Here is a 55,748-nt window from a genome sequence, read left to right on the forward strand (position 1 = left end):
ATACAAAGCTTAATAAATGTATTTACTTATATTTTAAAAATTAATTGCTTTATTCCAAATAGTTCTATAGTATTAATTTAAAGAAAACGCTTTCATAAATTGTTTATTTTGCTTTCCTGAGGAGGAAAATTATGGCAAGACAACTGCATAGAGAGTTGAATAATAGACATATCCAATTAATTGCAATTGGGGGAGCAATTGGTACTGGACTATTCTTAGGTTCCGGACAAACGATTGCATTGACCGGACCTTCACTATTATTCACGTATATGATTATTGGAATGATACTTTTTGCATTTATGCGTGCTTTAGGGGAATTATTATTAAGTGGTACACACTTTAATTCTTTTGTAGATATAGCTAATGAATATATCGGACCTTTTGGTGGTTTCGTCATTGGTTGGACCTACTGGATTTGTTGGATTGTTTCAAGTATGTCTGACCTAACAGCAATGGGACAATATTTTGCTTTTTGGTATCCACAAGTACCCCATTGGTTAACCGTGTTATTCATAGTTTTAATCTTGATTTCATTTAATTTATTAGGTGCTAGATTATTTGGTGAACTAGAATTTTGGTTCTCTATTATCAAAGTTGTAACTATTGTAGCCATGGTAATTGTAGGTTTAGTATTAATCTTCTTTTCTTTCAAGACACACTACGGGCATGCGTCTTTTACTAACCTAGTTAAACATGGTGGTATGTTCCCGCATGGTATATTTGGGTTCTTAATGTCATTCCAAATTGCTGTCTATTCATTTATTGGTATTGAGTTGATTGGGGTTACGGCTGGGGAAACTAAAGATCCTCAAAAAACGATTCCAAAAGCAATCAATAATGTACCTATTCGAATTTTACTATTCTATATTGGCGGTCTACTTGTCATTATGTCTGTCATTCCGTGGAATGGTATTGATCCAGATAGCAGTCCATTCGTGAAGTTATTTACATTGATTGGTATCCCATTTGCTGCCGGTATTGTTAACTTTGTAGTTTTAACTGCAGCAGCTTCTGCAACGAATAGTGGTATTTATTCAAATAGTCGTATTCTATTTGGTTTATCTAAACAAGGCTTAGGACCGAAAGTGCTAAGTAAAACAAATTCAAATGGTGTTCCATATTTATCTATGTTCGTATCATCATTTACTTTATTAGTTGCAGCATTACTTAACTTCATCTTTCCAGATGCCATTCAATTATTTATATATGTCACTACACTATCAACAGTATTATTCTTAGTAGTTTGGGCAATGATTATTGTTTCTTATATTATTTACGTTAAAAAGAATCCTCAAGAACATAAAAATAATAAATTTAAATTGTTCGGTGGACAAGCAACTGCCTATGTCGTATTAGCATTCTTTGCATTCGTATTTATATTATTATTCTTTAGTGATGATACTAGAGCGGCTATCTTTATTTCACCATTCTGGTTTATCTTCTTATACTTTTATTATAAAAAGTACAAAAATAATGCTAAAGAATTAGCTGAGAAACAAAAATTAGCTGATAAAAAACATACTGAAAACCTATAATCTTAAGATTAATATAGAGTTTGCAAAGTTGATTTTGCTAACTCTATTTTTTTATATAACTTTGAAATTTACAAAATTTAAATGGTATATTTCATGTTAAAATAATACTTATTATTGATATAAGGAGATTAAGATGGAATTACTTGAAGCATTTTTAATATTTATATTTGCTGTTATATTAAGTGCAATCATTAATAATCGTTTTCCTAAAATTCCCACAGCGTTTATTCAGATTGCACTGGGTGCAGCCATTTTCACCTTACCTATTCCTATTCATTTTGACTTTGATTCTGAAGTGTTTATGATGGCTGTCATTGCACCATTATTATTTGTAGAAGGTACTCATATTAAAAGATCAAAATTAATGGAATATAGAACACCTATCATATTGATGGCAATGGCATTAGTATTCACAACAGTTATCGGTGTCGGCTACTTTATACATTGGATTTGGCCCGAGCTACCAATGCCTGCCGCATTTGCAATTGCAGCAATACTTTGCCCAACTGATGCTGTAGCCGTATCTGCTATAACTAAAGGAAAGATTTTACCAAAGGGAGCAATGTCTATTTTAGAAGGAGAATCTTTACTTAACGATGCTGCTGGTATCATTTCTTTTAAAATTGCTGTTACTGCCCTTGTTACTGGTATGTTCTCGGCAGTCAGTGCAATTGAACAATTTATAGTATCAACAATTATAGGGATATTAGTTGGTGTCATTCTTGGTATTTTAGTAGTGCAGTTACGCGTCTTTTTAACTGCAAATAAAGGTTTTAAAGATAATAATACTCTCACTTTTATTCAGTTACTTACACCATTCGTTATATACTTTATTGCCGAAGAATTACATGCCTCTGGTATTATTGCAGTTGTGTTTGCCGGATTAGTACATGGTTTAGAACGAGATAGATTACTTCGTGCTCAAACAGAATTACAAATTAACTATTCCCAGATTTGGAATACATTGAGCTATGCATTAAACGGTTTTGTATTCGTCGTTTTAGGGTTTATAGTACCTGAAGTAGTTATAGAAATTGTGAAAGTTGAACCAGATAATCTTAAATTTTTAATCGGTATTACATTGCTTATTTCATTAGCTATTTATAGCTTCCGTTTCATATGGGTCTTCTTATGGTATAAAGATTTTTATTATCCTAAAAATATACAACGTTATATTGAAGATGAAGAATTAGCAGAAGAAAAGCCACCAAACCGAATACTTTATTCATTTATCATGACTATGTGTGGTATTCATGGGACAATTTCTGTATCAATGGCTTTAACCTTACCTACAATGATGAGTCACCATCAAAACTTTGTATATAGAAATGATTTATTATTTATCGCATCATTAATGGTTTTAATTAGCCTTATACTAGCTCAAATCGTCTTACCTCTTATTACAAAATCGGAAAACAAAGATACTAAACAAGGTATGACATATCAAGCGGCTAAAATACTTATCATTCAATCTGTCATACAACAACTGAAAAAGAATGCTAAAGAAAATGAAAACATTGATTATAGACCTTTATTCAATCAATATTTCACTGAGCTTTCGTTCTTAATTAATGTAGAACCAGATAACAAAGATACTAAAGAACTACACAGATTAACCAAAATTGCTGAAGAAGAAGAAACAGCAACCTTAGAACGTCTTATTAATAAAGGGAAAATTACATCTCAAGAATTATCTAATTACCGAAATATTGTAGAGTTGAGTAAATCCTATAAAGAAGCATCGTTTATCACAAAATTCTCACGTTTCTTTAACATGATTTATTTAAGATTCAAAGCGAGAAAGAACTATAGAAAACACGCTGCCCATACCTTTTCTTCAGAAGTGCAAAATAAAAATAAAGATAAAGTTAACTCAACTCATCATGAGAAAATATCAGTTGAACAAAATAATGAAAGACACAAACCTTCAAGAGATCAAATTGAAGAAAGACGTACTGAAATGTTGAAGTCATATAAAAATGAACTAAAAAGTGTACAAAAAATTATGCGCGTGGTGAATCATCAAATCACACTTAGATTACACAAAGAACAAAACAGTTCAAATGTGCTTGAAACATCACTTGTTGTGAACCAATATTATAATTTGATACGTACATTACGTAAAAGACAAAGTACCACTCAAAGTAGAAACAATAATGCAATAACTAATTTTTCTTCAGAAACACAATTGTCTTTACGTTTACACGCAATTTATACCGAAAGAAAATTTTTAGATGAATTAATTAAGCAACAAAAAGTCACATCAGAAATTGCTAAACAACTAAGAGAAAATATTAACTACAATGAAATTATTATTGCTGAAGAATCATAAATAAAAAAACCACAATGACTATTTATTCACTTATCTGAATATCAGTCATTGTGGTTTTTAATTATTTTTTAAGTTTAAATGGAATTGTACAGAGGATGACGTTTTTCTGATAAATCAAATGCATTTTTAAGCGTAAGCTTGTTTGGTTGTGTAATAGATGATGCCATGGTTTCTTAGGTATAAATTCTGGCACAACAACCGTGATTAAATAATTTTGATTTTCTGCTTTACGGTGAATTTTATCGATAAATCTAGAAATCGGTCTTATAATACTTCTGTATTCCGAATGTAAAATAATAAGTCGTACATCTGGATAATGTTGTTTCCATTTTTCTTGAAATGCTTTTTCATCCTCATCACCAAATGATACATGCACTGCAATCACATCATTATTAGCTAACATTTGAGCGTAATAAATAGATTTGTCTACTACAGTCGTAATACTCATAATAGGTACAATGGCTAAACTACGATCTACAACTGGTACATCGTATACATCTTTATCTGATCGCAATTGTTCAGCGACATTACGATAATGCATTTTAATTCTTACAAAGATTGATACAAAGAATGGTAAGAACAATAATATAGGCCAGACATGTGTAAATTTAGTAATTAAAAATATCATAAATACAATAAATGTAATTGTTCCACCTAGTGTATTGACTGCTAGTTTCGCTTGCCAACCCTTTGGTCTCTCTCTAAACCATTTTAATACCATACCAAATTGTGCCAGTGTGAATGGAATAAATACACCTACTGCATATAATGGAATAAGATTTTCAGTTTTACCTTTGAATAAAATAATTAATATAATAGCAAAAATTCCTAATACTAAAATTGAATTAGAATAACCTAATCGGTCACCTCTGACTGTAAACATTCTAGGCATATACTTATCTTTTGACATAGACGCAGCTAACATTGGAAATGCAGTAAAACCTGTATTAGCAGCCAATACTAAAATCATTACAGTAGTTGCTTGTACAAAATAAAAGGCCACATTATCACCAAAAATTTGTGATGCTAATTGTGATAATACTGTCGTTTCAGTTTGCGGCATGACACCATAAACATAAGCTAATCCTACGATACCAACTAAAAGGAATGCTAAAATACTTCCCATCGTTACTAATGTTTTGACTGCGTTTTTAGCAGCTGGATCTTTAAAATTTGTAACAGCATTTGAAATAGCCTCTACCCCTGTTAAAGAAGAAGCCCCTGAAGAAAATGCTTTTAATAGTAAAAAGAGTGTTACACCATGTACTGATGTTCCAATTGACGATTGCATATGTGGTTGTATATCACCAGTAGCAACACGCCATGTACCTATCACTATTAACACAACTAATCCTATGATAAATAAATATACTGGGTAGGATAATAAAGTCGCTGATTCAGTTAACCCTCTTAAGTTCAATATCAAAATAAACAAAACTAATAGACAAGCTATTAATACCTTATGATGATATAAACCTGGAAATGCAGCTACAAATGCATCGGCTCCAGAAGAAATACTTACAGCTACGGTTAAAATGTAGTCAACCAGTAAGGAACCTCCAGCAAGTAATCCCCACTTCTCGCCTAAATTCGTTTTTGACACCATATATGCTCCGCCACCTTTAGGGTATGCATATATAATTTGTCTATACGATAATATAAGTGCTGCTAATAAAATCAATACACCTGCAGCAATTGGTAATGTATACCATGAAGCGACTGCCCCAACGACTGATAACGTAATTAGTATTTGCTCCGGCCCATATGCAACAGAAGATAAGGCATCTGATGATAATATCGCTAGTGCTTTGAATTTAGTAATCTTTTCATTTTTTAAGTCCCTATTCTTTTTAGGACGCCCAATTAAAAGTCTTTTAATTTGATTAAACATAACTCCAATACCTCTTTGTATGTTGATGGATAAACTATACTCCCAACACAGTCAGTTGTATAGATTCTCCCTTAATATTTTAAGGTCTATATACAACTTAATTGTTATATTACACTTTTATTTATGTGTATTCTAATGATTAACCATTTTTATTGCAAGCACTTTAACTCGCTAAAATATTTCTAAACCTGCTATAATAAATTACACTTAATAAAACTTTATGCAACATATTTTAAAAAGGGAACTCTAACTATGAAAAAAAGGCCATTTATCATCACTCTCATTTTTACGATAGTTATACTTATAATCGTTATTATTACGAAACATTTTTTAGCTTATAATAAAAGCGAAACATTACTAACGAAATCATCACAAAACTTTATTGATACAATTGTACAATCAGACATGAAAGCTGGAGATATTCCAGGTGCTTCAATTTTAATAGTGAAAGATAATAAAGTCTTTTTAAATAAAGGATATGGCTATGCAAATGTTGAAAAGAAAATAAAAGCAAAACCAACAACAAAATATGAAATTGCTTCTAATACAAAAGCTTTTACAGGATATGCCATATTAGATTTAGCACATAAAGGAAAGCTTCATCTCAACGATAAAGTATCCAAATATATACCTAGATTCTATATGACATATAATGATAAAAAATATGATATCACTATCAAGCAACTTCTGGGGCAAAAGAGTGGCATTCCTTCGAACATTACTAGTGAGGATCAAACCGAGCAATATGGTGATTCAATCAACAATTTAGTTAATAGTATCAAAGGAAAAGAATTAAATCATAAACCTGGAGATACATTTGAATATTCAAATATGAATTACGATGTATTGGGGTTAGTTATACAAAATGTTTCTAAGGAATCTTATCAAACCTATATTAAAAAGAATATTTTAAAACCGCTTCATATGAATCAAACATCATTTAAAACTACAAATACAAAGCATAAAAAAGAAGCAGTTGGCTATGAACAAGCCAGTGGAGTTATTAAACAAAGTGCTCCATCGTTCAATATTGGAGACACACCTTCAGCTTATTTAATGTCGAATACTAGAGATTTAGAACATTGGGTTAAAATGCAATTATCACCTTCTAACAAAACAAAACGTATTGTTAATCAATCACATCAAACTATCAATGAATCAAGAGGTGAAGATAATGCAAATGGTTATGCTGCAGGTTGGTTTACCAATTCAAATAATAATTATGTATATCATATTGGGACGCTAGATAACTATTCCTCAATTATATTACTCAATCCTAAGAAGTCGTACGGTATCGTTATTTTAGCAAATTTAAAATCTACCAAAGTATCACAACTAGCAGATCACTTGAATGCACAAGTCATGAACCATAAACATTATACGACTATCGAAACTAAGATAGAACAAGCGTATGACATAAATATTGTTATTACTATTTTATCGGCATTAGGTATTTTAATTAGCTTATATTTTATTTTTAAACGTTTATTTGCTATCAAAAATGGCTTATATAAAGTTCAAAGAAGTAAAGCTTCTCTCTATGCCTTTATAGCATTAATGTTGGTATTCGTATTAATCAGTGTAGCTATTTATTTAATTCCTTATTTTGTATTAGGAAATAATAGTTGGTCATTTGTGATGACATGGTTACCTACCCACGCCAAATTTGCACTGTTTAGCTTTTACGGTTGTGTTATTTCAATAACTATTTTACTCATTATTATTATTTTAAGTAAAAAATCCTATAAATAAGTGACACACTTACGTTCAAATAGTTAACAGTTACGAATAATTTGATAAAACGCCCTCTTATTTCTGTTATATTAAACATAAAATAATTGTGTTATTGCAAAAAGCTCATATCTTTACACGAAAGCTATATTTTATAAAGAGGAAGTCATTTATGGCCAAACGTATATCAATATTATTAGTTGTAGTTTTATTTTTAACAGGTTGCGATTATTCAAAATCTGACAATCGTGCTGGTGTTTTTTATAATACATTCGTCCAACCTATGGATAAGTTACTGCATTTATTAGGTAGATTATTTAACGAGAACTATGGGCTAGCTATCATAACAATAGTACTCATTGTACGTTTTATTCTATTACCATTTATGCTTATTCAAGTTAAAAATATGCATATCATGCGAGAAAAAACGAAAGTCGTTCAACCACAAATAGATAAAATTAGAGAAAAAATTAAAAATGCATCTTCTCAAGAAGAGCGTAATGCAGCTAATCAATTATTAATGAAAAAGTATAAACAATACGGTATTAATCCATTTAAAAATCTCGTTGGTTGTTTACCAATCGTGATACAAATTCCTATATTAATGGGACTATATATGAGTTTGAAATATCCCAGTAGTGATGGTATTACTAAATATCCACATTTTTTATGGTTTAATTTAACAGAGCCGAATATTGTGATGACTTTGATTGCTGCTTTAATGTATTTTATTCAGCCATTAGTCAATTCTATTCATTATCCTAAAAAAGAACGCAAAACCTATTATGTCATGATGGTGTTATCTCCTATATTTATTACTTATGCATCTTTAACATCTGCATCTGCTTTAGGCCTATATTGGTCTATAAGTGCTGCATTTTTAATTATTCAAATGCATTTTGCCCATCGTCATTATTCAAAAGTAGGACAATTAGAAGCTGAACAACTTAGAAAGTCATTAAACACTAAAAATGATAACCATTAAATAACTAATCAAAAAATAAAAGCGACTTAATGTCACCTATATAAAAGGTAACATTAAGTCGCTTATTTTAAATTACTATTTGATAGGATTCATACCATCTTTCCAAGTTGAATAAATTAATTTACCACCTTGGGCTTTGAATTTATCATTTGTGATACCACGTTCAAATGGTTGTGCTGGTTGAATATCAATTTCAGGATCAACATTTAATTGTTGTTTATACCATTCAGCAAAGTCAGAACCTTTAACTGGTTCGTCATCAGCAACGTTATAAATACCATTATCAAAGTTTAACGCTTGAATTGATGTTTCAACTGCATCATCAAGATGAACAAATGAAGTAACGCCATCTGACAATGTTACTTTACCATCGATAAATTGATTATAAATCATTCCGTCTTTTCCATACCAAGTACCTGGTCCGTATAACCAACCAAATCTTAATACGACATATTCGTCCATGCGAGATGTTTCTTCTTCAAGACCAATAACACCATCAACTGTAATTTTACGATCACCTGTTGAATCTAAATCTAATGATGTTTCTTCAGTTGCAAGACCTTCACCTGCTTCATAAACGAAACCAATACTTTGTGCAATGACTTTTTTCACATCATATTTTTGAGCAGCATCTATTAAATTTTTTGAACCTTCAACACGTACTTTAGTATTCGCAGACATATCAACATTTTTTAAATCTGTGATTTGATTGATAATGATTTCTGGACGGAAATCTGCAATAGCACTATCAATAGTATCGTATTTTAGAATATCTCCAATATATGCTTTTACATTAGATGATTCTAATTTTTCTTTACCATTTTCAGATGTAGTGAATCCAGCTACATCATGTCCTTCTTAGATTAATCTTTTAGTTAATTTTGTTCCGATTAAACCTGTCGCTCCAGTTACAAAAATTTTACTCATATTCTCACCTTTCCTTTATTTTTCTATTAGGGGGATATTTTTACTTGTTAGATGAGTGTACAAAATCTATCGTATTCATCCAAATAATATGCCCAAGTAATTCAGATAATCTTTCTTCTTTAGGTAAATCTTCCACTTTTGGTGTTAATGATAATTTAGGTAATAAGTATTCATGGAATGCTATATTAACTATTATTCCGAAAATAGAACCGTTTAAAGCTTTCACTTGTGGACACTTCTCAGCAATCAATGCATAGCTCATTGCATTTACAATGGAAAAGCCATAATGCACACCCATAATTGTTAAAGGTATCTCATTTCCGTTGTAGTGATAAGTAGCATTTTTAATGTTTTCGGGTAAGCCAAGTTGATTCAACAATGTCATTGGTGGCGGTTCTTCATCACGTTCAGGTGTTCTAGGTGGCATTAATGCTTCCCAACCCATTTTGACAGCTCCACCTAAGAAACCACCAACAATACCAGTTATTAATACATTTTTATATGAAATATTCATATATGCATCTCCTTAATTCAACATTTTAATTTATTTACCCTATCATGATATTTTAAGTCATTCATCATCAATTATTTCAATAATTGATATATTTACTATTGATTTAAATCCTAAAAAATAAGCTTATAAGCAAAAATTTCTATACGCTTATAAGCTTAAAATATACTTCATCTATTGTGCGTCTAATTTATTTTCTTTAGCATGAATAAGATTAGCAACAAATTGATTTACTGGTGCATCAATACCGTTCTCAACACCTAATTTAGCTACAGCACCATTAATATAATCTATTTCTGTTTTGCGATGATTATTAATTAAATCTTGATACATCGAAGGGAAATGAGGGCCGACTTTGTCATTGAGATCGATTAGATATTCAAATATTTCATCTAGATTTAAATGAACATTATCAATGGTTGCTACATGTACAATTTCCTGGGTAATTTTATAAATAAGATTTTTCGCATCGTTACTTTCATTTAATGAAGACATTTTGCATTCTAAAATCGTGCATAATGCATTCGCTGTTCCATTAACACAAATTTTCTTCCAGATTGACTGGTGCAAATCTTCACTTAAAGTGCCATTTAAGCCGGCTTGATTTAATATTTCAACAATGGTTTGAGCATTATCCATCCCTTCTGGCACAAGTCCACCTACTTCAACTGGTCCGCTTCCCATCAAGTGGGTACAACCTGGACTTTCTATTCCTGCTGTCCAAGTTGTTACACCTCTTACAATTTGCGATGTTTTAACATATTGTTCAATTAAACGTTCATGTTTCAAACCATTCATAGTACAAACAACAATAGACGTTTCACTTAAATGCGGTTTGATATAATCTAGGACATCTTTTAGTTGCATCGATTTTGGAAATAAAAATACTATATCATAAACATCATTATTAGGAATGTCTTCATGACTATACATTGGTATGTCTAAATGACAACGTTCTCCATTTATATCAATATGCAAGCCATTGGTTTGAATCGCTTTAACATGAGTCATCCAACTATCAATTAATGTCACATCAAAACCTTGTTGAAATAGTTTAGCACCAAATCCACATCCTAAAGCACCTGAACCTGCAATAGCAATCTTCATTCAAATCCCTCATTCCATGATAAAGTTAAACTTAAAATACTATTTAATTGCAATAACGTCAACGTGAATAGCAAAATCTTCATAATTTTCTAACATTAATCAGTATGAATAAAGATCGAGACATGCTTTTTGTCTCGACCTTAATAATAACGTTTATTCTATTCTTATAAATTTGTTTGTTTCTTAGGTACTAATAATAAAATGGCAAAGAATGCAATTAGTGCGATGACTGCATTTAAGACAACGCCCATAAAGCCACCTAATGCCATATTCATTTGCGACGCAAAAGCACCATATATAGTTCCTGAAATAGCTACGCCAAATGCATTACCTAAAGAAGAAGCCATTTTATAAACACCTGAAGCAACACCTACTTTATCATCAGGGGCTTGTGCAACAGCTGTATCAGTTGATGGTGTCGCATAAATACCAAGTCCTGTACCAAATAATAAATATCCGATAACACTTGAAGTAATGTACCAAGGTTCTGGTAAGAAAGTTAAAGATAGTAAGACTAATCCAATAGCTGTTAAACCACTACCCATTAATAATGGTCGTTTCGGACCTAGCGCTTGAAGAATCTTCTCACCTACACGAATCATAATTAATACAGCGATTAAATATGTAAGAGAAATTACACCTGTTTGAGATTCATTAAAATCAAGTTGCTGCTGGTAATAAGTGTTTACTACGATTAGCGTACCACCTGCAACACCATTTAACATAAAGTTAGAAACAGTAGCTCCACTGTACCCTTTATTAGCAAATAAGCTAAAGTCTACTAAAGGATATTTAATTTTATTTTCGTACATAATAAATCCTATTAGTGAAACAAAAAATACTACGATTAAACTTATAATAATTGGTGAAAATAATCCTAATTTAGAAGATTGTGTAATAATAACGTTAATACTTAACATACAAATAATTAGTATTATTAAGCCAACAATATCAAATTTCTTTGCTTCACCATTTTTAGTGATTACTGGTTCTGCTTTCGTTTCTGGAGTGTGTTTAATTAAATACATAGACAATAATGTCAATACAATTGATACAATAAAGATGGTTCTCCAACCAAAGTGTGTGGACATTAGACCACCAAATAGCGTACAAATACCACTACCACCCCAAGATCCAATTGACCAATAACTTAATGCTCTTTGTCTTGCAGGTCCAATATAATATTCGTTAATAATAGCTAAGGTTGCAGGCATAATACATGCTGCTGATAAACCTTGAAATATTCTACCTGCAATTAAAAAAGGTATTAACGGTGTAATAATAATTAATAAAGACCCAATAATATTTAATATTAAGCCAATGTATGCAACTTTTACGCGCCCATACTTATCTGCAAAATCACCAGCTCCTACAATGAATAGTCCTGACATTAAGGCTGTTAAACTAACAGCTATATTAATAGTGCCAATATCACTTTTAAATGATGTTTGTAATGGCACAACTAAATTGACTAATGATTGTGCAAATAACCAGAAAGTAATAACACCTAAAATAATACCTAGAAGAAGCCTATTGTCTCCTTCAAACTCCTTTGAAGTTTTGTTCATAAAATATTAATTCCTCCTACAAAACACTTTCCATATTTTACTTACTCATTTTAAATCGATTTATGTAAAAGTTTTTACTTAAAAAAACAACTGCTTTCCCTTTTCTATTTCTCTATTTGCTTGATTACTTTTAGATCGATTTTATCAGTTTTTTATTATACCCTTTAATTTCTTTTAATATTTAGAATATTTGTATATATGAATACATATTTTACACCAATTACTTTTATTTTTCCATTACATCTTGAAGTATATATTTTTTAGTATTATCTTTAAAATAGGTAAGCGCTTACTATATAATAATAAATGAATTTGTCGAAACTTACTAAAAAATAAAAGGATAAATTTTTTGAAAATTGTCACGAAAACGACGAATTCAATGTACAAATTAATATGAATTATATTGTATAATTGCTCGTGAATTACTTCACAAAAGATTCGTTTGAACTTTGCAATTGATTTTTTTATTTTTTAAAACTAAATAACTTTATCTTTTAGTTTACGTTTTAAATTAGTAAGTGAATCCTATTTTTGACAAATCCAAACGTTCTTACCGAATCCATATACAAATAGAACAGGAGGAATGTATGTTATGGCTAACTCATCTTCTACAAAAGAAAGAGTTCAACATACATCTGGAAGAGTGTACAATTTCTTCCAACAAGCTTTAACAATTGCAGTTATTTTGTTTATCTCTAAGATTATTGAAGCATTCATGCCTATCCCAATGCCCGCTTCAGTAATTGGTTTAGTTTTATTATTTATCGCTTTATGTACTGGAATTGTTAAATTAGAACAAGTCGAAACAGTAGGAACTACTTTAACTAATAATATTAGTTTTTTATTCGTTCCAGCCGGCGTTTCAGTAATCAATTCATTACCTGTATTAAGTCAAAGTCCAATATTGATTATTTTATTAATCATTTTATCTACAATCTTTTTATTAATTTGTACTGGTTTCGCTTCTCAATTATTAGTGACAAAATCATTGTTCCCTAGTAAAGAGAAAAATGAAGAAACTAGTCGTATAGGAGGTTAATCATGGTAGAACATTTAGGTATTAATACTCCATATTTTGGTATTTTAGTTTCCCTTATTCCATTTGTAATTGCTACATATTTTTATAAAAAAACGAATGGATTTTTCTTACTTGCACCTTTATTCGTTAGTATGGTTGTAGGTATTGCTTTCTTAAAATTGACAGGAATTAGTTATGCAAACTATAAAATAGGTGGAGATATTATTAATTTCTTCTTAGAACCAGCTACGATTAGTTTTGCAATTCCTTTATATAAAAAACGTGACGTATTAAAAAAATATTGGTTACAAATATTTGGTGGTATTGCTTTAGGTACTATCGTTGCACTTATTTTAATCTATCTAGTTGCAACTTTATTCCAATTCAGTAATCAAATTGTTGCTTCAATGTTACCTCAAGCTGCAACAACAGCAATCGCTTTACCTGTATCAGAAGGTATCGGTGGTATGAAAGAACTTACATCATTAGCAGTTATTTTAAATGCTGTAGTTATTTCTGCATTAGGTACTAAAATTGTAAGATGGTTCAAAATTTCAAACCCAATTGCACGTGGTCTTGCTTTAGGTACTAGTGGTCACACATTAGGTGTAGCTGCTGCTAAAGAATTGGGAGAAACTGAAGAATCTATGGGTAGTATTGCAGTTGTTATTGTAGGTGTTATTGTAGTAGCAATCGTACCTATTTTAGCGCCAATATTATTATAGGTTAAACGTTGTAGTAAGTTAAAATTAATAAAACAAGGTCAGGGCTATGAAAGTAGTCCTGACCTTGTTTTATATTTATTTAATTTGTTGTGGTTGATGTTCAAATTTCTTTTTGTTTTTACGTGTTGGATCTAGTCGTTTTTCTAAGAAACGTAATCCTAAATCAATTAAAATAGCTATTAAAGCAATTGGTATCGCTCCTGCTAAAATGAATGTTGTACCGTCTGTTGAGTTAGTTCCACGAATAATAATATCACCAAGTGTTGGTGCACCAATGAATGACCCAATAGCAACAATACCGATTGCAACTACTAGTGCAATACGAATGCCACCTATAATCACTGATAAAGATAATGGTAACTCAATCATTCGTAATACTTGGTTTCTAGTCATTCCCATACCCTTACCAGCATCTTTAATATTTTCATCTACATCTACAATACCTGTATAAGTATTTTTAATAATTGGGAGTAGCGAATATAAGAAAACTGTTACAACAACAGTTGTTGGACCTAGTCCCATAGCTAACATCAAAATCGCAAGCATTGCTATGGCTGGTACTGTTTGAATAATATTAGCAATTGTAATAATAGGCCAAGCTAGTTTCTTATATCGAGCTATGACAATGCCTAATGGAATACCTATAATACAAGCAAACAGTACACCGTAAACTGACATTAATAAATGTTTAAAGAATAATTCCATAAGGTAGCCAAAGTTCAATGAATAATATTCAATAATAGATTGGAATAAATTACCTTTCATAATTATTGACCACCTTTCTTACTATTTTTGTCATCATCAAAATAGTTATGTTTTTTCAAGTATTCTTCTGCAATAATTGCAGGTTCTTTCCCTTTACCGTCAGATTCATAATTTAACTTTTGCATTTCTTTAGTTGAAACTTTACCTTCTAACTTTTTCAAAGCTGTATCAATTTTTGGATTATCTTTAATCACTTTTTCTGTAGCCAATGGACTACCATCATATGGTGGGAAAAATTTACGATCATCTTTTAAAATTTTCAAATCGTAAGCTGCAATACGTCCATCAGTAGAATATCCCACAGCTACATCCAATTTTTTATTTTTTAGTGCATCATATACTAAACCTATTTGCATTGGTCGTGCACTTGCAAATTTAAATCCGTAATCTTTAACGAAGGCTGGATATCCATCTCCTGCTCTATTCATCCATTGTGTATCCATACCTAATTTCAAGTCGTTTTTATGTTTTTCTAAGTCTGAAACTTTTTCTAAATGGTATTTTTTAGCTGTTTCTTTTGTCACCATAAATGCGTACGTGTTCGCAAATCCTAATGAATTATAATATTTTTGATCATATTTTTTCTTGAATAGCTTTTGTGATTCAGACATCGCTTTTTTAGGATCTTTTGTTGGTTTTGCGTTTAACACACTAGTTAATTCTGTACCTGTGTATCTTACAGCTGACATATTAACGTCGCCGCGTTGCAATGCGTTATGTTGAATAATACTTGATCCTAAGTTCCCAATGATTGTCGGCTTGATTTTGCCTTTAGTTTCATGTTCAATCATTAGTTTCTCCATATTTGCAATAATCTTTGTTTCACTTGTTTCAGTAGTCGTGATTTTAACATCATTTTTTGAATTGCCGTCACCTAAACCTGGTAAACTACATCCAGATAATACTAAGAGGGACAAGGCAATAAGAATCACTGTATATTTAATATGTTTCTTCATATTGTTACATCCTCCCATTTCTTATCTAGATACTTTTAATCCTTTAGGTACCGCCCATTTTTCAACTAATGATAATAGCATGTCGACAATTAATGCTAACAATGTAACTAAAATAGCTGCACTAATAATCATAGGTGGTTGATATAAATTTAATCCATTGAATACTAAGTCTCCTAGTCCACCAGCACCAACATAACTCGCTAAAGTAGCCCAGCTAATGACATAAACACTTGAAAGTCTAATGCCACTAATGATTAATGGCAAAGCTAGAGGCAATTGGACATCTTTCATTAATTGAAATTGTGTCATACCCATACTTTGTCCAGCTTGTATAACATTTTTGTCTATATTTTTGACACCTAAAACAGTATTATTCAATATCGGTAATAATACATAAATAAATAATGCAACAATGGCAGGTGTCTTACCTACTCCGAAAATAGGTATCATAATGGCCAATACAGCTAAAGTCGGTATCGTTTGAAGTACGCCAGCTATCGTTAATACAACGTTAGCAATTTTAGTCGTTTTAGATAATAAGATGCCAACAGGAACAGCTACGACGATTGCAATTAACAAAGCAATGATAGAAATATAGAAATGTTCAATCGTCTTTGATACGAGCTGGCTTCCATATTCATTCAAAAATGCTTTCATTATCGTTCATCTCCCGCTTCATCCTTATTCATCTCGTTTATAGAAGATGTATTCACATGTTGATGAGTGTCGTCTTGATTGGGAAGACTATTTAAAGATTCATTCCCATTTGAAATGTTTGTCTCATTGGGCTCTACAGATTCTGACACTTCAGTATCACCGTCGCCCCAAATGGAGTCATATACGATATCAACTAAGTTTGCACGTGTGATAAGACCTATTAATTTATTGTCATTATCAACAACAGGTATGTTTCTCACATTACGTTTTAAAATAGTTCTAACTGAATCTTGTAATTTGGAATCAATATGTACTTTATAAATATCACGTTGCATTGTATCAATCAGTTCTTTTTTAGCTCTTAAACCCTGGTTAATATCTTCTATATCTAAGAAACCAAGTAGTTTGTCATGGCTATTCACCACAAATATGGTATCTACACGTCTCTCACGCATGATATTAACTGCATCATTCAATGAATCATCTGCATGAACAGTAACAGGTTTAATCATGGCACCTTCAACTGTTTTCATATTTGGTCTATCTTGGATCAATCTGTTTTGACCAATAAAGTCTTTAACGAAATCATTGGCTGGGTTTCTTAATATATTATCTGGCGTATCAAATTGCACAACTTTACCTTGTGACATGATGCAAATTTTATCTGCGAGTTTAATTGCTTCATCCATGTCATGTGTTACGAAAATAAATGTTTTACCTAATTTTCGTTGTAATTCTTTAACTAAATCTTGTAATGTATCTCGAGTTATCGGATCAAGCGCACCAAAAGGTTCATCCATTAAAATGATATCTTGTTCAGCAGCGAGTGCTCTCACTACACCAATACGTTGTTGTTGTCCACCAGATAATTCAGCTGGATAGCGATCTAAATATTCAACTGGTAAATCAACAAGTTGAATTAACTCTTTTGCTTTTGCATCTTTCTTTTCTTTAGACCACTTTAATAATTTAGGTACTAATACAATATTTTCTCTAATTGTCATATGCGGCATTAAACCAATTTGTTGAATAACATAACCGATACTTCTTCTTAATTCCACGGGATTCATATGACGAACATCTTTGCCATTCATCTGGATTTCTCCATCAGTGGCCTCAATCATTCGGTTAATCATTCTTAATGCAGTTGTCTTACCACTACCACTCGTCCCAATAAATGCGATAAACTCTCCTGATTCAATATCAAGTGATAAATTATCAACTGCCTTTTTATTCCCAGAGTAAATCTTGGTTAAATTCTTAATACTTAACATGATTATTTTCCCCTTCCATTAAGTAAAAAATGGCGAATATCACTATACAATTTAAAAGACCAGCAGAACAGTTGTTAACTAATAAATAATATTGGTTGAACAAGCGTACGATGGTCTTTACCTTCAATGTTTAATTTTAAAAAGATGTCATTATGTTACTGCTATGTGTATAACATTGGCTTTAGGTTTCTATGTATGCATATTCGACAACGATATAAATATATACCCTATATAATTTTAATAAACATATTGCGTTTTTACAAAATTCATTTATTTAAACTTAACAAATTTATAAAGATATTCATAATTTTAATTTGAATTACAAAACGATAAACATTGTATTTCTAGCTTAAAATTATGAATTGTGAAAGTTATTTTAATAATTAATGACAATAAATCGAAAAGTATTTTTATGTTACACATTTATGAATACCTAATGTTCTTTTGTGATATTTTGAACTTGTATTAAAAAATAATAAAAAGAAGGGTTAAAAATGAATGAACAAAATAAAGTAGCAGTTGTAACTGGTGGCGCACAAGGTATTGGTTATCAAATTGCTAAACGTTTATTCTCAGATGGTTTTAAATTGGCTATTGTAGATTTCAATGGAGAAGGTGCAAATCAAGCAGCACATGCTCTATCACAAGATGATTCAAAAGTAATCGCAATCAAAGCTGATGTTTCAAATCGAGACGATGTATTCAATGCGATGAATCAAACAGTAGAACACTTTGGAGACTTACACGTACTAGTAAGTAATGCAGGTTTAGGTCCTATGACACCTATTGATTCTATTACCCCTGAAGACTTTGACAAAGTATATGGTGTCAATGTGAAAGGTGTACTATGGGGTATTCAAGCAGCACATGCTCAATTTAAACAGTTAGGTCATGGTGGTAAAATTATTAACGCCACATCACAAGCTGGCGTTGAAGGAAATGCAGGTTTATCACTTTATAGTAGTAGTAAATTTGCAGTGAGAGGTTTAACACAAGTTGCTGCGCGTGATTTGGCAAATGAATCTATCACAGTAAATGCGTATGCGCCAGGTATTGTCCATACACCAATGATGGAAGGCATAGCTAAAAAAACAGCTGAAGAAGCTGGCCAACCTGAATCTTGGGGATGGAAACAATTTACTGATCAAATTGCTTTAGGAAAACTATCCCAACCAGAAGATGTATCCAATGTTGTTAGCTTTTTAGCTGGTAAAGATTCAGACTATATTACTGGCCAAACAATCATCGTTGATGGTGGCATGAGATTCCATTAATAATCATTGGCATTGTTTAAACTCTTACTATATAAAAAGACTAAGCGAAGTTAGCAGTATATGATTACTGTTAGCTTCGCTTAGTTATTACTTATCATGCATACCTTTACCTTCAAGGATATGATTAATATATTTATCCACACGCTTTTGTCTAGTATCTGCGCGTTTTGCTTCTCCGATATGATGTAAATATTGTCGTTGTCTCCCAGGTGTTAATTGTTTAAATGCTTCTTTTAACTCTGGCATTTTATCAAATTGTTGTTGTAGTTCATCTGGAACTTCATAGTCCTCTGTTTTCTTTAATTTTACTTCTTTACCTGCTTTTTCAATGTCTATCGCTTGTTTCACATAATCAATAATTTCTTCTTTTCGTGATTGAATATCTTCTAATTTTTCAAATCGTAACTGTCTTGCAGATTGTACGTTTTTCGTTTGTTGAATTAGCGTGTTGTAACTGTCTTCTATTAATGCACCTTTGAAAAACATAACCGCAACATATTCTTTAAACCCGTGTATTAAAACAACGTTTTTATTATTAATTGTGTAACAAGGGTGCATCCATTTCATTGTTTCTTCTAAATCATCAAAATTTACAATGGTCTCTCTTAAATAATTGAATTCATCTTTCCATTGACTATCCTTTTTTAAAAATGCTTCCACATCAGCATTGATATTTTTTTGACTACTCATTTGTTTGCCCTACTTTCTACTTTTTCCAGTGATTTATTCACTATTATATACCAAAATATTTAAAACACTATTTTTATACATTTATACAAAAATTACAATATATGCATTTGACTAATATTTTAACTAGCGTATAATAATGGCGTAGTATTTTCAGAATATAAAAGAATGAGGAGTCAATATGGCAAATAAAAATGAAACAGAATCGAATAACAGCAAGATTAATCTGCCCCAATTAGTGTTACTCGGACTAGGATCATTAATTGGTTCAGGTTGGTTATTCGGTGCATGGGAAGCATCTTCTGTTGCAGGCCCAGCAGCTATCATTTCTTGGATTATTGGATTCGTAGTTATAGGAACAATTGCTTATAACTACATAGAAATTGGAACTATGTTCCCACAATCGGGTGGTATGAGTAACTATGCTCAATATACACATGGTTCACTACTTGGTTTCATAGCCGCTTGGGCAAACTGGGTATCACTAGTAACGATTATCCCTATTGAAGCAGTATCTGCTGTTCAATATATGAGTTCTTGGCCTTGGGATTGGGCTAAGCCAATGAGTGCCTTAATGAAAGACGGTTCGATAAGTACTTCTGGTTTATTCGCCGTTTATGCTATTATTATCATCTTTTCATTATTAAACTATTGGTCAGTAAAATTACTAACTTCATTTACTAGCTTAATTTCATTCTTTAAATTAGGTGTACCATTATTAACAATTATCATGTTAATGGTATCTGGATTTGACACTGGTAATTATGGTCATTCTGTAGGTACATTCATGCCATACGGAAGTGCACCAATATTTGCTGCGACTACAATGTCTGGTATTATCTTCTCATTTAATGCATTCCAAACAATCATTAATATGGGATCAGAAATCAAGAGTCCTGAAAAAAATATCGCACGTGGTATTGCAATTTCATTAACTATTAGTGCTATACTATATGTTATTTTACAAAGTACATTTATCACTTCAATGCCACAATCAATGATTCATGAACATGGTTGGAGCGGTATTAACTTTAACTCTCCATTCGCTGATATGGCTATTTTATTAGGATTAAATTGGTTAGCTATTTTACTTTATATTGAAGCTGTAGTATCACCATTTGGTACTGGTGTATCATTTGTTGCTGTAACTGGTCGTGTGTTACGTGCAATGGAAAAAAATGGTCACATTCCTAAATTCTTAGGAAAAATGAATGAAAAATATAAAATCCCACGTGTAGCGATTGTCTTTAATGCTATTATCAGTATGTTAATGGTGACATTATTCCGCGATTGGGGTACTCTAGCAGCCGTTATTTCAACTGCAACATTAGTTGCCTATTTAACAGGTCCAACAACAGTTATCGCATTACGTAAAATGGGACCTAAGATGACGCGTCCATTCAGAGCTAGAATTTTAAAATTCATGGCACCACTGTCATTCGTACTTGCTTCATTAGCTATTTATTGGGCTATGTGGCCAACGACTGCAGAAGTTATTTTAATCATTATTTTAGGTTTACCAATTTATTTCTTCTATGAATATAAAATGAATTGGAAAAACACTAAAAAACAAATCGGCGGAAGTTTATGGATTATCATTTACCTAATTGTACTTTCTTTCCTATCATTTATCGGTAGTAAAGAGTTCAAAGGTTTAAACTGGATTCATTATCCATGGGATTTCTTAGTTATCATTATTGTTGCCCTTATTTTCTATCAATTAGGTGCAATTAGTTCATTCGAAAGTGTTTATTTCAGACGCGCTAAGAAAATGAACAGCAATATGGGTGATAAACTTAAGAAACGTAAACGTCGTGAAAGACGCGAAAAAATCGCCGAAAAACGTCAAGAACAACAAGAAGAGCAAGAACAAAATAAATAATATATTGAAAACTGCTAATGACTAAAAATAGTCATTAGCAGTTTTTTTGTATGTAGTTAGAAGTTATCAATCATTTATTATATAGTGAATATATAGTACGAATTGAGAGGACGAGTGGTGTGTATGGTAAACGTGAAAACAAGCAATGGAGAAATTAATGGTATTCATAAAGATGGTATAGATACATTTCTTGGTATTCCGTATGCCACCTTGTCTAATGGACGTTTTAATCATTCTAAACTTTATAAACAATGGTCTGTACCTATGCATGCAACACATGTTCAAAGTATTCCTCCTCAACCTTATAATCAACTTGAAGACTTTTTCTCAAGTGATGATGACTACCATTTTAATCAATTTTCTCAACATGAAGAGTGTCTATATTTGAATATATGGCGACAGCATCACCATTCTGAATCACGACCAGTTATAATTTATTTTTACGGTGGAGGCTTTATCAATGGTCATGCTAATGCCGAATTATACTCTCTTAAAAATGTCGCAAAACAAGAAGATGTCATTGTCATCACTTTTAACTATCGTTTAGGTGCATGGGGATTTTTAGATTGGTCTTATATCAATTCTAATTATGATTTAAATAATGGCTTATCTGATCAACTAAATGTTTTAAAATGGGTTCACCAAAACATTGAAGATTTCGGCGGTGATCCTAACAATGTCACATTAATGGGACAATCAGCAGGAAGTATGAGCATTATGGCTTTAATGCAATTACCTCATACTTATCCATACTTCCATAAAGTAATGTTGCTAAGTGGCATCTTAAACTTAGATAGCCCAACAATAGGGTATGATAAAGCTCAAAGATTTAGTAACTTAATCTCAAAACAATATCCTAATGTCTCAATAGATGCATTATCGACTGACGATATATTAAATATCATGATGTTAGATCAAACATCTCGAGGGAATTCAAAAGGATTGGAATTAATATATGCACCCATTCAAACAGCTGATATGGACTTTAATAATGCTAACTTTTCAAAACCCATCTTCGTTTCATATACGAAAAATGAAGGTGATATTTATATAAAAAATGAATCACGCAAACTAACTCCCGAACGATTTGTTGAAGCCATGTCATTTAATAAAGTTAATATCGATTCGACGGAAGCGATATCTGCCAAACAGCAATCAGATTTTATTACCAAGTATATTTTTCAACAGCCAGTACATCGTTTCTTAAATGACATGAAGCATAACCCAAATATATGGTTAGCTTGTTTCCAGTGGCATCGAACTGATAGTAAGTACTATAAAAGTGCATATCATATTTTAGATATGATTTTTTGGTTTGGTAACTTGAATATTTTAAAAGCGCATCAATTATCTGTTACACAGCATGAAACAAAGTTAAGCTCGAAAATGATACATGATTTATGTTACTTTGCTACACACAGTAAAATGCCTTGGACTCCTTATAATGAAGACAATAAAAGACCATTTCAATACAAATAAAAGCGTCTCCTCTTTTGGGAGACGCTTTTGTTTATTTAAAAATTTAATTTTTAGCAAAATGATTATTTTTTAATGCTATAGTAACAATTAAACCTAAAAATCCAATGAATGCGCTCGTATAAGTCACAAAGTGAACTGACATATTTGATACAACGAGTCCACCTATAATGCCACCCATTCCTATTCCGGCATTCAAACTAGACATGTTCCAACTCATCACTTGACTTGTGTCGCCTTCAACTTGTTCGATAAGACCACTTTGTACGGCAGGATTGGTACTCCATTGCATAATATTCCATACAAATAAACCAATTAATAACATAATAGTACCTGATAATATGAAGTTCAAAATAAGCATCATTACAATAAATATTGTAATTGAAATAATCAACCAACGCTTACTTGTCCATTTATCAGCAAAAATACCACCTAATGATGTACCAATGACACCAGCAACACCATTAATTAATAATGCGAGAGATACAAATGACATTTCGTGACCATTTGATAATATAAGTGGATTAATATATACAAATGTGACTGAGTTTGCAACTAAAATCAAGAATGTAATTGTTATAAATTTAGCAACTTCACCAGGACGTAATACTTTTGATATGACTTGATTGCTATGATTAGTGTTTGAGTTATTAGAATGACTTAATTCATGTTCTTTAGGTAGGAAAAACATCATTAATATCCCTACAATAACACTGATAACAACTATAAATATAAATGTAAATCGCCAACCTACCATATCACCTATTAATGTTCCTACAGGTACTCCAAACACATTTGCTCCGCTAAAACCTGAATAAACGATACCTATCATTTTCCCTCGATTTTTAGCTGGCGTTAACATTGCAGTGAGCGCTAGTACTTTAACAATAATTAATGAGGCCGCTGCAGATGAAAGAATTCGACCTATAACTAATATCGTGAAATTAGGTGCGACAGCTATAATTAAATTCCCTATAATAAAAGCAATTAAGGTCCATAACAGGACTGATTTAGCTTTAAAACGTTGTGTTACTTTAACAAGTATTGGCCCACAAATCGCAAACGTTAAAGCATATAAAGTCACTAGTTGACCTATTACGGCTTCTGATACATGTAAGTCCTGACTCATTAAATTCATAATTCCAGCTACCATCATCTCAACCATTCCAACGATAAATACACTGAATATGAAGGTGATGATACGCATCAACGACATAATATATCCCCCTTCCCTATAAAATTACAATATTTGTAGCATCAAAAAAACAGCTACAAACCCATTTAATTAGATTAGTAACTGTTACATTATATAATATAAATTAATACTTTTGTTTGTCAGGAATTTAAAATTTTAAAATTTGTCTTCACCAATGGCATGATTAATGATTTCCAGTACACCCATTAAAACAATTGCCCCCATAACTCCGCCATTAACTATATAAGCATTATGTAGTAACGTTTCCATACCAAAATCTTTATGCCATGTATTTTCAATAAACACTAAAATACATCTAGTTACATCATATATTACTAAAATTATTAATATAAAAGATAACAGATAACCTAGGACTTTCATTTTATATTATCCCCCATCTTTAGTTTATTATCGTATTTCTCTTTAATTTCACCAAAATAGATTAATAATGTATTAATAAAAGAGATACCACAAATGACGTATGGTCCCTCTAAGAAGTTAAAGAAAGTTAAATTGAAATACTCTCCCAATTCTCTCACGAATAATAGTGTTAAGACTGAAATTATAAAAACACAAGAAGTCACTAGAACTTTTTTCATTGCTAACATCTCCTAAACTTATTATTTAATTTCATGTTATGACATATAAATAAAGCTTCATTTATTTTAAGTTTAAATTTTCCTTAAATATCGAAAGTTTCATAGTTTAATTATTTAATAACGCGTAAACTATATCAGTGAGGTGGATAAAATGAATTCTCAAATATTAATCATTGAAGACGATAAAGATATTCAAGAATTAATCAAACTTTCTTTAACAACTAAAGGAATTTCATCTATAGATACGGCTGATGATATAGAAGAAGGCTTAAACTTTATAAATCAATATACATACAATGTCATATTATTAGATTTAAATTTAAAATCAGAAGATGGATATGAATTAATGAAGTATATTGATTTATCATCTACCTCAGTAATAGTCGTTACTGCTAAGGAAGAAAATATAGAATTATATAGAGGTTTTGAAAAAGGTGTTGTTGATTATATTAAAAAGCCCTTTGATCCAATGGAATTATATTATAGAGTGTCTCTTCATTTAAAAGAAACACCAAATGATTTATATAAACAAGGCCATTTATCTGTTAATTTTAAAAGTGGTTCAGTTCAAATTAATGGTCAACCTGTTACACTCACAGCTCGGGAACTAGACTTACTTTTCTATTTTATTAATAATAAAAATCAAATTTTATCTAAGGATCAAATTTACGCAAAAGTTTGGGGATATGAAACATCAGTTGATGACAATACATTGATGGTACATATTAGAATGTTACGACGAAAAATTGAAAAAGATCCTAATCATCCACAATTCATAAAAACATTACGTGGAAAAGGATACATATTTAAGGATAATCATTATGAATAAACGATTTATATTAAAGTTTTTTAAATACTTAACGATATTTTTAACATTAACGATAATAATAGCAATGGTTTCTATTTTATTAATTATGAATTTTACTTTAAAGCATCTATATACAGATTTACGTAGTATAGAACCTGATTTTTTCACATTTACGCAATCGGTAGATAAACCTTCACAATATATACAAACACTTTCTAAAAAAGAAGATGCTAACATTTATTTTACAAATAAAAATGGAAATATTTTATATCCAAACCATTTAAAAAACAAAAATATAAAGCCAATAATTTTAAAAAACATCAATAAATCTAACGCAGTACCCACATATAAAGATGAAAGAACATATTTCATTTATATATATAAGAATCATAAAAAAACATATGTAACAAACTCAAATCAGATCAATTCTCATCAATTACTACAAAGTATTACGACACATGACTACAATAAATATGAATATAACTATAATAATGAAAAACTCACTTTTCGTTATAATAGTAACCAGCGAGCTATATTAGACAAAACTCAAATTAACAATGATCCACATGACCGTATGAGTGAAATTCCAATTATTTTATTTAGTGCTTTAATCATCAATGTCATCTTAGCGTTAATTACTTCTTATTTAGTATCAAGAAGGCTAACTAAACCTTTAGGCTATTATATTGATTGGATTGGTAATCTATCTAAGGAAAAACTGCATCAACCGAATACTAAAGGTAATATTAAGAAATATAGTAAAACGTATCCAGAATTACACAAATCATTAACATCATTAAATCAACAATTACTTCAAGACAAAATATACCAAAATCAGATTAACTATTATAAATCAAAATGGATTTCTCAAATTTCACATGATTTAAAATCACCACTAACGTCTATCTATGGTTATTCAAAAATAATTGAAGTTGATGACTCAAATAAAAAATATTTAAATCTTATATCAGAAAAAGCTAAATACATGGAAGATTTGATACAAAGTTTAAATAAAGATTTTGATAACGAAACAAATCAAATGAAACATGATAAAGAAGGTTTTCCAATTCAATATACAGTAGAAAAATTCGTTTCCTCTATTGGTTATGACAATATAGAACTCTCTTTTCTATTTGATCAAGAAGAAACTTTTTATGGTAATAAATTATATTTTGAAAGATGTCTTATCAACTTAATAGAAAATAGCATTGAACATAATAATCTAAATCCAAAAATTAATATATTGTTTGATAAAATTGAAAATACTCTTTTAATTGATTACAAAGATAATGGTCAAGGATTACCAAGTAATAAAAATGATATTTTCAAACCTGGTTATAGTACTAAAGCGACCAACAAAGTTAATCATGGTTTAGGATTAACCATTATCAAAGAAGCTATTGATTATCATAATGGCAGTATTCATATTATTCCTACAACGAACGGCGTACATTTCAAAATCAAATTAATTTCACAGATATAAAAAAGCCAACTAATGATTTCAATTAAGTTAATCATTAGTTGGCTACTTGATTATTTAAAGCTCTAAATCATATTAAACAATCGCCTAACTATAAAGTAAATAACATCGCTACAAAGGCGACACTATTATTAATTACATGTAATGTTATGGTCGCTGCTAGGTTACGATTAGTAAAGTGATACGCTGCAACAAAACAACTTGCCATAATAATATATGGCCCTATTTCAAATGGTGACTGTGCATCTGTTACATGCACACTTGCAAATATTAAAATCGACAACACATACATAACAACATAAGTTAATTTTTTACCCAGTTCATGAATTAATAAATGTCTAAACAGTAATTCTTCTACTATGGGTGTAACGATCACAATGTCTAAAAACAAGATTGGCCACATCCAACCTGATGTAAACATTTGTGCTAACATTTTATTATTTTCGGTATCATCAAATTGATATTTTTCAGGTAAAAATTCAACCATAGCTCCATACAAAATATTTAATACATACATAACAACAATAATAATCGCAATTGTTGCGAAATGTTTTTTCAAATCTTTAAAACGTTGTTTAGCTAAGGGAATTAATGTTTTTCTGTGCATTAAATAAAATAATAACAATACTAATGCCATACCAATCAAGCCAAATACAGTAGCAAAATTGGTTATAAGATTATTAATTTTATGATCTGACTTCATATGAAGTGAATTCGATATAATAAAAGCAATTAACATACCAATCATTGGTAATAAGAATTGCGCTAATATAATATAGGCAGGAATAAGCCAAAAATCTCTTTTAACTACCTTCTTTGATGCAAATTCATTCTGTAATTTATCAGAATCTAATAGTTGTTGAGTAGTTTCATTTTCCATAAAATTCTCCTTTAAATCTTCTTTAATTTTATTACTACATTAATAAGAATTTCACTGTAAAAACGATAAAAATAATGAGTTGGATACCTGCTTGAAATAAATAAGTTGCTGCTAAATTCATTCCAGATTTAAGATACACAAATGTTGAACCTATAGCAATAATCAAATAAGGTAACATTTCCATTACGTTTATCATATCATACACATGGACAAGCACTTCTATGAATATAGAAAGTATAATCACTACAACAATATGCCTCTTTTTCCTTAATTCATGGATTAATATGTGTTTATAAATAAGCACCTCAACCATAGGTCTTAAAACAATCATTGATATAAATGTAAAGAATAATGCAGATGGATAGTTAAACAAACCTTCTACTCTACGTTCATATTGTGTTGGTCCAAAGTCTAATATACCTAGTAACCATGTTGCCATTAACAGACCTAATAATACAACGGCGATAGAAATCATAATATGTATGGTGTATTGTTTCGCATAATGAAACTGTCTTTTCATTACTTGCGCAATATCAAATTTATGCATTACAAAAAAGGCAAATAATGTTAAAAACTGAGCTAACACGAATCCCACGCTTAAACTAAGATTATATAAAAATTGTGCCGGTGGTCTTTGCGTTACCATTGCTGTTAATCCTAATGTCCCAAATACCGTACCAATCGGAATTAACATTTGAAATAATATGTATATAGGTATGATTAAAAAATCTTTTTTCATCATTTGGTTTTGATTCCATACGTCACGTTGTAATTGGTTATATTGGCTCATGTGTCACCTCCTAAATCGCATTTTATCACAATTACTTTATCATTTTATAATTCAGTTGAATACACTAATTAAAATAAATTGTCTCACATAAATATTTCATAAACTAAAATAATTTAAATTCTACAATATAAATTTAACCGGTTTCATTGTAAAACATTAAGAATGGTGTATCATAGTGTTGGAGTAATGATTAAGGGGGGCATATTAATGAGTGTACTAACGACGATGCAGTTCATTGTCAACATCATTATTATGATTTTTTTATTGGGTGCATTATTATTAGGTTTCATTTGGCTGATCAAGGATAAACGACAAACACAACATAGTGTATTAAGAAATTATCCGTTACTTGCACGCATTAGATATCTTTCAGAAAAAATGGGGCCTGAATTAAGACAATATTTATTTTCTGGTGACAATGAAGGTAAACCATTCTCTCGTACAGATTATAAAAATATCGTATTAGCTGGTAAATATAATTCAAGAATGACTAGTTTTGGTACTATGGCAGATTATAAAGATGGATTTTACATACAGAACACTATGTTTCCACTTCAAGCTAATGAATTAAAAGTGGATAACACTACTCTACTTTCGACTTTTATTTATCAAATTGAGAATGAAAGATTATTTAGTAGAGATGAACATCGTAAACGTAAGGAAGTGGATCCTTATTATTTAACTGATGAACACGCTGTCGTTCTCGGGGAACATCTTGCGCATCCTTATAAAATCAAACGATTAGTTGGTCAATCAGGGATGAGTTATGGTGCATTAGGTAAAAATGCTATTTCTGCCTTATCTAAAGGATTATCTAAAGCAGGTACATGGATGAATACAGGTGAAGGTGGTTTGTCAGAATACCATCTTAAAGGCGATGGAGATATCATTTTCCAAATTGGACCTGGTCTTTTTGGTGTAAGAGATAAAGAAGGTAATTTCAGTAAAAAAGAATTTAAAACACTTGCTGAACGTAAAAATGTACGTGCTTTCGAATTAAAATTAGCTCAAGGTGCCAAAACTCGTGGCGGTCATATGGAAGGTGCAAAAGTAAACGAAGAAATTGCTAAAATTCGTAATGTTGAACCGTTCAAAACAATCAATTCACCAAACCGCTTCGACTTTATTCATAATGCTACTGATTTATTAAATTGGGTAGATGAAATCCAACAATTAGGCCAAAAGCCAGTTGGTTTTAAAATAGTTGTGAGTCGTATTGAAGAAATTGAAAACTTAGTCAAAACTATGGTTGAACTTGATAAATATCCAAGTTTTATAACTGTTGATGGTGGCGAAGGTGGTACTGGTGCCACATTCCAAGAATTACAAGATGGTGTAGGTCTTCCATTATTAACTGCTCTACCTATTGTTTCTGGTATGTTAGAAAAATACGGTGTTCGTAATAAGGTGAAAATCTTTGCATCTGGAAAATTAATTACACCTGATAAAATTGCAATCGCTTTAGTATTAGGTGCTGACTTAGTTAATATTGCACGCGGTATGATGATAAGTGTAGGATGTATTATGAGTCAACAATGTCATATGAATACATGTCCTGTTGGTGTTGCGACAACAGATCCTAAAAAAGAAAGAGGATTAATTGTTGATGAAAAACAATATCGTGTAACCAATTATGTAACAAGTTTGCACGAAGGATTATTTAATATTGCAGCAGCTGTTGGCGTATCAAATCCTACCGAAATTACTGCTGAACACATTATTTACCGTAAAATGGATGGTGGCACACAGACTATTCATGATTACAAATTAAAGTTAATATCTTAAATAAGTTCAATATATCGCGATCACTTCAATGTGGTCGCTTTTTTAATGTCATTTTCTAATATAAACCTTCATAGACATATATCTATATAGATGATAATCTATATTTAATTTGGAGGTTATCATGACTTATCAACAATTAGCAATTTCATTAAAAGTGTTATCAGATGAAAATAGATTAGAAATTTTAGATATTTTATCTTGTGGTGAATTGTGTGCGTATGACTTATTATCATACTTTCAATTTTCTCAACCAACGTTAAGTCATCATATGAAAATCTTAGTCACACATCAATTTGTTACCACTCGAAAAGAAGGAAATAAACGTTTTTACCAATTAAATGATGCGTTTTACACTCAAATACTTAATCATTTAAACCTCATTAAAAATAATAATGAACAATGTAAATGTCATTCAATGAAATTAGGTGATAGTCAATGATGAGTATCCTTGCTATTGCTATATTTCTAATAACCCTCTTATTTGTTATTTGGCAACCTAAAGGATTAGATATCGGAATAACCGCTTTAATAGGTGCTGTCATCGCAATTATTACAGGCGTTGTTAGTTTATTAGATGTCGTTGAAGTCACTCAAATTGTTTGGAATGCAACACTTACTTTCGTGGCTATTATATTAATCTCCTTAATATTAGACCAAATCGGCTTTTTCGAATGGGCAGCCGTTCACATGGTACGTGCATCAAATGGAAATGGTCTTATGATGTTTATTTTAATTATGGTTCTGGGTGCTATAGTTGCAGCATTTTTTGCCAATGATGGTGCAGCATTAATACTAACGCCCATCGTACTTGCTATGGTGCGTCATTTAGGTTTTAATAAAAAGATTATCTTTCCTTTTATTATTGCCTGTGGATTTATCGCTGATACGACGTCTTTACCCTTTATAATTAGTAACTTAGTCAATATCGTTTCTGCTGATTACTTTGGTATTGGTTTTACTGAATATATGGGGCACATGATTATCCCAAATATATTCTCATTAGTCGCAAGTATAGTTGTTTTATGGACTTATTTTAGACATTCTATACCTAAACGTGTAGATATCTCACATATCAATAAACCAAAAGATGTTATTAAAGACCATCGTTTATTTAATATTTCTTGGATCGTTATTGTTATTTTAATGATTGGCTATTTTGTTAGTGAGTGGATGCAAATTCCAGTTTCAATTATTGCTGGTGTTATTGCGATAATATTCCTAATACTTGCTAGCAGATCCTCAGTAGTAAATACAAAACAAGTCCTTATAGGTGCTCCGTGGAATATCGTCATCTTTTCAATAGGCATGTATTTAGTCGTATTCGGTTTGAAGAATGCCGGCATTACTACTTTATTGGCACATGTTTTATCAATGATTTCGAACCACGGATTATTTGCTAGTATTATGAGCATGGGATTCATATCTGCAATTCTCTCTTCTATTATGAATAACTTACCTACAGTATTAATTGATGCTATAGCAATTGGACAATCAGGTGTTTCTAGCACAATTAAAGAAGGAATGGTTTATAGTAATGTTATTGGCTCTGATTTAGGTCCTAAAATAACACCTATTGGTTCGCTAGCAACATTGTTATGGTTACATGTACTGGCACAAAAAGGCATGAAAATTTCTTGGGGAACCTATTTTAAAACAGGCATTCTCATTACTATACCTGTATTATTCTTTACATTACTAGGTCTCTATTTAACATATTTTATTTTTTAACATAAAAATGGCAACATTGAACACGTTTCGCTCAATGTTGCCATATATTTTAGTCATCATGATCAGTCATATTACTTTTTTCTTTTAATCCATTACGTTTCATCTGACTAACCGTTTTATCAAGACTCACTTTATCATTTTTACCTTTAACTGACACAAATCCTAATTTTTTCTTCAATTGATCTATATCTGCTTTTTTATAATCAATATCAATATGTTCTACGGCTTTATCATTTTTATAATCTATTTTGAATGATACACCTTTATTACCTTTAAATGCTTTTTCATCTTTTTTTAATATATCTTTGGCTTGTGCTTTATCTATACCTAAATCTTCATATTTTAGTGTTCCTAATGTAGATTGTTTAAGTACTTCATCACCTTTATACGTTAAAGATGTAATAACTTGTTTACCATTAACGTCCCCTTCGAACGTTTTAGTCTGTTCTTTACTACACGCAGACAGTGTAATGACACTTAACGCAATGACTATCAAAACTGAAACTAATTTCTTCATATGGTCGCCTTCTCTCGCCTGTTTCTTAAATTAATTATACTATTATTTTTGTTATTGTTGGTATTACTATACTCTTATTTAACACAAAATTCTAATAATATATCACACCATTATCGCTATGTTAAACTATACATAATACGTATTTGGGAGGATTGTAAAATGAGTGATTCAGTTCAATTACTTAAACAATTAACATCAGCAAATGGCATTGCAGGTCGTGAAATGCAAGTTAAATCATTAATGAAAAATCATTTATCAACTGTTAGCGATGCTATTATTGAAGATAATTTAGGCGGTATTTTCGGAAAGAAATCAGCTACCAATGGTTCAAAATCTATTTTAGTTTCTGGACATATGGATGAAGTAGGATTTCTAGTGACAAAAATTGATAAAGATGGCTATTTATCTTTTAATCCAATCGGTGGTTGGTGGAATCAAGTCATGTTATCTCAAAAAGTGACTGTTACCACAGATGATGGTAAAACTCTAAGAGGTATCATAGGTTCGAAACCACCTCATGTGCTTACACCAGAAGAACGTAAAAAAACTGTAGATATTAAAAATATGTTTATTGATATCGGTGTAAGTAGTAAAGAAGAAGCTGAACAATTAGGTGTATCTGTAGGAAATATGGTAACGCCATATAGCGAATTCGAAACACTAGCTAATGAAAAATATATGACAGCTAAGGCTTTTGATAATCGTTACGGCTGTGCATTAGCCATCGATGTACTTAATGCGTTAAAAGACGAATCAATCGATATTAATTTATATTCAGGTGCTACTGTACAAGAAGAAGTTGGACTACGTGGCGCAAAAGTTGCAGCCCAAACGATTCAACCTGATTTAGCTATTGCAGTTGATGTAGCCGTTGCTTTTGATACTCCTGGAATGTCAGGCCAAACGAGTGATAGTCATCTAGGCGGTGGTCCAGTTGTTATTATGATGGATGCATCTAGTATTGCTCATGAAGGTTTACGTCAACATGTTAAAGATGTGGCACAACAACATAACATTGAAGTACAATGGGATACTACACCTGGTGGAGGAACGGATGCTGGAAGTATACATGTTGCAAATGAAGGCATTCCAACCATTACTATCGGTATCGCTTTACGTTATATGCACTCAAACGTTTCAGTTATCCATAAAGATGATTATGACAATTCAGTTCGTCTCGTTACTGAAATCGTGCGTTCATTGAATGATGATACTTATAATAATATTAAATGGTAATATCTTAGGAGGCTTGATTAATGTATGAGGTTATTCGGAGAGTTAAAATGTTCCAACTGTCATCGTGAAATCAAAGATGATGAAAATATTTTCATAAAAGTACAAGCTAAAGATTTACATGGCTATACTAATTTAGATGGTTGGTCTAACGAACAATACAAATTATGCGAAACATGTGCTAAACAATTAAAGTAAAAAGTAAGCCAAGATTTCTCAGGAAATATGAGAAATCTTGGCTTTTCTATATTATATGATATTTTCAACTATTTATTTAATAGATTTTTTCCAACTATCATCACTTAACATTTCACCTGGCCATGTGTATGCCATGACGCCACCATCAATACGAATTGTTTCTCCTGTAATAAATGAACTATCATCAGAAGCTAGGAAAGTTACTAATTTACCTACTTCGTCTGGTGTACCTAATCGACCTAATGGTGTAACCCATTTTTGATTTTCACGGAACGTTTGACCCGCTTCATCTTGCGCAGTTCCCGCTAAGTTATCTACTAACGGTGTCTCAATAGTACCTGGTGCAATTGCATTGGCACGAATATTTTCACGACCATATTCAATTGCGATTGATTTAGTGAAGTTAATCACTGCACCTTTTGCAGCGTTATATCCTGAGCGATATAAGTCGGCAGCTTGACCAGAGAATGATGCTGTATTAATAATTGAACCGCCTTGATCCATCATTAATGGCAATAAGAATTTAGTTACTAAGAACGTACCTCTCATATCTACGCCCATAATCTTATCAAATACTTCTACTGGATATTCATGAATTCGTCCAGCACCATTATCAACACCTGCATTGTTAAATATCACATCAATACGACCATATTGTTGCTTCATATCATTCGCAAATTGTTCCACTTGTTGTTCATCTGAAATATCAACTTTATATGCAGTAGCTTGACCACCATTTTGTTTAATATCTTCAACAGTTTGATCTAATTCATCCGCAATATCTAATGCTAATACATGAGCACCTTCTTGAGCTAAAACTTTAGCAGATGCTTGACCAATACCAGTACTTGCTCCTGTCACAACGGCTATTTTATTTTCTAAACGTTTCATGTTGTTTCACTCTCCTAATATTTTTCATGAAAAATGAATCTTAATATTATATTTCCACTTCCTATAAAGATCTAAACGCCGTTATGACAATGATAGCGCTTTATTCAGAAATTCTTTTGAAAGAGTTTATCAAATCATCTTTTTATACTCAATAGTTTTATTATTAATTTCAATTTCAGAAAATTCTTATCATTACATGTAATGTTTGCTATACTTTTAGATAATTTAACTAAGGAGTGGTTCATGAATGGCAACAAATGCAAAGGAAAAACCATCAATCGTTAGTAAATTTTTAAATGGTGTAGAATGGGTCGGCAACAAATTACCCGATCCAACTGTGTTATTTTTCTTAATGTGTGTAGGTCTCGCAATCATCACTTGGTTTGTTTCACTATTTAATGTTTCTGTTAAACATCCTGGTAACGGTGAAACCATACATATCAAAAGTATTTTAAGTCATGACGGTTTTGCGATGATTATGAATGATGCAATTAAGAACTTTTCAGAATTTCCGGCACTTGGTTTGGTATTAGGTGTCATGATTGGTATTGGTGCTGCTGAAAAATCTGGTTATTTTGATAAACTGATGATTTCTGTAGTAAATAAAGCGCCAAAGAAGTTAATCGTGCCTACTATCATTTTAATAGGTATTCTTGGTAGTACGGCTGGTGATGCAGCAACTATTATTTTGCCGCCTTTAGCTGCAATGTTATTTATTAAAATTGGTTACCACCCTATTGCTGGTTTAGCAATGGCTTATGCGTCAGCGGTTGGTGGGTTTGCGGCAAATTTAGTTGTTGGTATGCAAGATGCACTTGTGTATTCATTTACAGATCCTGCTACTAAAATTGTATCTAAAAGTATTCATACAAATGTCGCAATGAATTGGTACTTTATTGCTGCAAGTGTTGTCGTCTTATTACCTACGATTCATTTTGTAACTTCAAAGTTAATTATTCCGAGACTAGGTAAATATGATGATTCAGATGCACATGAAGATATGGAAGAAACGTCTTCTCATATTACACCTGTCGAACGTAAAGCATTATTTTGGGCAAATATGAGTTTTATAGCTCTCATCATATTATTAATCATTTGTGCAATACCTGAGCATAGCTTTTTACGTAATGCTAAAACAGGTAGTCTTTTAGATGACGCACCATTAATTAATGGTGTTGGACTGATTATTTTAGTAGTATTCTTAGTTCCCGGCGTCATTTATGGTGTATTAAGTCGTGAAATTAAAAACACTAAAGATTTAGGACAAATGATTACAGATTCTATGGCATCTATGGGTTCATTCATAGTAATCGTATTCTTTGCGGCACAACTACTTGCGTTCCTTGAATGGAGTAACTTAGGTGTTATTACGGCTGTTAAGGGTGCTAAACTTTTACAACATCAAAATGGAGTCGTCTTAATACTCGGTGTCATTTTCTTAAGTGCTTTAGTCAACATGCTTATTGGTAGCGCCTCAGCTAAATGGGGTATCTTAGCACCTATCTTTGTTCCAATGTTAGTTTTAGTTGGTTTCCATCCAGCGTTTACTCAAGTTATTTATCGTGTGGGCGACTCTATTACTAATCCAATTACTCCTATGATGCCTTACCTACCTCTATTATTATCATATGCACAAAAATATGATAAAAACATGAAACTCGGTACACTTTTATCTAGTCTTATGCCATACTCCATTGCTTTAACTATTGTATGGACATTATTTACACTCATTTGGTTCTTCCTTGGAATTCCTGTTGGACCTGGTGGACCTATTCATGTGAAATAATAAAAAGCGTTAAAATAATAACAAAAGTCACTTTCATTTATAAATGAGAGTGGCTTTTATTGTTGTAGAAAATAATGACTGCTCCTCGCTATATACTCTATTTGTAAACGCATTTTATAAGTTAATTAAAATCTTCAAAAATTCTATGGAAAATGTCTGAAAAATCTTTTCATTATATATATCTCATGTAAAATAAAATTAAACAGGGGTATATTGTTTGGCCCATAAACATAGGAGGCAGTGATGGAAGAACGTATTGGATTAATAGATATTGGTTCAAATACTATTAGACTGGTTATTTTTGGATTTGATAAAGCAACAGGCTTGAATGAAATCTTAAATATTAAGACACCAGCACGTCTAAGTCAGTATTTAACTAAAGATAATGATATGAATGATGAAGGTATTCAAGTACTAACTGAGGCCCTAAGTAGCTTTAATAAAGTAGCAACTAAATTTAAAGTAGATGAATTACACCCTATTGCGACGGCAGCCATTCGTCAATCAAATAATCAAAAAGATATTATTAAAAAAGTCAAAAAAGATACTGGTGTAGAAATTAAAATTGTACCAGAAGAAGACGAAGCATTTTACGGTTATTACGCTATTACTCACACTACTGACATTGAAGACGGTGTATCTGTAGATATAGGCGGTGGCTCTACTGAGGTCACTTCATTTAAAGACAAACAATTAAAAGAAGCACATAGTTTTCCTTTTGGTGTTGTTTCGCTAAAACGTCAATTTTTCGGGGATAAAGATCATAACGACAAATCAGCAATCAAAGGCATGGAAAAATTCTTATCAGAACAATTTGATCAATTAGACTGGCTTAAAGATCAGAAAGTTGCATTAGTCGGTGTTGGAGGATCTGCACGTAACGTTGCGCGAATACACCAATCAGAACATTCTTACCCTATCGGTGGCGTTCACAACTATACGATGTCAGATAAAGATATCGAAGAAGTCTTTGACCTTATTCGCAAAAGCTCTAGAGATGAACTTACTAATTTAGACGGCTTAAGTCGTGACCGAGTAGACATCATCTTACCTTCCGTGTCAGTGTTTAAAACACTTTATAAAAAAATTGATGCGACTCAATTTACATTTTCAAGAAAAGGAATTCGCGAAGGGTACATTATGAATGCGATACGTCAACGCTACCCAGAAGAATTTTCAAAAGAGAATGTTAGAAAAGATGCATTACGTCAACTAGCAAACGAATATCATATTGAAGAAGGTAGTGCAAACCGACGTCTTAAATTAGCAGAATCATTGCTTACACAATTACTTAATCATTCAGATCTTAAAGTTAATGACAATGACAAAGAATTATTTGTTGAAGGTGCTTATCTTTATTATCTAGGTAGTTTCATTGATTCAGATTCTAGTTCTCCACACACGTATTATCTTATCGCGAACTCAATGATTAATGGCTTTTCACATAAAGATCGTGTGAAATTGGCTCTATTAGCGAGTTTCAAAAATAAGTCATTACTTAAATTTTATTGTAAGGAAACTGAGTGGTTTAACAGTAAAGAAACGGATACTATTCAAGCTTTAGGCGGTATTATCAAATTTGTGAATGCTTTAAATATTTCTCACACGAGCTTTGTCGAAGAAGTTGAACTTAAACCTAATAAAGACGATAAGTATGAACTACTTGTCTTCTATAAAGGCGAACCTATTGCTGAAGAATATCAAGCAAACCGTCAGAAAAAACATATCGAAAAGATTCTTGATGGTAAAGTAACGATTACCTTTACAAAATCTTAACAAACGTATGATACTTTTAGACTACGCAAATATATAAACAATGAGGTGTGTTGAGGTTATGCAAACTCAATTGGGAGAAAAGGATATTAATTTACCACAATACTATAACAACCGGGAACTAAGTTGGTTAGACTTTAACTACAGAGTCTTACAAGAAGCTTATGACAAGAACAACCCTCTACTTGAAAAATTAAATTTTGTATCTATTTTCAGTTCAAATTTAGATGAATTCTTTATGGTTCGAGTAGCTGGACTTAAAGATCAAGTTGAAATGGGATATGACAAACCTGAAAATAAAGCACAAATGACACCTCAAGAGCAGTTAAACGCGATAAAAGTTAAAAATACTGACTATGTAGCAATTCAGTATAAGCGTTATAATGAGTTGATTGAAGAATTACGTCAATATGATATTGAAATGGCGAAACCTGAAGATTTATCAGAAATGCTAAGCGAAAAATTAGAAAAAGAATTTAAAACAAGAATTCTACCTACTCTTACGCCTTTAGGTATTGATGCTTATCACCCATTTCCAAAATTGAATAATAAAAGTTTGAATATTTTCGTAGATATAGATACAGAAGATGCGATTAATTCAGCAATTGTCCAAATTCCATCATTAATTCCTAGATTTATTACACTTAATGAAGGTCCAAAGCAATTTGTTTTAATGATTGAAGATGTTGTTACTTACTTCATTAACTACTTATTCTCTGGTTATGAAGTTTTAAATACATTTACCTTTAGAATAACTAGAAATGCTGATTTAACTATTCATGAAGACGGTGCAGAAGACTTACTTATTGAAATTGAACGTTTCTTAAAAGAACGTCGTAGTGGCGCTGCAGTAAGATTGGAAGTAGATGGACGAACTGCTGAACGCGAAGATATTAGCTGGATTATGGAACAATTAGAAGTAGAGGAAAATGACATCTATTTCGTAGACGGTCCGTTAGATTTAACATTCTTATTTGGTTTAGTAGATCATTTATCTAATAAACTTTATTACTTAACATATGAGAAATACACGCCACAAGTGCCTAGATCTTTAGGTTATAACAACGTGTATCAACTAGCATTAGAACGAGATATCTTCTTCCATCATCCTTACGAATCATTCGAACCAATTGTAGACTTTATTAGAGAAGCAGCAGATGATCCTAGTACTATAGCAATCAAACAAACATTATATAGAGTTAGTAAAGACTCACCTATTATTAAAAGTTTGAAAGAAGCTGCTGAAAAAGGTAAACAAGTAACGGTATTAGTAGAACTAAAAGCAAGATTTGATGAAGAAAACAATGTCCATTGGGCGCGCATGCTTGAAGATGCAGGATGCCATGTGATTTATGGTATGACCCATTTAAAAACACATAGTAAAATCGCACTCGTAGTTAAAAAAATCGGTAACGAATTGACTTCATTTGTCCATTTAGGAACAGGTAACTATAACGATAAAACCGCTAAACTATATACAGATATGGGTATTATTACGACAAATAATGATATCGCAGAAGATGCTATTAACTTCTTTAATTATTTAAGCGGCTATTCAGTTAAACCAGATTATAAAAAATTAATTGTCGCACCTTTCGATATACGAGATGTTTTCATCGATAGAATTGATAAAGAAATTAGCAGCCATTTAGAACATGGTAACGGTAAAATCATGATGAAAATGAATTCATTAACGGATAAAGCCATCATTGAGAAATTATTTGAAGCGTCTCAAGCTGGAGTTAAAATCCAATTAATTATACGAGGTATTTGTTGTTTAAAACCGGGTATTCCAGGAATCAGTGAAAACATAGAAGTTGTAAGTATCGTTGGTAGACTACTTGAACATTCACGTATTTATTATTTCCATAATAATGGTGATGAACGTATCTACTTATCTTCTGCGGATGTAATGACACGTAACATGATTAAACGTGTTGAAATACTCTTCCCTGTTGAAGATAAAACCATTGCATCACGTTTACTAGACTTTATGAATTTACAATTGTCTGATAACCAAAAAGGACGTTATCAAGATGAACATGGCAATTACCATTATATAGAAAATAATTTGTCACCTTTAAATTCTCAAGTCTATTTAATGCAAAATGCAATTAAACATGGACAAGAATTAAAAAAACAAAGTACACATCCTACAGGTCAACCTGTACGTTCAAGACGAGGCGGTAACTGGATGAGCCGTCTAAGAGATACGCTTAAACGCTAATATACAAAATTAAAGAGTTTGTAGATATATCCAAATGATAATCTACAAACTCTTTTTATTTATCCAAATTATTGAAATGATTTTATACTGGTCTAACCGTCACTTCATTTACGTTGACATGGCTAGGTTGAGTTAATGCATAAATCGCTGCATCTGCAATATTTTGTGCTTCTAATTTTTTACGTCCATTGAAATCGTAATGCTCAGTTAATGGTGTTTCAACCATACCTGGAGAAATACTTGTCACTTTAACTCCAGTCTTAGCTAGTTCTTTTTCTAAACCTTGTGTTATGGAATGCACAGCGGCTTTTGTCGCACTATAAATTGCACTCCCCTTCGTCACTTCAAAGCCAGAGATAGATGCGATATTAATAATATGTCCACTAGATTGCTCTAACAATGTAGGTAATGCTGATTGAATTGTATATAATGTGCCTTTAACATTTACATCAATCATTGAATCCCAGTCATCTACATTATAATCAGTAATTTTAGACGATTTCATTTGTCCCGCACTATTAACAACAATATCTAGTCTGCCAAATGTATCTTTAGCTGTGTCAATCAATTGTTGAACTTCTCTTTTATCTGTAACATCTGTCGCAACAACTTTGACATTTCCTTGTTCAAATTGAGTCGCTACAGCATTTAATTTATCCGTATTTCTACCTGCTAATACGACTTTAACACCATTATTACCAAGTGCTGTTGCAATTGCTTCACCAATGCCACTACCTGCACCAGTAACAACTGCTACTTTATTGTTTAATTCATTCATATTTTAAAACTCCTTTTTATTAATCACTATTTTTATAATTACCTACAAAGTTACACGTTTAAACCTTTGTTCTTTTAACAAAATCACATCTTCTCCTGTGATTATAAAAAATCTTGTTTGTAAAAATCATATATAAGTTATAAAGTTAGTATGTAACTATCATACATGTTTTCAAATTATAGGGGGGATACGATGACTTTTCACGATCGCATATTAAAATTAAGAGAGCAAAATAACCGTACTGCATTTGAATTTCGCTTCGAAGAATTATTTAGTGACGAAGAATGGTTAGAAATGTCAATTGCTGAGAGAAAATCAACTGAAAAACAATTCCAACATGAATTATCTAAAATGAGTGACGTAAGAATGCCTTACTCAAGTGTAGATAAAGCTAAAAATAAATTGTTCAATCAAGTCTATGCTTATAATGGAATTAAGAAGAACTTTAAACAAGTTGAAGAAAAAAGTAATGCTAGATAATATGATAAAATAACCTGGGACCTTTAAATTGGTCTCAGGTTATTTTGTAGCATTTTCCAGAATTATATGGGGGTATAATAATGTATTTGCCTTCAATTGCTCACCAACGAAGGCAATCAATTGCTTTTTGATTAGGAGTCAAAAATTATTGTTAGTTTGTTACTAATGTTTTACGTTCTAAGCCATAGTAGTATAATCTTTCTGCATCAATATAAGGGATTGAATCGATAGTTAAATAGCCATCTTTGATGTCACCAATTATACCTTGATTAACACCTGTATTGACATAAATTTCATAACTGCTTACATCAGAGAATACAAGTTCTTCAATTACTTTTCTCACTTTTATCACTCCAACATGTCTTATTCCTTACAATTCATATACTACACCATTTTTCAGAAAATAAAAGCATTTTGTGATTATTTTCACAAATTTATCACTTTTCAAAATCTGTGAAATTAATGTCTAAATTCATGAAATAAGTCATATTTTTAGAATTACATCAATAATAAATTACAATTCCAATTCAATATCTACGTTTATTGTTTATTCTATTACTGAATTGAAAAATGCTGCCATTTGTTCAGCGGCAGTATCACTGAACATCACTTCTAAATTATCTTGAGATTCTTGTGCACTTTCTTTAGAAACACCATACATTTCTTCTTCATATTGAGCTATAGCTGATTTAAGGTCTTGAGATGTTTTAATGGCACTCGCTAATAAATATGCATCGTACAATGCCATATTAACGCCTTCACCAGCAAACGGACTCATTAAATGCGCTGCATCGCCCATTAAAGTGATGTTGCCATTACTTTCCCAAGTAAAACCGATTGGTAATTTGTAAATTCGTCTAAGTAGCATATCATCACTGGCATACTCGATATATTTTTTTAATTCTGGTGACCAGTCCGCAAAGTCTTTTAATAATTGCTGTTTAATTTCTCCTTTTGATAAAGCTTTGTAATCATCAAGTTTATCTACATCCATTAAATAAGACATATAGACTTTAATTCGTCCATCTCCATTAAGTTGTCCTAGAATTGCTTTGTTGTCACCTAATGCCATCATTTTACCGTTTTTATTGAATTGAGCTAAATCAGGATGGTCGTTTTTAACATTATTCACATTTAATTCGACCATTGAAATATCATTATATTCAACATCTACATCTGAAATAAATGAACGCACTTTTGAAAATGCACCATCAGCACCTATAACTAAATCAAATGTTTCTTTATTTCCTTCTTTAAATGAAACTTCAACTTGGTCATTTTCCAATTGAGTTAATGTATTAAAAGTATAACCATATTGAATGGATGAAGGTTCTAACTGGTTCATAATAATATCACACAACTCACCACGATCAATTTCAGGTCGAGAACCTTCGCCTTCTGCATCTTCTTCAAATAATACCGTTCCATCTTTAGCTACAACTTTAGTGTCTTCACCTTCGTATCGGGCTAATTGTTTAAACTGTTCATAAATATTTGCTTCTTTTAAAGCAAGTTGCCCACTATCGTCATGAATATCAAGTGAACCACCACGATCTCTATTCACATTCGGATCTGCTTTTTCAAAAATAGTAACTTTATGACCTTGCTGTTGTAATAATAGACCAAGCATGAGTCCTCCAGGTCCACCACCAATAATTCCAATACGTTTTACATTTTCCATCTTCAACACTCCTCAACTTATTATTTATAGCGTTATTAACTTATAATGTTATTATTTGTCATTTAATTAGATATCTAACTATTTATTTGATGTTGCTCATTCTATTCCTTTTATTTGTAATATGCAAGTATAAAATTTGTTTTTATAAAAATTTAAAAAATCGAGATAAAAAATTGAATTAGAGAAAGTGTCGTTACACTTTTCTAACCTATTTTCATCTCGATAGATTATGATTTATTCTTTTAAATACTAGATACTAGTTCCAGAAAGTTTTAATACTTTCTGAATCTGATTTACCTTGCTTTTCGCCTAATTTAGCCATATCTGGTCTAATAGATGGATCTACAGTATTGCCACCAAGTTCATTTAATTTATCAAATACTTCTTTACTTGGGGTAATAAGCTTAACTTCAGCATCATTTTGTTCTAATTCATTTATCGCATCTTCCAATTTATATGGTGTGTTGATCGGTAAATTTGTTGATAAAATTAAGACTTTTTTAGCTCCTTTTGCTAAATCTGCATTTTCCATTGAGTGACAACCGCCATCAAAATGTTTGCTATTATTAACTGTTGTTGTTGGCCAAACACCTGGAAGTGATCCACTTGCTGCCATCGCTCTATAAATATCTACATTGGATTCTGTAGTAAATGCTGCTCTTGATTTCGCTTGTGCATCAACAGCCGTAATCATCAAATTTTCAGGCCATTGGTTAAGTTTAATTCTATTTTTCAATCGATTAATATGTTCATTTTCATCAAATTTGTCATACTCTAATGCATATTCACTATAGCCTTTTATCCACTCTTTTGGTGTTGATGAATTCTTTTCAATGTCTGCATATCTCGTGAAGATATGGGACATATCACTTTGTGGTGGTTCTTCGTTTGATTTCGGAGCAATTTGTTCTTCAAATATTTCATCCCAACTTTTACTAGACGTAATACCAGTAGCTACCTGAGCACCACCTGATGTACCTATAATTAAATCTGCATTACGAACATCAATACCTTCTTTAGAAAGTGCTGATAAGTATCCTAATTGCCATCCAATTGCTAGTGACCCTCCGCCACCTAGGACAATGGCATGATTCATGTTTTGTTTATTATTCATGTTTAATGCTCCTCTTTTTCTTTTAATCATATTATCTATGATATAGTTGTTCTTTTTCCAGTAAAAGACTAATATGATAGCTAATAATTTATGTTATTCATTTTTAGATTGAATATCTGCTTGGTCTGTATTGTTAGTAATTATTTGTTGAGCGATATTCCAACTATCATGCTCGATATCTAAAACACTTCTTAAATAAGCCCATGTTGTATGTTGTAGTAAGTCAATTCTTTCAGGATTTTCGTCAGTCGTTTCTTTGGCTTCATATCCTGCTATACCACCTAATGAATGTTCCGCTTCATATAATTTTAATAAACTTTTCTCACCTGGACTTAAATAATACGGTTCTTCCATCCATTCAGGTCCTATACTAGTTAATGGATTTTGATCTTTATCTCCCACTACAACTAAAGCTGGTTTAGTCATATGTTCAAAGGTTGGATTTAAAAACGAAAAATTATCTTTCGCAAATTGTGTTAACTTGTCTCCACCTTCTCCAGCAGTTGCTAATAAAATTCCGCCTTTCACTCTATCATCAGAATAATCTGTTGTCGCTTTAGTTATCGGATCAATCACTTGAAGTCCTAATAAATTACCTGCTGTTTGACCACCGAATGAGTGACCAACTGTCGCAATCTTACTCGTGTCTAATCGTCCACTCAAACCTGGGACTTGAGTCTCAATATATCCCAAATGATCTAAAATTGTTTTAACATCTTCCACTCGCTGACGCCATAAGTTTGATTGTCTAGGATCATCTTGAGACATGCCAATCGTTCTTGAATCTAAAAATGTAGGTTGAATGACAACAAATCCATGCGATGCCCAAAAGTCAGTTAAAGGTTCATATGCGTGCATTGAAGATCCAAATCCATGTGCAAATAAAATGATAGGTAAATTGTTACCTTCAGACGGCATACTTACTTTCACTTGTAATTCATCACCACGTTCAGTTGGCGTTGGTAAAGAAATCGGTTTGATTGTCATACTAGGAATAGCTTCGTTTATATTAAAATTGAGTTGATTCATTTTAAAAGCCTCACTTTTTTATTAGTTAAATTTTGTGGATTTTGAGTATAAAAAGTATATTTATTAAGCAAGTTTAAAATGAGACACTCTGAAATTCAAATATATTGACTGTAATAGACCAATTTGTATTTATTTAATAAAAATATGCCTTGATAACATCTTTTAAGATGTACCAAGACATATAGCTATATCAATATTATTTTTCAATCTATAAAATAAGCAGGTATGGATTTTCGATATATTTTGCAAGCACTTTTAGGAAGTCCGCTGTTCCTGCACCAAAATTTAAAAATTCTAACATTCCAATCAAAGTTCATTATATTTAATCAGAAGTAATATACCTATAAATATCATCTCTAACTGGTTGATACATAGATAATTTCATCGTTACGACTGAATTTCCGTTAGGCATTATATCTTCCTCTTCTGTCCCTTCAATATAATTAGCTGTTCCAAGATAGTAGAAGTACTTACCATCATCGTCTTTTTTCTTTACAAAAATATACATTGTTACATTATTTTCCACATGATTGAGTATATTTTGTACTTCTGGAGATTGGATTTTTCTTGGTGACCTTGTGTACCATTTCAACTCATCTTGGCTTAAAAACTCATCTTCATATTTAGTATTATCACTTATGTCTTCATGTTTATCATAAGTGATAAATATAGGTAAAGTTTGATGTTTCATTTTATAGCCATTTATAGTTCCCGACTCATCACTATCCCAATTAAGCAGTTTAACAAAATCTTCACGGGAATATTTATTATAAATAATCATCCTATTTCCACTATCTTGATATCGACGATTATTATATTTAGACAGTTCTATTAAATCAAAAATATATTTTAAAAATAATGGATTATTTAATGAGTTGGAAAATTCTTTTGTTAATTGAATTTTGTCATTTTCAATATTTATAAGTGGTTCACCATAAGTATCACCAATTGTTGATTTGAATAATGAGAAGTCTAAAATTTTCAGGGATGTTATTACATCTTTTTCAATTATATCGTCGTTTAATTTTCTCATTTTCTCTAATAATTCTTTAATGAATATGGGGCCTTTCAATATTTCTTCTAATACTAAAATATCCACTTTCTTTAAACCTGGAGTTAGTTGCCTTGATAAAAAAGTTAAGTTTTTAAATTCATTAAGATTGATTTTATCTTCTATGTATTTATTTTTTAATAAAAACTCATGATAATTTTTGTATTTAGAAAAAATAACACTAGGATCAATTGAATTTTGTCTAATAAAATCCATTAACATAGGTAGTCTACCAATTCTATTCTGAACTGTTTCATAGGCTTCTCTTATCAATTTAGGCTGATTTAATTTAACTGCATCTAAAGAATCATAAATCTTTTTCTTAGCTATTTCTTCAAAATTTATTGTAGACACACCGTTTAATTCACTATTAGAAGTTAAAAACTTTTTATAACTATCCTTATTTTGAGACTGATCTCCTGATAGAGCGACTGGTATTAAATAATTCGTTTTATAATTCCCAATAAAATCAATAACTGTAACGTATTCTTTATTGTTACTTTTCCTTAATCCTCTACCTAATTGTTGAATAAATATGATACTTGATTCAGTTGGTCTTAACATTACGACTTGATTAACTTCAGGAATATCAATACCTTCATTGAATAAGTCTACAGTTATAATATAGCTAATTTCTCCATTTTTTAAACGCTCAATTGTGGTACTTCTTAATTCAATTTTATCTTTTCCTGTTAATCCTACAGAAGGTATTCCATGATCCGTTAATTTCTGCGCTAATTCATATGCTTCATCTCTTCGACTTACAAAAATTAACCCTTTAAGTTCTTCTCCAGAATAACCATAATAGTTAGTTTTATCTAAAATATTTTGCAATCGTTCATCTGACGTTAGATTCTTTAAATCTGCAACTTCCTCACTTATTTCTCCACCAATTGAATAATCAGTAACACCAAAATAGTGAAAGGGACATAAAATTTCACTTTCCAATGCTTCTTGTAATCTAATTTCAAAAGCTACATTATAATCAAATAATTCATATATATTTAGATCATCAGATCTTTCTGGTGTAGCTGTCATACCTAACATAAACTTGGGTGTGAAATAGTTGAATATTCTTTGGTAGCTCGAAGCAGCAGATCTATGAGCCTCATCAAATACAATATAATCAAAATGTTCTTTTGAGAATGCTTTAAAATTTTCATTATTAGATAAAGTTTGAATAGTAGCAAACAAATATTTTGCATTAACGTTTTTGTGTTTACCAGTAAGTAAACCAAATTCATTATCATCAATATGAGGCATTACTTTTTGAAATTCTTCTCTGGCTCTATTTAAAATACCTTCGTTATGTACGATAAATAAAACCTTTTCTGGGTTAAACGCTCTAACATCTAATGCACACAATATTGTTTTCCCTGTTCCTGTAGCCGAAATAATAAGACTTCTATCTTTTCCTTCTTTTCTGTGTGAATCCAGACAACTTAATGCTTCTTTCTGCATTTTATTAGGCTGAATATTAAATACGCTTTTATATTTATCATTCAACACTTTTTGTTGATTTTGTAATTCAAATATTTGTTTTATTGACTTGTATTCAAAAGTCTCTTTATAATCATCAATCCATTTCTGAGTTAAGGATATACTTTTATCCCATAGGTCATTAAATTGTGACTTAATATTATGTACTAATTCACCATTTCTATGAGTTGATAACAATATATTATGTTCGTAATTAATTTTTAATGCATTAGAGGTTAGATTTGAACTACCAATGATCATAGAAGAGTAATTTTCATGATCAAAAATATACCCTTTTGCATGAAACCCTTCTACATCAGTTAAACGTACTTCCACATTTTCTAATTTTAATAATTCACTATACATTTTAGGACTATTAAATCCTAAATAATTGGAAGTTAATATTCTCCCTTTTATTCCTTTACGATTTAAATCATATAATATGGATTTTAAACTAGCTAATCCACTTTCAGTAATGAATGCTACTGAAATACTAAAAGATATACACTTTTGTAACTCTTGAACTATTGTAGATAAAACATTTTCATTTTTATTATTTATTAATAATTTGGGAGTAAAATTTCCTTGGTGCGAAACATTTTTATCTATAAATCCTTTATGTAAAGATTGTGTGAAATCTTCAATTAATCTATTCATAGCTATTCTCCTTCAATTATTAATTTAACCGCTGGAATATCTGCTGGAGCCCATGTTAATGAATTAAGCTGGTTAATTGGTAACCACTTTATTTCTTTATGTTCAGTTAAAGTAGGAACATCTTGGTTTAATTGACACTTAAAGGTTGTTAAGTTAACTCTACCAAAATCATATTCATACTCTGTAGTTGTCAATTTTTCATTAATAGAAATATCACATTTCATTTCTTCTTGAATTTCTCTAATCAAGGCTTCTTCTTCTGATTCATTTTTTTCAACTTTTCCACCTGGAAATTCCCACATTAAAGGTAGGCTCATTTTTTCACTTCTTTGAGCACATAAAATTTTATTATCAGAAAATATAATTGCTCCAACTACATTTATCACTTTTTTCATATATTTCACCTTCTCTATCAAATTTATATATACATTCTATCAAATAATTTAAAAGCAGTAAGTTAACTAATAAAAATATAGAAATTTCATTGAAATCAGAAGTGTAAAAATCCGAACAGCATCACTTGTCCGGATTCAAAATCTTTCTATTTAATTTTATCAAACAACTTTTTAAAGTTGGCTGCGGCGTTTTCTTGTTTGAGTGTTGCTTTTGTAGCAACATGTGTTAGTGGTTCTCTAACTACTTTATCCATGTATTTTGCAAATTCTTCAATATTATCTGGTTCTACTAAATAACCATTAACGCCATCATCAATAATTTCACTTGGACCATATCTAACGTCATATGAAATAACTGGACAGCCTACTTCTATACTTTCCATTACTGTTAAGCCAAAGCCCTCATACTTACTAGTTAATAATGAAGCTTTAGACTTTCTAAATTCATCCAATGGATTATTAGTATAGTTATATACTTTTACTTTATCGCCTAAGTTATATTCTTTAATAAGGTCTAGCATTAATTTTTTTTGATTGGCTTCATCTGGGCCAAACACTGTTAATTCAGTATCATGACCATAAGATAGAAATTGTTTATATGCTTTAATCAAGTGGTCAATTTGTTTTTGTAAACCTAATCTACCGATAAATACAAATCGGTCTAATTTTTCAACTTGATCTGACTCAGGATATGGTTCAATAAAATGCGGAATAACAGATATTTTATTATCATCGATATCATACAAGTTTTGAATATCATCTTTTTGCATTTGAGTAAGTAATAAATATTGAGCTACTTTATCAGCATTACCTAGCGCTGTTTTGTATGAGCCTTTTACATTTTCTCCATCTAAATGACTATTGTGGAATACAAGAACATTTTTAGTTTTAGGTATTTGATTAAGCATTGGTTTATCTAATACTCTAGCATCATTAAAGATGATATCTCCATCTTTAAAACGATGATTGAAATAATACTCAAATAAATCTTTTTCAGTTTTAAATGAGCGTAAATATTTATTGTCTTTAAATATTTGAATAAAATCGATACGTTTATCTACACTAGCATCATAAAATTTCTTACAATAAATTTGTCCTTCTGTATCGTAGTATTCTTCTAATATTTTAAAGTATGTTTTACTAGAGAAATAATTAATTTTATGAAGTTGACCATACACATTGTACTCATGACGTTCAATTCTTTTCTTAGATACAGGAGACATAACATCTTCGAATTCTACAATATTAGTACCTTCATAATATCTTCTATAAAGAACGTACGTATCTCCATCATAATAACGAACGACATTACCATCTTTAAATTCTTTCTTTTGTAGTCCTTCAATTTCTTTATCTTTTTCTTTATAAATTGGTTTTTTCTTAAATTTTGTCGTTGGTATAGATAATAATTTAAAATCTGAAAGCCAATCATATAAATTTTCGTATTCTGTATTTTTAGTTACAAAACCTTTTTTTAAAAATTCATCATATACTTCTTTATAATTAGCATTATAATTTGTAGTATATATCTTATTAACGATATTCATTTCCTCATCTAAAAACTTGATTCGTTTTAATAACGCTTTAGTTCTTCCCCCATGGACTGGTGGCAATGTGCTTGTAATTGTATTAATCATATTTAATCCCCATTTATATTTGATATGCTAATTATATGAGACAATATTTAAAAAGTATAGACTTTTGATATTAAAAAATAATTGATAAACACTTATTTTTTAATATTGTCATAAATACTTAAATTTCAACTTTGAATTTTTCTCATCATTTTTTATATCTTTTTAATGTAACTTACAATAAATGTACTATATAATAAGATTAACTTACATGCGTACATCTGTATTCAATATACCCGTTTGATAATGATTTAAAATAATTAATTTAGATGTAACGCGATTATTTTTTAAAGGGGAATTTTATATTATGAAAGATAATTGGACTAAAGTAGCTGATGAAAGTTTAGTTAAAGACTTTTATGAGAACCAATCAACTGAAGCTCAACAAGAAGGCTTTGAAACAACACTTGCTTTTGGTACGGCTGGAATAAGAGGCAAATTAGGACTTGGAGAAGGACGTTTAAACCGATTTACTGTATCTAAAGTCGCTTTAGGCTTAGCCAAGTTTTTACAATCCAAACACACATCACCAGTAGCAGTGATTCATTATGATACAAGACATTTGTCACCGGAATTCGCTCAAATTATCGCAACGATTTTAGCTAGTAATGATATCAAAGTTTATTTATCTGATACATACCGTACAACACCTGATTTATCTTATGCTGTTAGATTTTTAGAAGCAGATGCGGGTGTCATGATTACTGCAAGTCATAATCCTAAAGACTATAACGGTATCAAAGTTTACGGTGAAGACGGTGCACAACTGTCTACAGAACCATCTGCCGAGCTAAGTGATTATATTAACGATTTAGGTGATCCACTTAACATTGAACTACCTGAATTAAATGAACAACAACAATCAAACATTTTAACAGTCCCAACTGACGTAAGAACATCATACTTTGAACACATTAAGGAATTAGTCGGTGACATTCCTAAATCAAATTTACAAGTGGTGTTTACAAGTTTACATGGAACAAGCGTACCTGTTGTACCTGACATTTTGACAACGTTAAATTTCAATCAATTTAATTTAGTTGAAGCGCAATGTAAACCTGATCCTAACTTCAGTTCTGTTGCAAGTGCAAATCCAGAAGATCATAAAGCGTTTGATCAATCCATTGAACTTGCAAATCAAATTAAAGCTGATTTATTAATTAGTACTGATCCAGATGCTGACCGTTTAGGTATAGCAGAGCGTGATGCAGACGGTAATATTCATTACTTTAATGGTAACCAAATTGGTGCCCTATTATTAAATTATCGTATTAATGAAACAGCACACTTAAACAATAGAATTATGATTCAATCTATTGTAAGTAGTGAACTAGCTAAGTCATTAGCGCGTTATCATAATGTAGAATACAAAGAAGTGTTAACTGGCTTTAAATATATTGCTGAAGAAATTAGAAATATGTCTGATGATCAAAATTACTTACTTGGTTATGAAGAAAGTTATGGTTTCCTAGCTGGTCCATTCGTAAGAGATAAGGATGCGATTCAGATCGTACCGCTTATTATTAAATATGCTTCTGAACTTAAAAATGAAGGACGTATGTTAAAAGATGAGTTGGAAGATATCTACCAACAAGTAGGACACCACAATAACAAATTATTCTCTCATACATTTGAAGGTGCAAAAGGCAAAGCAATTATCGATGATATTATGACAACATATAGAAATAACCCACCACGTTCTATTAATGGATTAGATGTCATTGCTATTGAAGATTATGAAACAGGAGAAAAAGTTGATTTCCAAACAAATCAAACCTCTTCTATTACGTTACCTAAAGCAAATGTACTTAAAATTTACTTCAAAGAAGGGTTTATTGCATTAAGACCTTCTGGTACTGAACCTAAGATCAAATTGTATGTATCATTAACACATGACGATTTTGATAATATTGCAAACAAAATAAATTCATTTATTTTTGATAAATAATAAGAAGCTTCTCCAATCAATGGAGAAGCTTTTTATTATACCGCACATTTAATTATTTAATATTTTGATATTTTAATTGATAGTGCTATACTTTTAGTGATTTTCAAATATATTATTCAGTCATAAAAATAACAATTTCAAAACACTAATTAGGGAGAGAGTATTATTCAAAAGCTTATTTCAATTATTGTACCTGTATATAATAAAGAAGCATATTTAGAAACATGTATTCAATCTTTGATAGACTTAAAAATAGATAAAACGCTTATTGAAGCAATATTCATAGATGATGTATCCACAGATAAATCATATGAATTACTAAAACAATATAACGAAAAATATGACTTTATTCAGACGTACCAACTAGATGAAAATTCTGGTGGTCCTGCGGTTCCAAGAAATTTAGGTATTAAAAAAGCACAAGGTGATTATGTTACTTTCTTAGATGCTGATGATTGGTTAGATACTGAAGGTTTCCCTAAATTTGTTGAACAAGTGAACAGTCATCAATCAGATATTGGATTTGGTCAATGTTATAAACATACTAATGAAAACATTAAAAAAATTGCTCGTTTTACGTCATATAAACAGGATGATAATTTAGTTCCAAGTGATATTTTCAAAATATTTCGTGCTGTAGGACCACCAGGTAAAATTTACAAACGTTCTATTTTGTTAGATCATCATATTACCTTTAAACATATGAAATATGGGGAAGATAAATTATTCTTTTTTGAAACTTTACCTTTATGCCATTCAGCATCAATGACCACTGAACCTGTATATCATGTAAACCGTTACGAACTAAATGACTCTCTAGTTAATGACACTAACATGCTAGAGAAATCACAATTAAATTTAAATATACTTGAGCATGTCTTAAAGATGGATATAGAAAATGGAATTATGATTAAAATTTTAAGTAGAATAGTGGAAATTGATTTTATTTCTAGATTTTTATTAACTAAGACATTTAATAAATCAAAAGATAAATCATTCTTTTATAAGCAGTTTGATAAAGTAGAGTCTTTAATTACTAATGCAGGTTACAATATGAATGATTTAATTATTACTGATAAATTCAAACGTATTTATGACGCTTATCAACAAAATAAAAATATTTTAGAATCATTAATCAACTTTTTATTGAATGATGCAAAAGTTAGTAAGTATATTAAAGAAAATACTATGTACTACATGTATCCTGAAGATTTAAAACATTTACCTGAATTAGCACTAGATTGTGTGCCTATATTTAGAGGTACATATTATATTAAAGATGAATTATACGATGAAATTGAGATTTTTAAATTAGCAGAAACAGAAATAAATTCCGTCGAACTAATTAAAATTCACGACGAACGATACATTAAACCCGTCAAATATGAGTGGACAAATCAATCACTTTATATTAAACATAAAGATATCTTCTTTAAAAATACTGACTTTAATATTTCAATCACTTATAATGATTTTGAGAAGTGTTTAGTAAAAGCTACACCACCTCATTATAGCGATTATAATTATTTAAAACGTCAGAACTTATCATTAGCATTTCACTCATACAAAGATGGAGATGAAGACATAAACATGAAACAATATCTAACTGATACACCAAAGCATGTTGTCGCATTGCAAAAGTTTAAGAAGTATGAAGAAGCAAACTTTATAAACGAAATAAGTGATATTAATAAAGGCCAATGTATTCGTATTATCCATATGGATAAAAGTGATAAAGGCACTCCTAGATTGGTTACAGAGGATGGAAGTTATATAACTGCTAATCAAGATTTTGTTACACCAATCAATCTTGATAGTATTGAAGGCTATATTACAAACACTCCGAAATCTGTTGAAGTAATTAAGAAATGTAAGCTATATGAGGATGTAGGTTTTAAGAAAGATCCAGTTAAGACTTTAGAAAAAGGCACAAAAATAGATATTATTGATATCGAATTTACTAGTAAGTTAACACCTAGATTAAAAACAACAGATGGTTATTATTTAACTGCTAATCAAGGTTTTATCAAAGTTTTAAAATAATATTGAAAAAGCATCAATCACTATACATTGTGATTGATGCCTTTTTGCTTTATAAGTCTAATTGTTTAATGAATGCTTTTAAATCATCTTTCATGTCTTTATCTTTTAATGCATATTCAATCGTTGTTTTAACGAATCCTAATTTTTCACCAACGTCGTATCGATCACCTTCGAAGTCATATGCGTACACTTGGCTTTCTGTGTTCATACGTTCGATTGCGTCAGTTAATTGAATTTCATTTCCTGCGCCTTCTTCTTGTGTTTCAAG

At 30.9% G+C, this 55,748-nt stretch carries 45 protein-coding genes and 2 pseudogenes; 22 read left to right on the forward strand and 25 right to left on the reverse strand.

Annotated features, from left to right (window positions below):
* The first annotated feature begins 131 nt into the window (after window positions 1–131).
* Window positions 132–1,535, forward strand: a complete 1,404-nt coding sequence (locus CD121_RS04210) for an amino acid permease (protein WP_017637582.1) — start codon at window positions 132–134, stop codon at window positions 1,533–1,535.
* Window positions 1,536–1,668: 133 nt separating this feature from the next.
* Window positions 1,669–3,867 (forward strand): cation:proton antiporter, encoded by a 2,199-nt coding sequence (locus CD121_RS04215; RefSeq protein ID WP_126567504.1) that lies wholly within the window; start codon window positions 1,669–1,671, stop codon window positions 3,865–3,867.
* 61 nt (window positions 3,868–3,928) lie between these two features.
* Here CD121_RS04215 and kimA read toward each other — a convergent pair whose 3' ends face one another.
* Window positions 3,929–5,758: a potassium transporter KimA gene (gene kimA, locus CD121_RS04220; RefSeq protein WP_126567505.1), complete on the reverse strand. Its 1,830-nt coding sequence runs from the start codon at window positions 5,756–5,758 to the stop codon at window positions 3,929–3,931.
* Between the two features lie 252 nt (window positions 5,759–6,010).
* On the opposite strand from kimA, the gene CD121_RS04225 reads away from it, so the two are divergent.
* On the forward strand, window positions 6,011–7,510 hold the full coding sequence (locus tag CD121_RS04225; protein WP_126567506.1) for a serine hydrolase domain-containing protein: 1,500 nt from the start codon (window positions 6,011–6,013) through the stop codon (window positions 7,508–7,510).
* A 151-nt stretch (window positions 7,511–7,661) separates the two neighbouring features.
* Window positions 7,662–8,474, forward strand: a complete 813-nt coding sequence (gene yidC / locus CD121_RS04230; RefSeq protein ID WP_119622746.1) for a membrane protein insertase YidC — start codon at window positions 7,662–7,664, stop codon at window positions 8,472–8,474.
* 75 nt (window positions 8,475–8,549) lie between these two features.
* On the opposite strand, the pseudogene CD121_RS04235 reads toward yidC, so the two are convergent.
* The 4 genes and pseudogenes from CD121_RS04235 to CD121_RS04250 form a co-directional block, all read right to left on the reverse strand.
* Window positions 8,550–9,401, reverse strand: a pseudogene (locus tag CD121_RS04235) (NAD-dependent epimerase/dehydratase family protein).
* Between the two features lie 40 nt (window positions 9,402–9,441).
* On the reverse strand, window positions 9,442–9,915 hold the full coding sequence (locus CD121_RS04240; protein ID WP_119622744.1) for a DUF1440 domain-containing protein: 474 nt from the start codon (window positions 9,913–9,915) through the stop codon (window positions 9,442–9,444).
* 171 nt (window positions 9,916–10,086) lie between these two features.
* Window positions 10,087–11,019: a 2-dehydropantoate 2-reductase gene (locus tag CD121_RS04245; RefSeq protein ID WP_017637576.1), complete on the reverse strand. Its 933-nt coding sequence runs from the start codon at window positions 11,017–11,019 to the stop codon at window positions 10,087–10,089.
* Window positions 11,020–11,183: 164 nt separating this feature from the next.
* Window positions 11,184–12,587, reverse strand: coding sequence for an MFS transporter (locus CD121_RS04250; RefSeq protein WP_119622743.1), 1,404 nt, complete (start codon window positions 12,585–12,587; stop codon window positions 11,184–11,186).
* A gap of 592 nt (window positions 12,588–13,179) precedes the next feature.
* On the opposite strand from CD121_RS04250, the gene lrgA reads away from it, so the two are divergent.
* Together lrgA and lrgB are read left to right on the forward strand one after the other, a co-directional pair.
* Window positions 13,180–13,626 (forward strand): antiholin-like murein hydrolase modulator LrgA, encoded by a 447-nt coding sequence (lrgA, locus tag CD121_RS04255; protein WP_017637574.1) that lies wholly within the window; start codon window positions 13,180–13,182, stop codon window positions 13,624–13,626.
* Window positions 13,627–13,628: 2 nt separating this feature from the next.
* Window positions 13,629–14,330: an antiholin-like protein LrgB gene (gene lrgB / locus CD121_RS04260; protein WP_017637573.1), complete on the forward strand. Its 702-nt coding sequence runs from the start codon at window positions 13,629–13,631 to the stop codon at window positions 14,328–14,330.
* A gap of 75 nt (window positions 14,331–14,405) precedes the next feature.
* Here lrgB and CD121_RS04265 read toward each other — a convergent pair whose 3' ends face one another.
* The 4 genes from CD121_RS04265 to CD121_RS04280 are packed head-to-tail and all read right to left on the reverse strand — an operon-like array spanning window position 14,406 to window position 17,982.
* On the reverse strand, window positions 14,406–15,095 hold the full coding sequence (locus CD121_RS04265) for an ABC transporter permease (protein ID WP_017637572.1): 690 nt from the start codon (window positions 15,093–15,095) through the stop codon (window positions 14,406–14,408).
* Between the two features lie 2 nt (window positions 15,096–15,097).
* Entirely contained in the window at window positions 15,098–16,051 is a 954-nt protein-coding gene (locus tag CD121_RS04270) for an osmoprotectant ABC transporter substrate-binding protein (RefSeq protein ID WP_126567507.1), read from the reverse strand.
* 21 nt (window positions 16,052–16,072) lie between these two features.
* On the reverse strand, window positions 16,073–16,708 hold the full coding sequence (locus CD121_RS04275; protein ID WP_119622694.1) for an ABC transporter permease: 636 nt from the start codon (window positions 16,706–16,708) through the stop codon (window positions 16,073–16,075).
* Window positions 16,708–17,982: a betaine/proline/choline family ABC transporter ATP-binding protein gene (locus CD121_RS04280; RefSeq protein ID WP_119622695.1), complete on the reverse strand. Its 1,275-nt coding sequence runs from the start codon at window positions 17,980–17,982 to the stop codon at window positions 16,708–16,710. The genes CD121_RS04275 and CD121_RS04280 overlap by 1 nt, the downstream gene beginning before the upstream one ends.
* A 494-nt stretch (window positions 17,983–18,476) precedes the next feature.
* On the opposite strand from CD121_RS04280, the gene CD121_RS04285 reads away from it, so the two are divergent.
* Window positions 18,477–19,256, forward strand: a complete 780-nt coding sequence (locus CD121_RS04285) for a (S)-acetoin forming diacetyl reductase (protein ID WP_046467042.1) — start codon at window positions 18,477–18,479, stop codon at window positions 19,254–19,256.
* 87 nt (window positions 19,257–19,343) lie between these two features.
* Here CD121_RS04285 and CD121_RS04290 read toward each other — a convergent pair whose 3' ends face one another.
* Complete coding sequence (locus tag CD121_RS04290) at window positions 19,344–19,946, reverse strand: YdeI/OmpD-associated family protein (RefSeq protein ID WP_017637567.1); 603 nt, start codon at window positions 19,944–19,946, stop codon at window positions 19,344–19,346.
* A gap of 178 nt (window positions 19,947–20,124) precedes the next feature.
* Between CD121_RS04290 and CD121_RS04295 the strand changes: the two genes are divergently transcribed.
* Both CD121_RS04295 and CD121_RS04300 read left to right on the forward strand, forming a co-directional pair.
* Complete coding sequence (locus CD121_RS04295) at window positions 20,125–21,825, forward strand: APC family permease (protein WP_119622697.1); 1,701 nt, start codon at window positions 20,125–20,127, stop codon at window positions 21,823–21,825.
* Window positions 21,826–21,948: 123 nt separating this feature from the next.
* A complete protein-coding gene (locus CD121_RS04300) occupies window positions 21,949–23,304 on the forward strand; it encodes a carboxylesterase family protein (RefSeq protein WP_119622698.1) in 1,356 nt (451 codons plus the stop codon).
* Window positions 23,305–23,347: 43 nt separating this feature from the next.
* Here CD121_RS04300 and CD121_RS04305 read toward each other — a convergent pair whose 3' ends face one another.
* Window positions 23,348–24,517, reverse strand: a complete 1,170-nt coding sequence (locus tag CD121_RS04305; protein WP_108000338.1) for an MFS transporter — start codon at window positions 24,515–24,517, stop codon at window positions 23,348–23,350.
* Between the two features lie 135 nt (window positions 24,518–24,652).
* On the reverse strand, window positions 24,653–24,877 hold the full coding sequence (locus CD121_RS04310) for a hypothetical protein (RefSeq protein WP_029056131.1): 225 nt from the start codon (window positions 24,875–24,877) through the stop codon (window positions 24,653–24,655).
* Window positions 24,878–25,246: 369 nt separating this feature from the next.
* On the opposite strand from CD121_RS04310, the gene CD121_RS04315 reads away from it, so the two are divergent.
* Window positions 25,247–25,924, forward strand: coding sequence for a response regulator transcription factor (locus CD121_RS04315; protein ID WP_119622700.1), 678 nt, complete (start codon window positions 25,247–25,249; stop codon window positions 25,922–25,924).
* Complete coding sequence (locus CD121_RS04320) at window positions 25,917–27,386, forward strand: sensor histidine kinase (RefSeq protein ID WP_126567508.1); 1,470 nt, start codon at window positions 25,917–25,919, stop codon at window positions 27,384–27,386. Before CD121_RS04315 ends, CD121_RS04320 begins: the two co-directional genes overlap by 8 nt.
* A gap of 88 nt (window positions 27,387–27,474) precedes the next feature.
* On the opposite strand, the gene CD121_RS04325 is transcribed toward CD121_RS04320, so the two are convergent.
* The gene (locus CD121_RS04325) at window positions 27,475–28,263 is read right to left on the reverse strand and encodes a CPBP family intramembrane glutamic endopeptidase (protein ID WP_037555644.1); all 789 of its coding nucleotides are present in this window, start codon (window positions 28,261–28,263) and stop codon (window positions 27,475–27,477) included.
* Window positions 28,264–28,297: 34 nt separating this feature from the next.
* Window positions 28,298–29,053, reverse strand: coding sequence for a CPBP family lipoprotein N-acylation protein LnsB (lnsB, locus tag CD121_RS04330; protein ID WP_119622601.1), 756 nt, complete (start codon window positions 29,051–29,053; stop codon window positions 28,298–28,300).
* Window positions 29,054–29,260: 207 nt separating this feature from the next.
* Between lnsB and CD121_RS04335 the strand changes: the two genes are divergently transcribed.
* The 3 genes from CD121_RS04335 (at window position 29,261) to arsB (ending at window position 32,566) form a co-directional block, all read left to right on the forward strand.
* Window positions 29,261–30,838 carry an FMN-binding glutamate synthase family protein gene (locus CD121_RS04335; RefSeq protein WP_126567509.1) on the forward strand — a complete coding sequence of 526 codons (1,578 nt, stop codon included), beginning with the start codon at window positions 29,261–29,263 and terminating at the stop codon, window positions 30,836–30,838.
* A gap of 121 nt (window positions 30,839–30,959) precedes the next feature.
* Window positions 30,960–31,277 (forward strand): ArsR/SmtB family transcription factor, encoded by a 318-nt coding sequence (locus CD121_RS04340; RefSeq protein WP_017636423.1) that lies wholly within the window; start codon window positions 30,960–30,962, stop codon window positions 31,275–31,277.
* On the forward strand, window positions 31,277–32,566 hold the full coding sequence (arsB, locus tag CD121_RS04345) for an arsenite efflux transporter membrane subunit ArsB (protein WP_126567515.1): 1,290 nt from the start codon (window positions 31,277–31,279) through the stop codon (window positions 32,564–32,566). Before CD121_RS04340 ends, arsB begins: the two co-directional genes overlap by 1 nt.
* Window positions 32,567–32,615: 49 nt before the next feature.
* Here the strand turns inward: arsB and CD121_RS04350 are convergent, their stop codons facing one another.
* Window positions 32,616–33,083 carry a YehR family lipoprotein gene (locus tag CD121_RS04350; RefSeq protein WP_029056122.1) on the reverse strand — a complete coding sequence of 156 codons (468 nt, stop codon included), beginning with the start codon at window positions 33,081–33,083 and terminating at the stop codon, window positions 32,616–32,618.
* Between the two features lie 159 nt (window positions 33,084–33,242).
* Here CD121_RS04350 and CD121_RS04355 point away from each other — a divergent pair, with 159 nt between their 5' ends.
* Both CD121_RS04355 and CD121_RS12210 read left to right on the forward strand, forming a co-directional pair.
* Window positions 33,243–34,319: a M42 family metallopeptidase gene (locus CD121_RS04355; protein WP_117239269.1), complete on the forward strand. Its 1,077-nt coding sequence runs from the start codon at window positions 33,243–33,245 to the stop codon at window positions 34,317–34,319.
* A 24-nt stretch (window positions 34,320–34,343) separates the two neighbouring features.
* The gene (locus tag CD121_RS12210; protein WP_017636427.1) at window positions 34,344–34,514 is read left to right on the forward strand and encodes a hypothetical protein; all 171 of its coding nucleotides are present in this window, start codon (window positions 34,344–34,346) and stop codon (window positions 34,512–34,514) included.
* 72 nt (window positions 34,515–34,586) lie between these two features.
* On the opposite strand, the gene CD121_RS04360 is transcribed toward CD121_RS12210, so the two are convergent.
* On the reverse strand, window positions 34,587–35,405 hold the full coding sequence (locus tag CD121_RS04360; RefSeq protein ID WP_029056120.1) for an SDR family oxidoreductase: 819 nt from the start codon (window positions 35,403–35,405) through the stop codon (window positions 34,587–34,589).
* Between the two features lie 247 nt (window positions 35,406–35,652).
* Here CD121_RS04360 and CD121_RS04365 point away from each other — a divergent pair, with 247 nt between their 5' ends.
* The 3 genes from CD121_RS04365 (at window position 35,653) to CD121_RS04375 (ending at window position 41,191) form a co-directional block, all read left to right on the forward strand.
* A complete protein-coding gene (locus CD121_RS04365; RefSeq protein ID WP_029056119.1) occupies window positions 35,653–37,191 on the forward strand; it encodes an AbgT family transporter in 1,539 nt (512 codons plus the stop codon).
* A 243-nt stretch (window positions 37,192–37,434) separates the two neighbouring features.
* On the forward strand, window positions 37,435–38,967 hold the full coding sequence (gene ppx / locus CD121_RS04370; RefSeq protein WP_126567510.1) for an exopolyphosphatase: 1,533 nt from the start codon (window positions 37,435–37,437) through the stop codon (window positions 38,965–38,967).
* A 58-nt stretch (window positions 38,968–39,025) separates the two neighbouring features.
* Window positions 39,026–41,191 carry an RNA degradosome polyphosphate kinase gene (locus CD121_RS04375; RefSeq protein WP_017636431.1) on the forward strand — a complete coding sequence of 722 codons (2,166 nt, stop codon included), beginning with the start codon at window positions 39,026–39,028 and terminating at the stop codon, window positions 41,189–41,191.
* Between the two features lie 82 nt (window positions 41,192–41,273).
* On the opposite strand, the gene CD121_RS04380 is transcribed toward CD121_RS04375, so the two are convergent.
* Window positions 41,274–41,969: an SDR family oxidoreductase gene (locus CD121_RS04380; RefSeq protein WP_017636432.1), complete on the reverse strand. Its 696-nt coding sequence runs from the start codon at window positions 41,967–41,969 to the stop codon at window positions 41,274–41,276.
* 192 nt (window positions 41,970–42,161) lie between these two features.
* On the opposite strand from CD121_RS04380, the gene CD121_RS04385 reads away from it, so the two are divergent.
* Window positions 42,162–42,449: a DUF1413 domain-containing protein gene (locus tag CD121_RS04385; RefSeq protein WP_119622598.1), complete on the forward strand. Its 288-nt coding sequence runs from the start codon at window positions 42,162–42,164 to the stop codon at window positions 42,447–42,449.
* A gap of 151 nt (window positions 42,450–42,600) precedes the next feature.
* Here CD121_RS04385 and CD121_RS04390 read toward each other — a convergent pair whose 3' ends face one another.
* The 7 genes from CD121_RS04390 to CD121_RS04420 form a co-directional block, all read right to left on the reverse strand.
* The gene (locus tag CD121_RS04390) at window positions 42,601–42,792 is read right to left on the reverse strand and encodes a hypothetical protein (protein WP_002450408.1); all 192 of its coding nucleotides are present in this window, start codon (window positions 42,790–42,792) and stop codon (window positions 42,601–42,603) included.
* A gap of 204 nt (window positions 42,793–42,996) precedes the next feature.
* A complete protein-coding gene (locus CD121_RS04395; protein WP_119622597.1) occupies window positions 42,997–44,130 on the reverse strand; it encodes an FAD-dependent oxidoreductase in 1,134 nt (377 codons plus the stop codon).
* A gap of 256 nt (window positions 44,131–44,386) precedes the next feature.
* On the reverse strand, window positions 44,387–45,244 hold the full coding sequence (locus CD121_RS04400) for a patatin-like phospholipase family protein (RefSeq protein WP_126567511.1): 858 nt from the start codon (window positions 45,242–45,244) through the stop codon (window positions 44,387–44,389).
* Between the two features lie 93 nt (window positions 45,245–45,337).
* Window positions 45,338–46,273 carry an alpha/beta hydrolase family protein gene (locus CD121_RS04405; protein WP_029056113.1) on the reverse strand — a complete coding sequence of 312 codons (936 nt, stop codon included), beginning with the start codon at window positions 46,271–46,273 and terminating at the stop codon, window positions 45,338–45,340.
* A 322-nt stretch (window positions 46,274–46,595) separates the two neighbouring features.
* Window positions 46,596–49,460 carry a DEAD/DEAH box helicase gene (locus tag CD121_RS04410; protein ID WP_126567512.1) on the reverse strand — a complete coding sequence of 955 codons (2,865 nt, stop codon included), beginning with the start codon at window positions 49,458–49,460 and terminating at the stop codon, window positions 46,596–46,598.
* 2 nt (window positions 49,461–49,462) lie between these two features.
* Window positions 49,463–49,855, reverse strand: coding sequence for a (deoxy)nucleoside triphosphate pyrophosphohydrolase (locus CD121_RS04415; protein WP_126567513.1), 393 nt, complete (start codon window positions 49,853–49,855; stop codon window positions 49,463–49,465).
* Window positions 49,856–50,001: 146 nt separating this feature from the next.
* The gene (locus CD121_RS04420; protein ID WP_029056110.1) at window positions 50,002–51,492 is read right to left on the reverse strand and encodes a glycosyltransferase; all 1,491 of its coding nucleotides are present in this window, start codon (window positions 51,490–51,492) and stop codon (window positions 50,002–50,004) included.
* Window positions 51,493–51,796: 304 nt separating this feature from the next.
* Here CD121_RS04420 and CD121_RS04425 point away from each other — a divergent pair, with 304 nt between their 5' ends.
* Together CD121_RS04425 and CD121_RS04430 are read left to right on the forward strand one after the other, a co-directional pair.
* Entirely contained in the window at window positions 51,797–53,437 is a 1,641-nt protein-coding gene (locus CD121_RS04425; protein WP_046467024.1) for a phospho-sugar mutase, read from the forward strand.
* A 186-nt stretch (window positions 53,438–53,623) separates the two neighbouring features.
* Complete coding sequence (locus CD121_RS04430; RefSeq protein ID WP_126567514.1) at window positions 53,624–55,480, forward strand: glycosyltransferase family 2 protein; 1,857 nt, start codon at window positions 53,624–53,626, stop codon at window positions 55,478–55,480.
* Window positions 55,481–55,529: 49 nt separating this feature from the next.
* On the opposite strand, the pseudogene CD121_RS04435 reads toward CD121_RS04430, so the two are convergent.
* Window positions 55,530–55,748, reverse strand: a pseudogene (locus CD121_RS04435) (UTP--glucose-1-phosphate uridylyltransferase); the annotation flags it as partial.

This window comes from Staphylococcus pasteuri (assembly GCF_003970495.1).
GTDB classification, from domain to species: domain Bacteria; phylum Bacillota; class Bacilli; order Staphylococcales; family Staphylococcaceae; genus Staphylococcus; species Staphylococcus pasteuri.

Bases quoted from the DNA above. Each gene is read 5' to 3' on its own strand.
- CD121_RS04210 (WP_017637582.1), top strand. From the start codon at position 132: ATGGCAAGACAACTGCATAGAGAGTTGAATAATAGACATATCCAATTA.
- CD121_RS04215 (WP_126567504.1), top strand. From the start codon at position 1,669: ATGGAATTACTTGAAGCATTTTTAATATTTATATTTGCTGTTATATTA.
- kimA (WP_126567505.1), bottom strand. From the start codon at position 5,758: ATGTTTAATCAAATTAAAAGACTTTTAATTGGGCGTCCTAAAAAGAAT.
- CD121_RS04225 (WP_126567506.1), top strand. From the start codon at position 6,011: ATGAAAAAAAGGCCATTTATCATCACTCTCATTTTTACGATAGTTATA.
- yidC (WP_119622746.1), top strand. From the start codon at position 7,662: ATGGCCAAACGTATATCAATATTATTAGTTGTAGTTTTATTTTTAACA.
- CD121_RS04240 (WP_119622744.1), bottom strand. From the start codon at position 9,915: ATGAATATTTCATATAAAAATGTATTAATAACTGGTATTGTTGGTGGT.
- CD121_RS04245 (WP_017637576.1), bottom strand. From the start codon at position 11,019: ATGAAGATTGCTATTGCAGGTTCAGGTGCTTTAGGATGTGGATTTGGT.
- CD121_RS04250 (WP_119622743.1), bottom strand. From the start codon at position 12,587: ATGAACAAAACTTCAAAGGAGTTTGAAGGAGACAATAGGCTTCTTCTA.
- lrgA (WP_017637574.1), top strand. From the start codon at position 13,180: ATGGCTAACTCATCTTCTACAAAAGAAAGAGTTCAACATACATCTGGA.
- lrgB (WP_017637573.1), top strand. From the start codon at position 13,629: ATGGTAGAACATTTAGGTATTAATACTCCATATTTTGGTATTTTAGTT.
- CD121_RS04265 (WP_017637572.1), bottom strand. From the start codon at position 15,095: ATGAAAGGTAATTTATTCCAATCTATTATTGAATATTATTCATTGAAC.
- CD121_RS04270 (WP_126567507.1), bottom strand. From the start codon at position 16,051: ATGAAGAAACATATTAAATATACAGTGATTCTTATTGCCTTGTCCCTC.
- CD121_RS04275 (WP_119622694.1), bottom strand. From the start codon at position 16,708: ATGAAAGCATTTTTGAATGAATATGGAAGCCAGCTCGTATCAAAGACG.
- CD121_RS04280 (WP_119622695.1), bottom strand. From the start codon at position 17,982: ATGTTAAGTATTAAGAATTTAACCAAGATTTACTCTGGGAATAAAAAG.
- CD121_RS04285 (WP_046467042.1), top strand. From the start codon at position 18,477: ATGAATGAACAAAATAAAGTAGCAGTTGTAACTGGTGGCGCACAAGGT.
- CD121_RS04290 (WP_017637567.1), bottom strand. From the start codon at position 19,946: ATGAGTAGTCAAAAAAATATCAATGCTGATGTGGAAGCATTTTTAAAA.
- CD121_RS04295 (WP_119622697.1), top strand. From the start codon at position 20,125: ATGGCAAATAAAAATGAAACAGAATCGAATAACAGCAAGATTAATCTG.
- CD121_RS04300 (WP_119622698.1), top strand. From the start codon at position 21,949: ATGGTAAACGTGAAAACAAGCAATGGAGAAATTAATGGTATTCATAAA.
- CD121_RS04305 (WP_108000338.1), bottom strand. From the start codon at position 24,517: ATGTCGTTGATGCGTATCATCACCTTCATATTCAGTGTATTTATCGTT.
- CD121_RS04310 (WP_029056131.1), bottom strand. From the start codon at position 24,877: ATGAAAGTCCTAGGTTATCTGTTATCTTTTATATTAATAATTTTAGTA.
- CD121_RS04315 (WP_119622700.1), top strand. From the start codon at position 25,247: ATGAATTCTCAAATATTAATCATTGAAGACGATAAAGATATTCAAGAA.
- CD121_RS04320 (WP_126567508.1), top strand. From the start codon at position 25,917: ATGAATAAACGATTTATATTAAAGTTTTTTAAATACTTAACGATATTT.
- CD121_RS04325 (WP_037555644.1), bottom strand. From the start codon at position 28,263: ATGGAAAATGAAACTACTCAACAACTATTAGATTCTGATAAATTACAG.
- lnsB (WP_119622601.1), bottom strand. From the start codon at position 29,053: ATGAGCCAATATAACCAATTACAACGTGACGTATGGAATCAAAACCAA.
- CD121_RS04335 (WP_126567509.1), top strand. From the start codon at position 29,261: ATGAGTGTACTAACGACGATGCAGTTCATTGTCAACATCATTATTATG.
- CD121_RS04340 (WP_017636423.1), top strand. From the start codon at position 30,960: ATGACTTATCAACAATTAGCAATTTCATTAAAAGTGTTATCAGATGAA.
- arsB (WP_126567515.1), top strand. From the start codon at position 31,277: ATGAGTATCCTTGCTATTGCTATATTTCTAATAACCCTCTTATTTGTT.
- CD121_RS04350 (WP_029056122.1), bottom strand. From the start codon at position 33,083: ATGAAGAAATTAGTTTCAGTTTTGATAGTCATTGCGTTAAGTGTCATT.
- CD121_RS04355 (WP_117239269.1), top strand. From the start codon at position 33,243: ATGAGTGATTCAGTTCAATTACTTAAACAATTAACATCAGCAAATGGC.
- CD121_RS12210 (WP_017636427.1), top strand. From the start codon at position 34,344: ATGAGGTTATTCGGAGAGTTAAAATGTTCCAACTGTCATCGTGAAATC.
- CD121_RS04360 (WP_029056120.1), bottom strand. From the start codon at position 35,405: ATGAAACGTTTAGAAAATAAAATAGCCGTTGTGACAGGAGCAAGTACT.
- CD121_RS04365 (WP_029056119.1), top strand. From the start codon at position 35,653: ATGGCAACAAATGCAAAGGAAAAACCATCAATCGTTAGTAAATTTTTA.
- ppx (WP_126567510.1), top strand. From the start codon at position 37,435: ATGGAAGAACGTATTGGATTAATAGATATTGGTTCAAATACTATTAGA.
- CD121_RS04375 (WP_017636431.1), top strand. From the start codon at position 39,026: ATGCAAACTCAATTGGGAGAAAAGGATATTAATTTACCACAATACTAT.
- CD121_RS04380 (WP_017636432.1), bottom strand. From the start codon at position 41,969: ATGAATGAATTAAACAATAAAGTAGCAGTTGTTACTGGTGCAGGTAGT.
- CD121_RS04385 (WP_119622598.1), top strand. From the start codon at position 42,162: ATGACTTTTCACGATCGCATATTAAAATTAAGAGAGCAAAATAACCGT.
- CD121_RS04395 (WP_119622597.1), bottom strand. From the start codon at position 44,130: ATGGAAAATGTAAAACGTATTGGAATTATTGGTGGTGGACCTGGAGGA.
- CD121_RS04400 (WP_126567511.1), bottom strand. From the start codon at position 45,244: ATGAATAATAAACAAAACATGAATCATGCCATTGTCCTAGGTGGCGGA.
- CD121_RS04405 (WP_029056113.1), bottom strand. From the start codon at position 46,273: ATGAATCAACTCAATTTTAATATAAACGAAGCTATTCCTAGTATGACA.
- CD121_RS04410 (WP_126567512.1), bottom strand. From the start codon at position 49,460: ATGAATAGATTAATTGAAGATTTCACACAATCTTTACATAAAGGATTT.
- CD121_RS04415 (WP_126567513.1), bottom strand. From the start codon at position 49,855: ATGAAAAAAGTGATAAATGTAGTTGGAGCAATTATATTTTCTGATAAT.
- CD121_RS04420 (WP_029056110.1), bottom strand. From the start codon at position 51,492: ATGATTAATACAATTACAAGCACATTGCCACCAGTCCATGGGGGAAGA.
- CD121_RS04425 (WP_046467024.1), top strand. From the start codon at position 51,797: ATGAAAGATAATTGGACTAAAGTAGCTGATGAAAGTTTAGTTAAAGAC.